This is a genomic window from Streptomyces bambusae, assembly GCF_020532645.1.
GTDB classification, from domain to species: domain Bacteria; phylum Actinomycetota; class Actinomycetes; order Streptomycetales; family Streptomycetaceae; genus Streptomyces; species Streptomyces bambusae.
This window is the reverse complement of the sequence record NZ_JAJAUZ010000040.1, coordinates 1-55,793: the sequence shown is the minus strand read 5'-3', so window position 1 is coordinate 55,793 and position 55,793 is coordinate 1. Positions and strand designations below refer to the sequence as shown.

The window sequence follows — 55,793 nt, the reverse complement described above, 5'->3', positions numbered from 1 at the left end:
GACCCACCCCGAAGAGCAGCCCCAGCACCAGCGCGATCAGGCCCGCGATGCCGCCGCCGATGGTCGCCTTCCCGCCCGGGATGCGGCTGCCCCGGACGTCCTGGACCTCCGAGGTGTCCAGGTTGGCGTCGTCGTCGAACTGCATCCCGCACCGCCCTTGTCGTCCCGTGCCGCACACCGGCCCCTTCATCGTGGTCCGCGCCGCCCCGTCCGGCGCTGGGCGAGGGCCGAACGGGGGACCCGGACCGCCCCGGGTGAGGCCACTCACAGCACCCGAAAGCAGTTGCACCGCCCCGTTAGACTGGTCCTCATGTCACCTCTCCTTGTGCCCTGACGGCGTCGAACGAGCCGCGCCCGACCGAGCGCGCGAGCACCGCTGTCCTTCCGCCGTCCACCCCGCCCTGGAGTACTTCCGTGATCACCGCCACCGGCATCGAGCTGCGCGCCGGCGCCCGCATCCTCATCGAGTCCGCCTCCTTCCGCGTCGCCAAGGGCGACCGCATCGGCCTGGTCGGCCGCAACGGAGCGGGCAAGACCACCCTCACGAAGTGCCTGGCCGGCGAGGGCCAGCCCGCCGGCGGCAGCATCGCCCGCTCCGGCGAGGTCGGCTACCTGCCCCAGGACCCGCGCACCGGCGACCTCGACACCCTGGCCCGTGACCGGATCCTGTCCGCCCGCGGTCTCGACGTCCTGATCAAGAAGATGCGCGCCAACGAGGACCGCATCGCCAACGGCGCCGGTGCCACCCGCGAGAAGGCCCTGCGCCAGTACGAGCGCCAGGAGACCGAGTTCCTCACCAAGGGCGGGTACGCCGCCGAGTCCGAGGCCGCCACCATCTCGGCCGCCCTCGGCCTGCCCGACCGCGTCCTCGGCCAGCCGCTGCACACCCTCTCCGGCGGTCAGCGCCGCCGCGTCGAGCTCGCCCGGATCCTGTTCTCGGACGCCGACACCCTCCTGCTCGACGAGCCGACCAACCACCTCGACGCCGACTCGATCGTCTGGCTGCGGGACTACCTCAAGACGTACCGCGGCGGCTTCATCGTGATCTCCCACGACGTCGACCTCGTCGAGACGGTCGTCAACAAGGTGTTCTACCTGGACGCCAACCGCGCCACCATCGACGTCTACAACATGGGCTGGAAGCTCTACCAGCAGCAGCGCGAGGCCGACGAGAAGCGCCGCAAGCGCGAGCGCCAGAACGCCGAGAAGAAGGCCGCGGCCCTCAACTCGCAGGCCGACAAGATGCGCGCCAAGGCCACCAAGACCGTCGCCGCGCAGAACATGGCCAAGCGCGCCGAGCGGCTGCTCTCCGGCCTGGAGGCGGTCCGCGTCTCCGACAAGGTCGCCAAGCTGCGCTTCCCCGAGCCCGCGCCCTGCGGCAAGACCCCGCTCACCGCGGAGGGCCTGTCCAAGTCGTACGGCTCCCTGGAGATCTTCACCGACGTCGACCTGGCCATCGACAAGGGCTCCCGGGTCGTCATCCTCGGCCTCAACGGCGCCGGCAAGACCACCCTGCTGCGGCTGCTCGCGGGCGTCGAGAAGCCCGACACCGGCGAGGTCACCCCGGGCCACGGCCTCAAGCTCGGCTACTACGCCCAGGAGCACGAGACCCTCGACCCGGAGCGCACCGTCCTGGAGAACATGCGCTCCTCCGCCCCGGACCTGGACCTCGTGGACGTCCGCAAGACGCTCGGCTCGTTCCTGTTCTCGGGCGACGACGTGGACAAGCCCGCGGGCGTCCTCTCCGGCGGCGAGAAGACCCGGCTGGCCCTCGCCACCCTCGTGGTGTCGAGCGCCAACGTGCTGCTCCTCGACGAGCCCACCAACAACCTCGACCCCGCCAGCCGCGAGGAGATCCTCGGCGCCCTGCGCACGTACAAGGGCGCCGTCATCCTCGTCACGCACGACGAGGGCGCGGTCGACGCGCTGGAGCCGGAGCGGATCATCCTGCTCCCCGACGGCGTCGAGGACCTGTGGGGACCCGACTACAAGGACCTCGTGGCCCTCGCCTGACCTCGGCCGGAGCCCCGGCGGACCGGTCCACCCGGCCGCCGGTACGTGATCCAGGTCACGCTGGATCATTCGGCTTAGGCGTGATCCATCATCTGAGTGAGGCGGTCTCGTACCGCTGCGTTCTGTACACCGGCCCCGGCCGCGCCCACCACGGGCTGCGACCGGGGCCGCGTGCCGTCCTCCCGGCCCTCCTGACCTGCCGGTTCCCGCCGTGCGCCGGTGTGCGCCGGGCGGCTGCCGGGGCCCGTGCGAAAAATGCCGCGCGACGGACCTTGTCGAATGGGTGGCCAGGAAGGCCGGGAGGGGTGATCATGAGAAGCACCAGAGCGCACTTCCCATGAGGAGGCACGGGTGGCCGAGACTCTGAAGAAGGGCAGCCGGGTGACCGGCGCCGCGCGCGACAAGCTCGCGGCAGACCTGAAGAAGAAGTACGACTCCGGTGCGAGCATCCGGGCGCTGGCCGAGGAAACGGGCCGCTCCTACGGATTCGTCCACCGGATGCTGAGCGAATCCGGAGTCACGCTGCGCGGCCGCGGTGGCGCGACGCGCGGGAAGAAGGCGGCCGCGGCCTGATCCGGGCCGAGCCGAGGACCATCGCCGTCAATCACCTTCGTGACCCCCGGTCGGCCGAGAGGCCGACTGGGTGGTTACTGTGCAGTCACTTATCACTCGGCTGCTCTCCCCGGAGGCGATGATGGCTCTGCTCGACAAGGACGGCGTACGGCTCACCGTCGAAGACACGGTCGCCACGGTGACACTGACCAATCCGGCCAAGCGAAACGCTCAATCCCCCGCGCTCTGGCGGGCGTTGACGGAGGCCGGCCAGCTGCTGCCGGGCAACGTGCGGGTCGTCGTCCTCAGCGGTGAAGGGCAGTCCTTCTCCGCGGGGCTCGACCGACAGGGGTTCACCCCCGAAGGCTTCGAAGGGGAGCCGTCCTTCCTTGATCTGGCACGCGGTTCCGACGAACAGCTCGATGCCACGATCGCCGGCTACCAGGACGCGTTCACCTGGTGGCGGCGCAACGACATCATCACCATCGCCGCCGTACAGGGGCACGCCATCGGGGCCGGCTTCCAGCTCGCACTCGCCTGCGACCTGCGGGTCGTCGCCGACGACGTGCAGTTCGCCATGCGCGAGACGAGCCTGGGCCTGGTGCCGGACCTCACCGGCACGCACCCGCTCGTCTCCCTCGTGGGCTACGCGCGCGCCCTGGAGATCTGCGCCACGGGCCGCTTCGTCCACGCCGAGGAGGCCGAGCGCATCGGCCTGGCCAACCTCGTCGTCCCCGCCGCCGAACTCACCGCCGCGGTGAAGGACCTCACCGCGGCCCTGCTCGCCGCCCCCCGGGACGCCGTCGTCGAGACCAAGGCCCTGCTGCGCGGCGCCACCGGACGCGACTACGAGGAGCAGCGCGCCGCCGAGCGCGCCGCACAGGCCCGCCGCCTGCGCGACCTCGCAGGCCTCTCCGACTGACACCGGGCCCCCGGCTGCGCCCGGGCGGTGCGACGTCCCCCGGGCGACGCATCCCCCAAGCGCCGCCGGGTATCCGCGCTTACGGTGGGGGGAGCCCGTACGCGCGAAGGGACACGGCGATGACCGAAAGCGACCACGGCAGGACCCCGCCCCCGGCCGAGCGCGGCCGCACCACCATCGCCGACGGCGTGGTCGAGAAGATCGCCGGCCTGGCCGCCCGCGAGGTGCTCGGCGTGCACGCCATGGGCAGCGGGCTGTCCCGCACCCTCGGCGCGGTCCGCGACCGGGTGCCCGGCGCCGGCGGCAAGTCGTCGCCCACCCGCGGCGTGAAGGCCGAGGTCGGCGAGGTGCAGACCGCCCTCGACCTGGAGATCGTCGTCGACTACGGCGTGTCGATCCGGGACGTCGCCGGTGCCGTACGGGAGAACGTCGTCTCGGCGGTGGAACGGATGACGGGCCTCGAAGTCGTCGAGGTCAACATCGCCGTGACCGACGTCAAGCTGCCCGACGAGGCCGACGACGAGCCGGAGACCCGGATCCAGTAGGGAGCGCGCGATGAGCATGGCCGTGACCGGACTGATCGCCGGGATGGCACTGGGGTTCGCCGGCTACTTCGGCGGGTTCGGGGCCTTCCTGCTGGTGGCGGCGCTCGGCGCCATCGGCTTCGTCGTCGGCAGGTTCTTCGACGGGGACCTCGAACCCGGAGAGTTCTTCCGCTCGCGCGACGACCGGCACCGGTGACCGCGTGACCACCCCCGCCGCCCGGCCCTCCCGGGCCGCCCGCATCGCACCCGCGGACCGCGGGGCCACCCGGATCGCCGATCGGGTGGTGGCCCGGATCGCCGCCCAGGCCGCCAAGGAGGCGCTCGGCGCCCCCGCGCCCGGCAGCGCCGCACCGCACGCCTCCGTCACCGTGCACCACGACATCGCCCGGGTCCGCATCAGCCTCGAACTCGGCTACCCCTCCGACATCGGCGCCCGGTGCGCCGCCGTCCGCCGGCACGTCGCCGAACGCATCGAGCAGCTCGCCGGCATGGCCGTGCCCGAGGTGGACATCGACGTCGAGCACCTGCACTCCGTGCACGCCCGCCCCACCGCCCGGGCCAGGCTGCGGTGACCGCGCCGCCGCCGGCGCCCGGCACCGCGCCCCCCGCCCGGGCGCACCGGTTCCGGTCCGCCCGCCGGGTGCCGGCCGCGCTGACCGCGGCCGCCGTCCTCGGCGCCGCCGCGCTGTTCCTCTACGACATCGCCGCCGTCCGCGCCCACCGGCCCGGCATGGCCTGGCGCCGTGACCTCGCCGACCGGCTGGCCGGCCACACCCTCGCCGACACCGGTGTGGTCGTCACCGCCGTCGTCCTGATTCTCGCCGGCGCGCTCCTGCTCGTCCTCGCGCTCACCCCCGGGCTGCGCGCGGTGCTGCCCATGCAGGGCCCCGAGGGGCTGCGGGCCGGGCTGACCCGCAAGGGCGCCGGGCTGATCGTGCGGGACCGGGCCATGGAGGTGGCCGGCGTGCAGTCCGTGAAGGTGCGCGTCGGCCGCACCCGCATCGGCGTCCGGGTTTCCTCCCACTTCCGCGAACTCGACGAGGTGCACGAGGACCTCGAAGCCGTCCTGGCGGTGGCCGTCGCCGAACTCGGCCTCGCCCACCCCCCGCACCTGCACGTACGGGTCGCCCGGCCGGCCCGGAAGGAATGAGGCGCGCATGCTCGCCGCGGCCAACCGGATCCTGCTCGCCCTCGTCGGCCTCGCCCTCGGCGGGGCCGGCGTCCTCCTGCTGACCGGCACCGGACCGTACGACGGCCGGCACGACGTGGTCCTCGGCGAAGCCGAACGGCAGCGCTGGCACGGGCACGGCTGGTGGTGGCCGGCCGTGCTCGCCGCCCTCGCCGTGCTGGTGCTGCTCGCCCTGTGGTGGCTGCTCGCCCAGCTGCGCCGCAACCGGCTGCCCGCCGTCCTCGTCGACACCGGCGACGGCGCCTGGGCCCTGCTGCGCGGCCACGCCCTGGAGACCGCCCTGACCGCCGAGACCGACGCGCTCGACGGCGTCGAGCACTGCCGGGCCACCCTGCACGGCCGCCGCGAAACCCCTTCGGCCCGGCTGCGGGTCCGGCTGGCGCCGCACGCCGTGCCTGCCGACGTGCTGGCCGCCCTCGCCGACGAGATCCTGCCGCACGCCCGCACCTCGGCGGGCCTGCCCGCCTTCCCGGCGGAGGCCCGCCTCGACGTGACGGGCCACCACGCCCGCCGCGTGACCTGACGCGGCGGGCACGGCGCCGGCTGTGGCCGTGGCCTGCGGGTCAGAATCCGTGCCGGGCGCCACCGTCCACCGGAAGCATCACACCCGTCAGGTACGAGGCCGCCGGCGACAGCAGGAACGCGGCGGTACGGCCGAACTCCTCGGGGGTGCCGTAGCGGCGCAGCGGGATCCGGGCCTCGTTGGCCGCACGGGCCGCCTCCGCGTCGCCGGACAGCGCGTCCAGCTCCCGCACCCGGTCGGTGTCGATCCGCGAGGGCAGCAGGCCCAGCACCCGGACGCCCTGCGGGCCCAGCTCGTCCGCGAGCGACTTCGCGAACCCGGCGAGCCCGGGCCGCAGTCCGTTGGAGATGGTCAGCCCGGGGATCGGCTCGTGCACCGAGGCGGACAGCACGAACCCGATCACCCCGCCCGGGCCCAGCTCGGCCGCCGCCGCCCGGGCCAGCCGTACCGCGCCCAGGAAGACCGTCTCGAACGCGGACTCCCACTGGGCGTCCGTGTTGTCCGCGGCGAAGCCGGGCGCCGGTCCGCCGACGCTGATGAGGATGCCGTCGAAACGGCCGAAGTGCTCCCGGGCGGAGGCGATCAGCCGGTGCGCCGACTGCGGGTCGCCGTTGTCGGCGGCCACCCCGACGGCACCCGGGCCCAGTCCGGCCGCGGCCGCCGCGGCCCGCTCCCCGTCCCGCCCGCTGACGACGACCTTCGCACCGTCCGCGGCCAGTTCGCGGGCGGCGGCGTAACCCAGCCCGCGGCTGGCTCCGGTGACGACGTAGACGCGGTCCTTCAGTCCAAGATCCATGCGTCACACGCTACGCGGTGGCGGGCTCCGGCTCGGTGTCTCCCGCCGGATCCCCGCCGCCGGCGGCCGCGGTCTGCGCGGCCTCCTCCCGGTCGCGCTTCTCGCGCCGCACCAGGACCAGCCAGCCCACCGGGACCGCGGCCGCGAACAGCCACCACTGGACGGCGTACGCCATGTGCGCGCCGATCGAGTCGTGGTCCGGCTCGGGGACCGGCTCGGGGCTGCCGCCGGCCGGCTCCGGAGCGGTCAGCTCCAGGTAGCCGCCCAGCACCGGCCGCTTCAGTGCGGCCGCCTGCTGTTCGCTGTTGATCAGCATGACCTGGCGGTCGGGCAGCCCCCGGCGGTCCTTGATGCCGCTGCCCGCGCTGGTCTCGTCCGCCTTGAGCCGGCCGGTGACCGTCACCTCGCCCTTCGGCGCCGCCGGCACCGGGGGGTGGGCGCGGGCGTCGCCGCCGCCGGCCACCCAGCCGCGGTTCACCAGCACCGCCCGGCCGTCGGCCATCACCAGCGGGGTCAGCACGTGGAAGCCGACGCTGTCGTCCGCGGAGGTCCGCATGCGCACCACGACCTCGTGCGCGGTGTCGAAGCGGCCGGTGGCCGTGACGGGCCGCCACCAGTCGGCGCGCGGCACCTCGTGGCCCGGTGAGGTGAGCGTGGTCACCGGCACCGGCTTCGCCCGCAGGTTCGCCGCGATCAGCTCGTTCTGCGCGACCCGGTGCTCGTGGCGGTGGAACTGCCAGAAGCCCAGCTTGATCATCACGGGGATGAGGACGAGGGCGAAGAGGGTGAGGGACACCCACTGCCGGGTCAGCACAAAGCGGTACACGCCTTTGACGGTACCCGGGCACGGCACGGGCCCCGGCGCGGGGGTCCCCCACCCGCCCGAAGGGTGGCGGGGGAGGGACGGCCGCGCCGGGGCCCCGACGTACCGGAAGAGGGGTCAGACGTGGTCGACGATGCCCACCTTCCCCTCAGCGCGGGCGCAGTGCCCGCCGCAGAACCACTGGCCCTCCACCTCGACGCCCTGTCCGATGATCTGGACCCGGCAGTGCTCGCAGATGGGCGCCATGCGGTGGATGGCGCACGAGAAGCAGTCGAAGACGTGCACCGCGCCCTGCGCGTGCACCTCGAAGGACATGCCGTAGTCGTTTCCGCAGACCTCACAACGTGCCATGCGCCACAGGGTGGGACCGCGGGACGCCGACGGGCGGACGGGCGGCGGCGCGTCGCCCGACGGTCACCCGTCTGCCGCAGCCACGTCCCGCAGCAGCTGGGTGAACGCGGCCTCGTCGACGACCGGCGTGCCGAACGCCTTCGCCTTCACCGTCTTCGAGGTGGCGGAGTCCGGATCGTTGGTCACCAGCAGGCTGGTGAGCCGCGACACACTCGTCGCCACGTGCAGCCCCGCCTCGACCGCACGGTCCTCCAGCAGCTCCCGGTCCACCGAGGTGTCACCCGAGAAGGCGATCCGCATGCCCTGCCGCAGCGGCTCGCCGTCCTCGTACCGGCCGGGGTTGGGGTACGGGCACGGCGGGCGCTTGCGCGACGGGCGCCAGCTGCCCCCGCCGCCGCGGTACGAGGCCTGGTACCCGATGCGCGGTACGGCCGGGGTGTCGGACCACTCGGTCAGCGGCCGGCACTCCAGCAGCGGCAGCCGCACCCCGTCGCGGGCCGCGGCGTGCAGCGACGGCCGGAAGGCCTCGGCGAGCACCCGGGCGTCGTCGAGGGCGTGGTGCGCGCGCTGCTGCACCACCCCGAAGTGCGCGGCGAGCGACTCCAGCTTGTGGTTGGGCAGCGGCAGCCGCAGCTCCTTCGACAGGGCGATGGTGCACAGCCGCTGACGGACCGGAGCGGCCGTGGCCGCCCGCGCGTACTCCCGGGCGATCATCTGCCAGTCGAACATGGCGTTGTGGGCGACGAGCACCCGGTCCGCGAGGCGCTCCGCGAACTCCTCGGCGACGTCCTTGAACAGCGGCGCCCCGTCGAGCACGTCGGAGGTCAGACCGTGGATCCAGACCGGGCCCGGGTCCCGCTGCGGGTTGACCAGGGTGTACCAGTGGTCCTCCACGTTGCCCTGCGCGTCGAGCCGGTAGACGGCCGCGGAGACTATCCGGTCGTCGCGCGCGAGCCCAGTGGTCTCCACGTCGACGACCGCGTACCCCTGCGGGTACGCGGCCGGCCATGTCGTCTCTGCGGTCGTACGGTCGTCGAGCATGGTCACAGAGGATACGGGCCCGCACCGACAGCGCCGTCCCCCGCGGGGTCGGATTCCGGCCGCGCACGCCCCCCGTGACGCCCGCGGCCGGAGCCGGTCACCCCAACTCGGCCACCAGGTCGCCCGCGGTGACCTGCCGGAAGCCGGGGCCGTGCGCGGCCGGCCCGGGGAAGAGCCGGTAGACCGTGCCCGACGCCCGCTCGGGAGCCGGGACGGCGTGCACCGAGGCGAGGAACGCCCGGCGGCCGGCGGCCAGTCGGGCGGCCGCCGCGTCCGCACCGCCCGTGCCGTGGACGGGCGTGCGTGCGTCCGGGTCCTCCAGTGCGGCGATCCGGCGGGCGAACGCGGCGGCGGACTCGGCCGGCCGCCGGCGGTGCGTCCACACCTCTTCGAGCAGGCCCGGCAGCGGGGCGCGGCGGACCACCGCCACCTCCCCGGTACGGGCGGCCGCCCGCCACACCGTCAGGTCCCACAGCGTCACCCGGGCCCCCGAGCCGAACTGCTCGTACACGTCCCGGGCCACCTCGCCCAGCCGCGGGCCCAGTGCGGCGACGCTCTGGAACCCGTCCGCCGGCGGCAGGTGGACGTCGGTCCACAGCGACTTCCGCTCCGCCAGGTCCACCACCATCGGCAGCGAGACCTTCGAATCGCCCGCCAGGTCGAAGCGCTGGCGGACGGTCCGCGGGTCGTACCGGGCGGTGCGCGGCACGTCGGCGGGCAGCGCCATGAACCCGGCGAACGCGTCCGTCAGCTCCTCGAACGACACGTTGTTGAAGCTGAAGACGAGCGGTACGGCGTACCGGACGCCCTGCCCGGCCAGCCGCTCCGGGAGCAGGTCCACGTACTCGGTGGCGCCGTCGGGCGCCGGGGCCGAGGTCAGGTCGCCGGAGTGCAGCGCCGCGCCCCCGCCGAACTCCAGGGTGGTGTAGTCGCACAGCCCGAGGTACTCCCACTCGGGGCCGAAGAAGGCCACCGACAGGTCCAGGTCGGTGCGCATGCCCGTGGGTTCGGTCCAGTGCAGGAACAGCCGGAGCACCTCGCCCGCGGGCACCGGCTGCCGGCTTCCGCGGGGGACCGCGACCAGCGCCTTGGACGTGGACCGCTCGGTGAAGGGGACGGTCAGGTCGGCCAGCCCGGAGTCCAGGACGGCGAGGTCGTACGGGGCTGCCTGCGGGGCCGGGACGTCTGCGGCGGACGGGCCGTTTGCGGCGGACGGCCCGCCCGCCGCCGTGAACCGCCGCAGCACCTCGTCCTCCAGCAGCGCCACCGCCTGCGCGACGAGTGCGGCCGGCAGCGGCGGCCGGGTCTCCGGCGCGGTCAGCGCGCGGGTGACCTCGCCGGCGGGGAAGAACACCCGCCGCCGCCCGGTGCGGTCCTCCGTCCGCACCCGCAGGGCGCCGAGCGCGGACAGCAGCGGGCCGGGCCCCACCTTGGGCAGCCCGTGGTGCAGGGCCTTCGCCAGCGGGTCCGGGAGCCCGCCGGGACCGGACCCGGCCGCCGCGACCCGCAGCAGGTGGTCGAGCCGGCGCACCAGTTCGCCGGGCCGCTGCGCGGCGATCTCCGCCGCGGTGCCCGGATCCCCTTCGGCCAGCGCCCGTTCCAGCCGGCCGGCCCAGGTGGCGGGCCGGATCCGGCCCGCGCCCGCGTCCACCCGTACCGCGTCCGGGTGGGCGGCGGCCGTCGCCAGCAGGGCCGCGCCGAGCGCCGAACCGGTGTCGACCGGGGTGCCGCGCAGCACGGCGAACGCGAGCGCGGCCCGGGGGTGGCGGGAGTGGCCCTCGAAGGGGTGCAGGGTCTCCGCGGCCCGCTTCCACCCGGTGGGGTGGCGCAGCAGGTCCTCGACGAGGAACGGCACGGGCAGGCCGTCCAGGACGCCGAGCAGCTCGCGGCGCAGCCGCCGCGGCAGCGTGCCGAAGCGGGGCAGCGGGTGCAGCCCCGGGTCCCCGCCGGACAGCACGGCGAGCACCCGCAGGACGTCGCCGGCGGTGGTCAGCCGCTCGGCGGGCAGCGCCCGGACCGCGGCCCCGGCCCCCTCGGGGACGTCGGCCAGCAGGGTGGCGACGACCAGCGCCTTGGTCTCGCGCACGGGGATCTCGGCGGGCAGCACTGCGCGGCCCGCGGGGGACAGCGGCAGCAGCGTCAGCAGGTCGTCGCGGTCCTGCGGGGACAACGGGGTGCGCCGGGCCAGCAGCGTGGCGACCAGCACGGTGGCGTCGGCGGCCCGGTCGGTGCCCAGCCGCAGCAGCCGCAGCGGGCCCTGGCCGGCCGGCGGGGCCGCGCCGACCGCGCGGACCGCGCGCAGGAACGGTTCGGCGACGTCGATCCGGCGGTGGCAGATCGGGCAGCCGTCGTACTCGTGCTCGGCCCAGCACGCCCGGCACACCAGGTGCGCGCACGGCGACACGGCCCGCACGGTCTTGGCCTCGCCGCACAGCACGCACGGCTGCTGCGGCCGCTGGAGCAGGTGCGCGAAGACGCGGTCGACGTACAGCGCGTCCGGGTCGCGCGGCGCGACGCGCGGGAACCCGCGGAACAGCGGGCGGTGCGTGCGGTGCGCGCCGAACAGCTCGTCCACCAGGCCGGCCAGCCGGGCGTGCGCGGCCGCCAGCGGCTCCGGCGGGAGGCCGGCCAGCGCGGCGTGCAGCTCCGGGGAGACCAGGCAGCCGCGGCCGAGGAGTTCCGCCTCCAGCCTGCGCAGTGCCGGTCCCGGCCCGCCGGCCGGAGCCGGCCCGTGGTCGACGTACACGGTCTGGATGCGGCGCAGCAGGACGGAGTCGGCAGCGTGCAAGAGCGGATTCTCCCCGGGAGGCGGCGATGGGACGGCGGGCGCGGGGCGCCGGTCCGCAGACGGGTGCGGAGGGGCGCGCACGGCGCGCGGAAGTCGTGCGAAACGGGGGCGGAGAGAGGGCGCGCGAAGCTTTTCGGAGAAGGTGAGAAGGATGCACGCCGGGGAGCCGCCCCCGTTGCTCCGATTCGACCACACGTCCGGGCCGCTGCCAACTCATTTGTCTTTCCCGTACGCCGGAGCGGCACGTCAGGCCGGCCGCTCGCCGCCGTCCGCCAGCAGGGCGCCCGCCAGGGCCCGTACGGAGAGCAGGAAGAGCCGGTCCGGGTCCGGCGGCCGGGACAGCGCCTCGGCCAGGTCCGGATCGCCGGGGGCGGCGGCCGGGTCCCACAGCTCGTGCTCGCCGGGGGACTGGGCGGGGGAGCGCTCCCGGTTGCGCTCGACCAGCAGGAAGCCGACGATCTGGAACTGGATCGCGCGGACCGCGTCGGCCGCCCGTGAACCGCGCAGCCCGGCCGCGTGCACCTCCCGGGCCAGGGCCTGCTGCGCGGGCAGGAACATCCGCTCGGTCAGCCCGCGTTCGTGCACCAGCGCGATCAGGTGCGGGCGCTCGCGCAGCTCCCGGCGCAGGATCCGGGCCACCGACACCACCCGGTCCGCCGGCGTCCGCCCGGCCGGCCGGACCGCACCCATCTCCTGCACGGTCCGCTCCACCAGCGCGTCGAGCAGCGACTCGCGGTTGCCGACGTGCCAGTAGATCGAGGTGACCGCGGTGCCCAGCTCGGCGGCGAGCCGGCGCATGGTCAGCGCCGCCGGACCGTCCTGCCGGACCAGTGCGGCGGCGGCCGCCAGCACCTCCTCGCGGGTCAGCGCACTGCGCCCCATGCCCCCTCCGCTCCGTGGGGAACGTATCTGCCTGTCCGTCAGTTTCCGTGTGTGCAGCCCTCTTTACCCTTCATCGGGGTCGGTGTAACTGTGTTACAGAAGCCCCCGACGAAGGGTGGTAACCCATGGCACGCGTACGGTACGGCGCCCGCACCGAGGCGGAGATCTCCGCGGCGCGGCGCACGAGCAGCAAGCTCCCCGACATCTGGTCCACCGGCGTGGTGGCCGTCTGGGAGACCGATCCCGACGTGGTGGCGGCCGTCCTCCCGCCGCCCCTCAAGCCCGCCGAGCGCCCCCTGGTCCGGGCCAACATCAGCAAGGTCGACCTGCCCGGCTACCCGCTCGGCGCCGGTTCGGTGGCCGTGGCCGCCCGGCACGGCGACGTCGAGGGCTGGTACCCGCTGGTCATGCCGATGACCCACGAGCGGGCCCTGACCGGCGGCCGCGAGGTGTTCGGCGAGCCCAAGAAGCTCGGCGAGGTCACCGTCGAGCGGGACGGGCTGGTCGTCCGTGCCGCCCTCGCCCGGCACGGCATCGCCTTCGTCGAGGTCCGCGGTGCGGTCGGCGCCGAACTGCCGCTGCCCGAGCCGGTGCAGAAGACCGACTTCTACTTCAAGTTCCTGCCCGCCGTGGACGGTTCGGGCTTCGACGGCGACCCGGTGCTCGTCCACTGCACCCGCAACGAGAAGGTCCGCAGGCTGGAGAGCGTCACCGGCGACGTGGTACTCCGCGAGTCCATGTACGACCCCGTCGCCGACCTCACCGTACGCCGCCTGGTGGAGATCACCATCGGCGAGAAGACCACCGACCAGCAGGGCAGGGTCGCCGAACGGGTCAGCGCCGAAGCCCTGCTGCCCTACCTCCACCAGCGGTACGACGACCCCCGGCAGGCCTACGACGGCCCGCCCGAGGGGAGCGTGTGATGCGCCTCGAACCGGGGCAGACCGCCGTCGTCACCGGCGCCGCGAGCGGCATCGGACTCGCCCTGGCCCGCCGCTTCGCCTCCGAGGGCCTCCGGGTCGTCCTCGGCGACGTCGAGGAAGGCGCCCTGCGCAAGGCCGCCGAAGAGCTGGCCGCAGGCGGAGCCGAGGTGCTCGCCCGGACCGTCGACGTCAGCGACCGCGCGTCCGTGACCGCCCTCGCCGACGCCGCGTACGACGCCTTCGGCGCGGTCCACGTCCTGTGCAACAACGCCGGCGTCGGCTCCGGCGCCGAAGGCCGCATGTGGGAGCACGAGCCCAACGACTGGAAGTGGGCCTTCTCCGTCAACGTCTGGGGCGTCTTCCACGGCATCCAGGCCTTCGTCCCCCGCATGATCGCCTCCGGCGAGCCCGGCCACGTCGTCAACACCTCCTCCGGCGACGGCGGCATCGCCCCGCTGCCCACCGCCTCCGTGTACGCCGTCACCAAGGCGGCCGTGGTCACCATGACCGAGTCCCTGTACGCCCACCTCAAGGCCGAGGGCGCCGCCGTCGGCGCCTCCGTGCTCTTCCCCGGCCCGCACATGCTCCGCACCGGCCTCTGGGAGTCCCACCGCAACCGCCCCGAGCGGTACGCCAAGGAACGCCCCCGCAAGACCCCGTACCGGACCCTCGGCCAGTACGAGGAGGCCATGCGCGCCGCCGGGCAGGAGGTCGTCTTCACCCCGGTCGAGGAGGTCGCCGCGCACGTGGTCGACGGCATCCGGGCCGGCCGCTTCTGGATGCTCCCCGAGAGCGAGCACAGCGACCGCCAGATCCGCGCCCGGTCGCAGTCGATGCTCGACCGCGCCAACCCCGCCTACCTGGAACGCTTCATCCTCGACTGAGGGGCCGACGTGACCGACGACGCCGCGCGGGACACCGCGTACGAAGACCCGTACCTGATCATCTCCTCCGACTGCCACGCGGGCCTGCCCACCGAGCAGTACCGCCCCTACCTCGACTCCCGGTACCACCGCGCCTTCGACGAGTTCCTCGGCCTCCAGGGCGCCCGCCGCGAGGAGGCCACCCGCCTCGGCGTCCGCAACGAGGCCTTCGCAGCCAAGTGGTTCCACGATCACGAAGAGGGCCTGCGGGGCGGCTGGGACACCGCGCAGCGCCTGAAGGAGCTCGACGGCGACGGGGTGGCCGCCGAGGTCGTCTTCCCCGACGCGGACGCCGTCGACAGCCAGACCGCCGCCCCCTTCGGCGTCGGCCTCGGCCTCTCCGGCGACCAGGACCCCGAACTCGGCATGGCCGGCGCCCGGGCCCACAACCGCTGGCTCGCCGACTTCGTCTCCGAGAACCCCGAACGCCACTGCGGGGTCGCGCTGCTGCCCGTGACCGCCGAGCCGGACGCCGTCGTCGCCGAGATCCACCGCGCCAGGGAGTCCGGCCTCGGCGCCCTGATGATCCCCTCCATGTGGGTGGACCACCCGCCGTACCACGACCGGCGCTACGACCGGGTGTGGGCGGCCGCCGCCGAGACGCGGATGCCCGTCGTCACCCACTCCGGGGCCGCCCCACGCCACGAGTACGGCGACCACCTCGGCATCTACGTCTCCGAGGTCACCTGGTGGCCGGCCCGGCCGCTGTGGTTCCTGCTGTGGTCCGGGGTCTTCGAGCGGCACCCGGGGCTGAAGTTCGGCGTCGCCGAGTCCGGCTGCTGGTGGCTGCCCAACCTGCTGTGGTTCATGGACCGGCTCTACCTCGGCGCCCACGGCGGCAAGAAGCTCTCCCCGTTCGCGGAACTCACCCGCCCCCCCAGCGAGTACCTCGACCGCCAGGTGTTCGTCTGCGCCACCAACACCAAGCGCCGCGAACTCGCCCAGCGCTACGAGATCGGCGTCGACAACATCCTGTGGGGCTCGGACTTCCCGCACCCCGAGGGCACCTGGCCCAGCACCCGGCAGTGGCTGCGGAACACCTTCCACGACATCCCCGTCGCCGAGACCCGGCGGATGCTGGGCCTGGCCGCCGCCGAGGTCTTCGGCTTCGACACCGGGAAGCTCGCCCCGCTGGCCCGCCGGATCGGGCCCACCCCGGCGGAGCTGGGCCAGCCGGCCGACCAGGCCGCCGTCGAGGCCTCCTGGGCGCGCTCCCGCGACACCGGCCGGCACTGGCTGACCGGGCACGACTTCCCCGTCCTGGGGGTGGCGGAGTGACCGGCCCGAACGAGGACCCGGCCGCGGAGCCGGGAGCAGACCCGGCCGCGGACCCGGGGGCGGACCGCTACACCGTCATCTCGGCCGACTGCCACGCCGGCGCCGACCTGCTCGACTACCGGCCGTACCTGGAACGCCGGCACCACGACGACTTCGACGCCTGGGCGGCCGGCTACGTCAACCCGTACGAGGACCTCCTCGCCGACACCGCCGACCGGAACTGGAACTCCGCCCGCCGGCTGGCCGAGCTGGAGGCGGACGGCATCGTCGCCGAGGTGGTCTTCCCCAACACCATCCCGCCGTTCTTCCCGAACGCGGCCCTGATGGCGCAGCCGCCCACCCGCGCCGAGTACGAGCAGCGCCGGGCCGGACTCCAGGCCCACAACCGGTGGCTGGCCGACTTCTGCGCGGACGCGCCGGGCCGCCGGGCGGGCGTCGTGCAGATCCTCCTCAACGACGTGGACGCGGCAGTGGCCGAAATCCGCCGCACCCGGGAGGCCGGGCTGACCGGGGGCATCCTGCTGCCGGGCGTCCCGCCGGGCTCCTCCGTACCCGAGCTGTACTCCGAGGTGTACGACCCGATCTGGGCGGTGTGCGCGGAGCTGGACGTGCCCGTCAACCACCACGGCGGGTCCGCGTCCCCGCCGCTGGGGCCGGAGCCGGCGGCCCGGGCCGTGTTCATGGTGGAGACCACCTGGTTCTCGCACCGGGCCCTGTGGCACCTGGTGTTCGGCGGGGCCTTCCGCCGCCACCCCGGTCTGAAGCTGGTCCTCACCGAGCAGGGCTCCGGCTGGATCCCGGGCGTGCTCGACATGCTGGACTACTACCACGGCCGGCTGGTGTCCGCGGCGACGCGGGCGGCCACCGCGGAGGCCAAGTTCGGCGCCGGGCTCGCGGACTCCATGGGCAAGGGCCCGAGCGAGGTGTGGCGGGACAACTGCTTCGTCGGCGCCAGCTTCATGCGCCCGCACGAGGTGCCGCTCCGGGACCGGATCGGCCTCGACAAGATCATGTGGGGCAGCGACTACCCGCACGACGAGGGCACCGCCCCGTACTCCCGCGAGGGCCTGCGGATCGCCTACGCGGGGCTGCCGCGGGACGAGGTCGCGGCCATGGCCGGCGGCAACGCCGCCCGCGTCTACGGCTTCGACCTCGCCCTGCTCGACCCGATCGCGGCGAAGCACGGCCCGACGGTGGCGGAGATCGCCGAACCGCTCACCGCGATCCCGGCGGACGCCACCAGCCCGGCCTTCGCACGCGGGGGGTCCGTGCGGGTCTGGTAGCCCGGCCCCCGGGCCGGCTCAGTCCAGGAGGGTGAGCCGGTCCGGGGGGAAGGCGGTGGCGCCGATGACCTGGGCGGTGCCGGAGACGGTGACCGTCAGGTCCTCCATGTCGGCGAGGGGGCGCAGGTCGACGGGGCTGCCGCAGTCGTACAGCGCCAGGTGCCGCAGGCGGGGGAGGGACCGCAGAGGTTCCAGGCTGCCGGCCAGCCGGGAGGAGCTGAAGACCAGCCTGGTCAACTCCCGGTGCCGTACCAGGGCGGCCGGAGCGAGTGCGTCCTGCTCGATCAGCTGGAGCTGCGTCAGGGCCGGCAGCGGTCCGGTCCGTTCCAGCTCCACGGCCTGGGAGTCCCCGCTGACCGCCAGCGAGGCCAGCCCCGGCCAGCGCTCCAGCCCGTCCAGCGAGAGTCCTCGCGCCCCCGGGTAGAGCCAGAGGCCGGTCAGCGCCGGCCCGGCAGGCAGTTCCCCCGCCGCCCGGTACGCCGTGGTGAAGTCCAGGCCGAGGAGGCCCAGCGCGGGCAGCCCCTCCAGCACGTCCAGCGGGCGCCCGTCGGGGAGCCGGTACAGGTGCAGGGCCTCCAGGGGCATCCCGCGCAGGCCGTTCAGGTCGGCGGCCGGGCAGGCGTTGACCGCGAGCTGCCGCAGCCGGGGCAGGGCGTGCAGGGGCGACAGGTCGCTCACCGCGTCGTCCTGGAACAGGTGCAGCGACTCCAGGACGGAGTGCTCCAGCACCTCAGCCGGCAGGCCGTGCCTGCCGACCAGTTCGATCCGGGTCGTCGTGGGCAGCCGGGGGAGCAGCGCGAGTTGCTCCGCCGTCCGGACCTGGAGGTAGACGTTCTGCAGCCGGATGCCCTCCAGGACCTCCGACACGTACGCCTCGGGATCGAACTGCGCCCAGTTCTGGGAGAGTTCGTTCTGAACCCGGAACCGCCCGTCCCCCCGGAACCTCCCGATCACCTCCAGCCCCCGCTCCCCGCCCACCAGCGCCGCCGTCCGTACCGTCGCCGCCGCCTCCCGCTCGGACAGCTCCTCCGGCCCCTGGAGCATCTCCAGCACCAGTTCGCCCGCACGCGCCAGCTCGACCGCGGCCGCCTCCGAGCGCGGCGGCAGCAGGGAGGCGGTGCGTTCCTGGATCTCCGCGCGGACCGCCGGGTCGAGTTCCGGGGCGTGCTCCAGGCAGGCCGCCGCCAGCAGGACCAGCCGGCTGCGGTAGCGCGGGGAGCGGTCGGAGTGGCGCAGCAGGTCCCGCAGCAGCCGGGCCCGTTCGCCGCTGCGGGCGTGCCCGACCGCCATCCGCACCACGTCGTCCCACTGGTCGTCGTACGCGTTGCGGGCCAGCACGCCGAAGTCCCGCGACTCCACGGCCTCCTTGGCGCCCAGGTAGTCGAGGAAGGTGGCGTGCACGAAGTCCACCTCGCCCGGCACCGGCTCCCGCAGCACCCCGCTGCGGATCAGCAGGTGCGAGAACACCTGCTCGGCCGTGCCCTGTTCGCGGACCTGCGGCATCGCGGTGAGCCAGCCGTCGATCAGGCCCACGGCCAGCTCCCGGGAGCCCTGCCGCTGGTCGTTGCGGATCAGCCAGTACGCGAACCGCTGGAGCAGCAGCATCTGCTCGTCCCGGGTCAGCTCCACGCCCTCGACCCCGGAGATCTCCCGCTCGGTGTCGCGGCGGACCAGCAGCAGGTCCAGCGCGGCGTCGTACAGCTCCTTGCGGGCCCGCGGCAGCTGCATCCGCCGGTCCCGGTTGAGGGCGCACAGCAGCGCGCACATCAGCGGGTTGGTCGCCAGCCGTCCGAGGTCCCGGCGGGTGGTGACGGCGGTCAGCAGGGCGCTCTCGTACCGGTCGAGGCCGGTCAGGGCGGCCCGGTCGGCCGGGTCCTCCTCGGCGCGGGCCGCGCGGTGCCACTGCCCGACGAACGCCCGGATGTCGGCCCGGTTCATCGGCAGCAGCGAGTGCGTCGTGAACCCCTGCCCGGCGAGCCAGCTCTCCGGCACCGCCGACGGCCGGGTGGTCACCACGTACCGGGCCTGCGGGAAGGCGGCGATCAGCTTCCGCAGCCAGCCCTCGGCCCGGTGCCGCAGCCGCTGCGGCACCTCGTCCACGCCGTCGACCAGCACCAGCGCCCGGCCCTCGGCGAGCAGCCGCTCCACCCAGCCGGCGGGGGCGGCCCCGGCCAGCGGCACCCCGGCCGCCCGCAGGAAGTCCTCCGGGCCGGGCAGCGCGTCGGGTGAGTTGAAGGAGCGCAGCCGCAGCACGAACGGCACGCACCGGTTCCAGTCCCGCAGCTGCCGGGGGAAGCTCCGCCGGGCCGCGTTCAGCGCCAGCCACTGCACCAGGGTGCTCTTGCCCGAGCCGGCCGGGCCGCGCAGCACCAGCCGCCCGGACCCGGCCAGCGCCTGCTCGGCCGTGACCGGCGTGTCCAGACCGGGCCCGGGCGCCCCCGGCCCCACCGGTGCCCGCCCCTCGCCGCTGACCGCGAGACTGATGTACGCGGCGTCCAGCGGCCAGTCCTGCCGGCCCCGGCCCAGCGTCAGCCCGAACAGCTCCAGCCGCGACTGGGTGGCCACGAGGTAGTCGGCGTACCGCTGCTCGAAGGCGAGCGCCGCGCCGTCGGGTCCCGGACCCAGCCGCTCCCGTACGCCGTCCAGCGCGCGGGCCAGTTCACCGGTGCGGCGTACGAGTTCCACGTCGGTGCGGGCGGCGAAGCCGGGGGTCGTGGTCAGGTACTCCAGCACGTGCCGGCAGCACAGCCCGGCCAGCTCCCGGCAGGCGGCCGTGCCGGCCTCGCCGAGCCCGGCCGGCGGGGTGCGCGCCAGGACCTCGGCGGCCAGCCGGTCCGGGTCCAGGTCCAGGGCGAACAGCTCGTCCGGCCCCAGGTCGCCCAGCGCGCCGAAGGCGTCCCGGACCGCCTGGACGACCGCGGTCCGCTCGGCCTCCGGAAGCCGCTCCGCCGGGCCGCGCAACCGCCGGGCCAGCTGCCCGGTCAGCCGCTCCAGCTCCGGGGCGCCGAGGGTCGCGGGGCGGCGCGGGCGGGGGGCCGGGGCGGCCGGGTCCCGGGCCAGCCCGGCGCCCGGCGCGCGGTGCAGGGCCGCCCTGACCAGCGCCCCGGCCGCCGCCCCCGCCGCTTTGAGCAGCACCGTCTCGAAACCCGTCATGCGCGCCGTCCTCCCCCTGGGCCCGGCGCGGATCGGTGCCGGGCGGGCCAGTATCGGCAGCGGCGGGCGATCCGTACAGATCCGTACCGGCCCTTCTGCAGAGGCTCGCGGACCCGGGTGGTACCGCGGGTAACCTGATTGCATACCGATTGGTAACAACCTCTGGCGGAGCCCGGATGCCGCCTCTATGGTCCTGGCATGCCGAACCTGCCCGATGTCGTGCTGTGGTCCATACCTGCATTCGTCCTGCTCACCGTGGTCGAGATGGTCAGCTACCGGATCCGCCCCGACAAGGACGCCGCCGGGTACGAGGCGAAGGACGCCGCCACCAGCCTCGGCATGGGCCTCGGCAGCCTGTTCTTCGACTTCCTCTGGAAGATCCCGGTCCTCGCCGTCTACACGGCGGTCTGGGAACTGACCCCGCTGCGGGTGCCGTTCCTGTGGTGGACCGTCCCGCTGATGCTGCTCGCCCAGGACTTCTGCTACTACTGGCAGCACCGCGGCCACCACGTGGTCCGCATCCTGTGGGCCTCGCACGTGGTGCACCACAGCAGCCGCAGGTTCAACCTCACCACCGCGCTGCGGCAGCCCTGGACCGGCGCCACCGCCTGGCCGTTCTACCTGCCGCTGATCGCCCTCGGCGTGCACCCCGCGGCGCTCGCGTTCTGCTACTCCGTCAACCTCGTGTACCAGTTCTGGATCCACACCGAGCGGATCCACCGGCTGCCCCGGCCCGTGGAGTACGTGTTCAACACGCCCTCCCACCACCGCGTCCACCACGCCTCCCAGGGCGGCTACCTGGACCGGAACTACGGCGGCATCCTGATCCTCTGGGACCGGGCCTTCGGCTCCTTCACCGCGGAGACCGAGCGGCCGGTGTTCGGCCTGACGAAGAACATCACCACCTACAACCCGCTGCGCGTGGCCACCCACGAGTACGCCGCCATCGCCCGCGACGTACGGGCCGCCGCCGGCTGGCGCGAGCGCGCCGGCCGGGTCTTCCGCGGCCCCGGCTGGACCCCGTCCGCCACCCCTGCCACCCCCGCCGTCACCAAGGAGCGTGCCGCGTGACGGACTCCGCCACCGCAGCCACCCCCGCCCCCGCAGCCGCAGCCGCAGCCGCAGCGCCCGCCGTCCCGCGCCGGGAGCTCCTCGGCAGGGTGCTGCTCGGCGCGTTCGCCCTGGCCGCCGCCGCCGACCTGCTCTCGCTGCTCGCCGGCTGGCACCCGGGGCACGTCCTCGCCAAGCCGCTGCTCATGCCGCTGCTCGCCGGCTGGGCGCTGACCCGCCGGGCCCCCGCGCTGCTGGCCACGGCGCTCCTGTTCGGCTGGGGCGGCGACGTCGCCCTGCTCTTCGACGCCGACCTCGCCTTCCTGCTCGGAATGGGCTCCTTCGCCGCCGGACACGTCTGCTACCTCGCCCTCTTCGGCCGCGGCCGAACCTCCCTGCCCGTCGGCGCCGGCTTCGCCGCGGTCCTCACCGGCACGGTCGCCCTGCTCTGGGCCGACCTGCCCGGCGAGCTGCGCGTCCCGGTGGCCGGATACAGCCTGCTGCTCACCGCCATGGCCTACCGGGCCGGGGCGCTGGGCCCGGTCGCGGCCGCCGGCGGCGCGCTCTTCCTGCTCTCCGACACCCTCATCGCCACCGGCGTCGCCGCGTGGCCGCAGCTGCCCCGCCCGGACTTCTGGATCATGGCGACCTACCTGGCCGCCCAGTACCTCCTGACCCGCGGCGTGCTCCGCCCGGCCCCGGCGTACCGTAGGAAGGTCACACCCGACGCCACCGGCTGATCCGCACCACCCCCGCAGATCGGCAGCACCCCCCGAGGACACGAGCATGCGCGCCACCGTCATCCACGCCCCGCACGACATCCGCGTGGAGGAGGTGAGCGACGCCGCCGTCCGGGAGCCCGGGGACGCGGTGGTCCGCGTGCTGCGCTCCTGCATCTGCGGCAGCGATCTGTGGGCCTACCGCGGCGAGGCCAAGCGGCAGCCGGGCCAGCGCATCGGCCACGAGTTCCTCGGCATCGTCGAGGAGACCGGCTCCGCCGTCGGCGGGCTGCGCACCGGCGACCTCGTCGTCGCCCCCTTCATGTGGTCCGACGGCACCTGCGCGTACTGCTCCGAAGGCCTGTACACCTCCTGCGTGCACGGCGGCTTCTGGGGCTCGGTCGGCTTCGACGGCGGCCAGGGCGAGGCCGTCCGGGTCCCGCACGCCGACGGCACCCTGGTCAGGCTGCCCGCCGACGCCGCCGGCGACGACCGGCTGCTGACCGCCCTGCTGGCGCTGTCCGACGTCATGGGCACCGGCCACCACGCCGCCCTCGGCGCGGGCGCCCGCCCCGGCGCCACGGTCGCGGTCGTCGGCGACGGCGCGGTCGGCCTGTGCGGCGTGCTCGCCGCCAAGCGGCTGGGCGCCGAGCGGATCATCGCCCTCGGCCGGCACACCGCCCGTACCGACATCGCCCGCCTGTTCGGCGCCACCGACGTGGTCGCCGAGCGCGGCGAGGCCGCCGAGGCGGCCGTCCGCGAACTCACCCGCGGCGAGGGCGCCCACGCCGTCATCGAGGCCGTCGGCACCGAGCAGTCCATGCGCACCGCGGTCAACATCACCCGCGACGGCGGCGCCATCGGCTACGTCGGCGTCCCGCACGGCAGCGGCACCGGCCTCGACCTCGGTGTGATGTTCGACCGCAACATCACCCTGCGCGGCGGCGTCGCCCCGGTCCGCGCGTACATCCCGGAACTCCTGAGGGACGTCCTCGACGGCACCATCGACCCGTCGCCCGTCTTCGACCGGACGGTGTCCCTCGACGAGGTGCCGGACGGCTACCGCGCGATGGACGACCGCAGCGCCCTCAAGGTGCTCATCCGGCCGTGACCGCACCCCCCGCGGGGGAACGGCAGAAGGGGCCGGCCGGGGAAACCCCCGTCCGGCCCCTTCGCCGCGCCCGGTGACGGATCACCGGGCGGCAGCCGTCATCACTTCACGGCGTTCAGCGCGTTGACCTGGCCGTGGCCGTAGTAGCCCGTCTGGCCCCACTTGCTCTGGCAGGTGGTGGCGTCGATCAGGGCGCCGGTGGCGTCGTAGATCTTCGACGGGCAGACCTGCTTGTCGGACTGCGCCTTCAGCATCCGCTGGAGCTGCGCCGGGGTGGCACCCGGGTGCTTGCTCTTCAGCAGCGCCGCGACACCGGCGACGTGCGGGGCGGCCATCGAGGTGCCCTGCTTGTAGCCGTAGCCGCCGCCCAGGATCGTCGACAGCACGCGGCCGTTGGCGTCCGGGGTCGCGGGTATCTGCCACTTGTCGCCGCCGGGGGCGGAGACGTCGACGACACCGAGGCCGTAGCTCGAGTAGTACGAGCGCAGGCCCTTGTCACCGGTCGCGCTGACCGTGACCACGCCCGGGAGCTGCGTGGGCAGGTCCAGGCAGACGCTCGGGTCGATGGTGCGGGTCACCGGGGTGGTGTCGTTCGGGCTGGTCGCGTCCTCGAGGGAGGGCGCGGCCAGGTCCTGGTTCGAGTTGCCGGCCGAGGCCACGTTCAGCACGCCCTTGCGCTCGGCGTACTTCGTCGCCCGGGCGAGGGCCTCCACCAGCGCCTTCTGGTCGTCGTCGGTCTTGCAGTTGAAGAGCCACGGGTCGACGTAGTAGCTGTTGTTGGTCACCTCGATCCCCTTCTCGGCGGCGAACATGAAGCCGCACACGACCGCCTCGGTGTAGAAGAGGCTGGTCGCGGGCTCGCTCACCTTGATGCCGGCGACCTTGACGCCCGGGGCGACACCGCTGATGCCCACGTTGTTGCGGGCGGCCGCGATGGTGCCCGCGACGTGCGTGCCGTGGTCGCTGCCGTCCGTGTACGGACGCCAGGCGCCCTCGGAGGTGTCCGCGACACCGCCGACACAGTTGGCCGACTGCGACTTCGAGAAGTTCGCGGCGAGATCGGGGTGCGTGTCATCGACACCCGTGTCGATGACGCCGACGGTGACCTTCTTGCTGCCATCGTTGATCTTGTGAGCCTGGTCGGCCTTGATCGCCCGCAGGTCCCACTGGTTGGGCTCCAGCGGCTCCTCGCCCGGCGCGGCAGCGGCCGCCGCCTTGGCGGCCTCGGACGCGCTCAGCTTCTGGGTGTCGCCCTCTTCGTGCGTCTGCACGGACTGCAGCGGGGCCGTACGGGTGGCGCCCGCGGAGGCCACGTGCTTGACCGTCCGCATGGTCTTCGCGAAGTCGGGGTTCGACGAGGTGGCGACGATGACGCCGATCTTGTCATAGGCGATCACCACCGTGCCGCCAGCTCGCTCGATGGCCTTCTTGACGTGCTTGACCTGGCCGTACGGGCCGAGGTTGACCACGTACGAGAGCTTCGGGCCGGTGGTGTCAGCGGCCTGGGCCACCGTGTCCAGCGGGGCGGCCGAGGCCGTCACCGCCGGGAGGAGGCCGAGCGAAGCCGTGAGCGCCAGGCCGACCGGCACGGCGAGTGCGCGGCGGCGTCGGGACCCGAGATGAGCCATGGGTTCTCCACATCATCCGTCTAAGAGCCGTCCGGACGCGGGTCGCGTATGGACGGGTACATGACGAGTGAAGCTAGCGCCGATCTTCCTGCCGAAGCAATGAATTCCGAAAGAAAAAACGAGCGTTGAACCACGCGGTCGCCCGGTCCGTGCCGTTGACACAGGGGATCAGCACCACCACGTCCCCATGGAGGTTGTTTTGTCCGTCGTCCCCACCGCTTCAGCCCCCCGAGGAGAGCCCGTGACCACCGACGCAGCGCCGCCACCCGGCACCGGCACCCCCGCCGGCACCGAACCCGGCCTCCCCACCGCCGAGCAGTTCGCCGAGGTCCAGCAGAGCGCCGAGTTCGCCGAGCTGCGCCGCGCCCACCGCTCCTTCACCTTCCCCCTCACCGTCGCGTTCATCGCCTGGTACCTGCTCTACGTCCTGCTGTCGAACTACGCGGGCGAGTTCATGGGCATCCGGCTCTTCGGCAACATCAACGTCGCCCTCGTCCTCGGCCTCGCCCAGTTCGCCACCACCTTCTTCATCGCCTGGTGGTACTCCCGGCACGCCGCCACCCGCCTCGACCCGCAGTCCGAGGCCATCAAGTCCCGCATGGAGAGTGGCGCATGACCCACGGCCTCACCGCCCCGGCCGTCCCCCTCGCCGCCGGGGCGGCGACCGAGCACCGCCCGCTGATCATGACGCTCTTCGGGCTCTTCGTCGTCGCCACCCTCGTCATCACCGTCCGCGCCGGCCGCCAGACCAAGGGCGCGGCCGACTTCTACGCCGGCGGCCGCCAGTTCACCGGCTTCCAGAACGGCCTCGCCATCTCCGGCGACTACATGTCCGCCGCGTCCTTCCTCGGCATCGCCGGCGCCATCGCCCTCTTCGGCTACGACGGCTTCCTCTACTCCATCGGCTTCCTCGTCGCCTGGCTGGTCGCGCTGCTGCTCGTCGCCGAACCGCTGCGCAACTCCGGCCGCTACACCATGGGCGACGTCCTCGCCTACCGGATGCGCCAGCGCCCGGTCCGCACCGCCGCCGGCACCTCCACGATCGTCGTCTCGATCTTCTACCTGCTCGCCCAGATGGCCGGCGCCGGCGTCCTGGTCTCGCTGCTCCTCGGCATCACCAGTGACGGCGGCAAGGTCGCCATCGTCGCCCTGGTCGGCGTCCTGATGATCGTCTACGTGACCATCGGCGGCATGAAGGGCACCACCTGGGTGCAGATGGTCAAGGCCGTCCTGCTGATCGCCGGCGCCCTGCTCATCACCTTCCTGGTGCTGCTCAAGTTCGACTTCAGCGTCTCCGAGCTGCTCGGCCGGGCCGCCGAGAACAGCGGCCAGGGCGCCGCCTTCCTGGAGCCCGGCCTCAAGTACGGGGCCACCGCCACCTCGAAGATCGACTTCATCTCGCTCGGCATCGCCCTCGTGCTCGGCACCGCCGGCCTGCCGCACATCCTGATCCGCTTCTACACGGTCCCCACCGCGAAGGCCGCCCGCACCTCCGTCAACTGGGCCATCGGCATCATCGGCGCCTTCTACCTGATGACCATCGCCCTCGGCTTCGGCGCCGCCGCCCTCCTCAAGCGCGAGGACATCATCGCCTCCAACAAGGCGGGCAACACGGCCGCACCCATGCTCGCCGAAGCCGTCGGCGGGGGCACCGGATCCACCGGCGGGGCGGTGCTGCTCGCCGTGATCTCCGCGGTCGCCTTCGCCACCATCCTCGCCGTGGTCGCCGGCCTCACCCTCGCCTCGTCCTCCTCCTTCGCCCACGACCTGTACGTCAACGTCATCCGGCGCGGCCGGGCCACCGAGCAGGAGGAGGTACGGGCCGCACGCTGGGCCACGGTCGGCATCGGAGCCGTCGCCATCGGCCTGGGCGCCCTCGCCCGCGACCTGAACGTGGCCGGACTGGTGGCCCTCGCCTTCGCCGTGGCCGCCTCCGCGAACCTGCCGACCATCCTCTACAGCCTGTTCTGGAAGCGGTTCACCACCCGCGGCGCCCTGTGGTCCATCTACGGCGGCCTGATCTCCTCGGTGGTCCTCGTCCTCTTCTCACCCGTCGTGTCGGGCAAGCCCACCTCCATGTTCAAGAACGCCGACTTCTACTGGTTCCCCCTGGAGAACCCCGGCATCGTCTCCATCCCGCTCGGCTTCCTGCTCGGCTGGCTCGGCACCGTCCTGTCGAAGGAGCCCGCCGACCCGCAGAAATACGCCGAACTGGAGGTGCGCTCCCTCACCGGAGCAGGCGCCCACTGAAATCCTCCGGACACCCTCCGTGGCCGCGTCGTAGGTCCGTACGACGCGGCCACGCCACGTCTCGTCGTTTCGGGCGTCCTTGGTTGTAACAACCGTCGCGTAGGCTCGAAACAAGGATCAGACTTCGGTTCGCGGACCGGGGAGGGGGCCCTCGTGCTCATCGACACCTACGGCAGAGTCGCCACCGACCTGCGGGTTTCGCTCACTGACCGGTGCAACCTGCGGTGCACCTACTGCATGCCCGAAGAAGGCCTGCAATGGCTGGCGAAGCCGGATCTCCTGACCGACGACGAGATCGTCCGGCTGATCCGCATAGCGGTCACCGACCTCGGCGTCACCGAGGTCCGCTTCACCGGCGGCGAGCCGCTGCTGCGGCCCGGACTGGTCGGCATCGTCGAGCGCGTCGCCGCCCTCGACCCCCGCCCCCAGATGTCGCTGACCACCAACGGCATCGGGCTCAAGCGCACCGCACAGGCCCTCAAGGCGGCCGGCCTCGACCGGGTCAACGTCTCCCTGGACACCCTGCGCCCCGACGTCTTCAAGACCCTCACCCGCCGCGACCGGCACAAGGACGTCATCGAGGGCATGGCCGCGGCCCGGGACGCCGGCCTCACCCCGGTCAAGGTCAACGCCGTCCTGATGCCCGGCCTCAACGACGACGAGGCCCCCGACCTGCTCGCCTGGGCCGTCGAGCAGGGCTACGAGCTGCGCTTCATCGAGCAGATGCCGCTGGACGCCCAGCACGGCTGGAAGCGCGACGGCATGATCACCGCCGGCGACATCCTCGCCTCCCTGCGCACCCGCTTCACCCTCACCGAGGAAGGCGCCGCCGAGCGCGGCTCCGCCCCCGCCGAGCGCTGGACCGTCGACGGCGGGCCCGCCACCGTCGGCGTCATCGCCTCCGTCACCCGGCCGTTCTGCCGGGCCTGCGACCGCACCCGCCTCACCGCCGACGGCCAGGTCCGCACCTGCCTGTTCGCCACCGAGGAATCGGACCTGCGCGGCGCACTGCGCTCGGGCGCCCCCGACGCGGACGTCGCCGAACTGTGGAAGAAGGCGATGTGGGGCAAGAAGGCCGGCTCCGGCCTCGACGACCCGTCGTTCCTCCAGCCCGACCGCCCGATGTCCGCGATCGGCGGCTGACGGCCGGCTGACGGCCCGTACGGACGGACCGGCCGCATGGGCGGACCGGCCCGCACGGACTGACGGAGCGGCCCCGGGACGGCCCGTACGTTACGCACGGACGGTCCCGGGGCATGCGGCTCAGGTCGTCCGCTCGCGCTGCTCCCACTCGGCGAGGTCCACCACGTCCTTCAGGAAACCGCGTACGCCCAGGAACTGGGAGAGGTGCTCGCGGTGCTCCTCGCAGGCGAGCCAGGTCTTGCGCCGGTCCGGCGTGTGCAGCTTCGGGTTGTTCCACGCCAGCACCCAGACGGCGGGCACGCGGCAGCCCTTGGCGGAGCAGACGGGGACGTTCGTGTCAGGAGAGTCAGGGGAGTTCACGGCTCAACCCTAAAAGACGGAATGACGACGCCGAGCAGCCACGGGGGGAGCTGCCCGGCGTCGGTCCGTCGCTCCGACGGGGGATGCGGAGCGCGTCTGCAGTATGTCACGCAGGACCCGGTGCGGTGCACCGGAACCTCACGATTGATCTGAGCTTTTCCTGAGGTTTCCCGCGTCCAGCGCCGGACGGACCGGCGCCGGGATGAAGTGCGAGGGCAGCGAAGGAGCCGACTCCCGGCCCGCGTTGGCGATGACCACGGCCACGTACGGCAGCAGCGCACCGGCGATGAGCGTCACCACCGCGACATGCCGCTCCACGTTCCACAACACCACCGTGAGGATCACCGACAGGGTCCGGATCCCCATCGAGATCACGTAACGCCGCTGGCGGCCACGGACGTCCTCCTGGAGACCCTGCCGGGCTCCGGTGATCCGGAAGACCTCCGACTGATTCCGCTTCCGTACCACGACCCACCACCCGTTTCCCTCGCCGGACACTCCCCGGTCCGGACTGCTTCCACCGTAGCCCGCCACCCCCGCGCGGTGGAGAGCGGGTGTCCCGCGAACGGGTGCTCCCGGCGTGCGCCGTTCGCCGCAGCGGCCGACACTGGGCCCACATGCGCACGACGCGCCACGAGGAGGCGACATGAGTTGGTTGTGGGCGATCATCGTCGGATTCGTCCTGGGGCTCATCGCCCGGGCCGTCCTGCCCGGCAAACAGCACCAGCCGCTGTGGCTGACCACCGTCTTCGGCATCCTCGGCGGCGTCCTCGGCAACGCGGTCGCCGGCTGGATCGGCGTGGACGACACCCGGGGCATCGACTGGATCCGCCACCTGCTGCAGATCGCGGGCGCCGTGGTCGTCGTGGGACTCGGCGACATGCTCTACGTGATGATGCGGGGCAGCCGGCGGGCGGCGTGACGCGGCACCCGCAAGCGCCGGCACACAGCCCGGCACGACGGAGGGGCCGGTACGGACATCAAGGTCCGCACCGGCCCCTCCGCGCTGCCGGACCGGGAGACGGGCGTCAGGCGCCCGTGACCTCGACCGCGGCCAGGTTCTTCTTTCCGCGGCGCAGCACCAGCCAGCGCCCGTGCAGCAGGTCCGACGCCGCCGGCACCGCGTCCTCGGCGGTCACCTTCACGTTGTTCACGTACGCGCCGCCCTCCTTCACCGTCCGGCGGCCCGCCGACTTGCTCGCGACCAGACCGGTCTCCGCGAACAGGTCCACGACCGGCGCCGGCTCCGCCACCTTCGCGTGCGGCAGCTCGGACAGGGCCGCGGCCAGCGTGGCCTCGTCCAGGTCCGCCAGCTCACCCTGGCCGAACAGCGCCTTCGACGCGGCGATCACGGCCGCCGCCTGGTCCGGCCCGTGCACCAGGGCGGTCAGCTCCTCGGCCAGCGCCCGCTGCGCGGCCCGCGCCTGCGGCCGCTCGGCGGTCTGCTGCTCCAGCTCCTCCAGCTCCGCACGGCTCTTGAAGGACAGGATCCGCATGTACGTCGAGATGTCCCGGTCGTCCACGTTCAGCCAGAACTGGTAGAACGCGTACGGCGTGGTCATCTCCGGGTCCAGCCAGACGGCCCCGCCCTCGGTCTTGCCGAACTTGGTGCCGTCCGCCTTCACCATCAGCGGAGTCGCCAGCGCGTGCACGACCGCACCCGGCTCCAGCCGGTGGATCAGGTCGAGACCCGCCGTCAGGTTGCCCCACTGGTCGGAGCCGCCCTGCTGGAGCACGCAGCCGTGGCGGCGGTACAGCTCCAGGAAGTCCATGCCCTGGAGCAGCTGGTAGCTGAACTCCGTGTAGCTGATGCCCTGGTCCGACTCCAGCCGCTTGGCGACCGAGTCCTTCGTCAGCATCTTGTTGACCCGGAAGTGCTTGCCGATGTCCCGCAGGAACTCGATGGCGGACATGCCCGCCGTCCAGTCCAGGTTGTTCACCATCACGGCCGCGTTCTCGCCCTCGAAGGACAGGTACGGCTCGATCTGGGAACGCAGCCGGTTCACCCAGTTCGCGACCGTCTCCGGGTCGTTCAGGGTGCGCTCGGCCGTCGGCCGCGGGTCGCCGATCTGGCCGGTGGCACCGCCCACCAGCGCCAGCGGGCGGTGACCCGCCTGCTGGATCCGGCGGACGGTGAGCACCTGCACCAGGTGCCCGACGTGCAGCGAGGCGGCCGTCGGGTCGAAGCCGCAATAGAACGTGACGGGACCGTCCGCGAAGGCCTTGCGCAGGGCTTCTTCATCGGTGGACTGGGCGAACAGCCCGCGCCACTTCAGTTCGTCGACGATGTCCGTCACGGTCTCTCGACTCCTTTGGATGATGGAATTGCCGTCCCAGTCTAGAAGAGCTAGACGCCCTTGCTGACCGAGCTCATGTTGAAGTCCGGGATGCGCAGCGCGGGCATCGCGGCCCTGGTGAACCAGTCGCTCCATTCGCGCGGCAGCGTCTTCTCGGTCCGCCCCGCCTCCGAGGCCCGCGAGAGCAGGTCCACCGGCGACTCGTTGAACCGGAAGTTGTTCACCTCGCCCACGACCTCGCCGTTCTCCACCAGGTACACGCCGTCCCGGGTCAGGCCCGTGAGCAGCAGCGTCGCCGGGTCCACCTCGCGGATGTACCACAGGCAGGTCAGCAGCAGACCCCGCTCGGTGGCCGCCACCATCTCGTCCAGCGACTTCTCGCCGCCGCCGTCCAGGATCAGGTTCCCGATCGACGGCGCCACCGGCAGCCCGGTCAGCCCGGCACTGTGCCGAGTTGTTGTCAGGTGCGCCAGCTCGCCCTCCCGCACCCACGCGGTCGGCGTCAGCGGCAGCCCGTTGTCGAACACCGACGCGTCGTCGCCCGAGCTGTGCGCGATCACGAACGGCGCGGACTCCAGGCCCGGCTCGTTCGGGTCGCTGCGCAGCGTCAGCGGCAGCTCCGACAGCCGCTCGCCGAGCCGGGTCCCGCCGCCCGGCTTGGAGAAGACCGTCCGGCCCTCCGCCGCGTCCCGGGCCGCCGCCGACCACATCTGGTAGATCAGCAGGTCGGCGACCGCGGTGGGCGGCAGCAGCGTCTCGTACCGCCCGGCGGGCAGCTCGATCCGGCGCTCCGCCCAGCCCAGCCGCTTGGCCAGCTCGGCGTCCAGCGCACCCGGGTCCACGTCCTTGAAGTCGCGGGTGGAGCGGCCCGCCCACGCCGAACGCTGCCTGTCCGGGGACTTCGCGTTCAGCTCCAGCGTGCCGTTCGGCTGGTCGTGCCGCAGCCGCAGTCCCGTGGAGGTGCCCACGTACGTGGAGACCAGCTCGTGGTTGGCGAAGCCGTACAGCTCGCGGCCGCCCGCCCGGGCCCGGGCGAAGGCCTCGCCGAGGGCCGGCGCGAAGTCGGCGAACACCGCGGAGGAGGTCTCCGCGGGCGCGTCCGTGAAGTCCGGCGACGACGGCGTCCCCGTCACCAGCGGCTGGGCGTCCTCGGCCGGGCCCGCAGTACGGGCGGCCGCCTCGGCGGCGCGCACCAGCGGCTCCAGGTCGGCCTCGGTGACCGCGGACCGCGACACGACCCCCGAGGCCGTGCCCTCCTTGCCGTCGACCGTGGCGATCACCGTCAGGGTGCGGCCGCGGGTCACGCCGTTCGTGGTCAGCGTGTTGCCGGCCCAGCGCAGGTTCGCGGTGGATTCCTCGTCGGCGATGACCACGCAGCCGTCCGCGGTGGACAGCGCGAGCGCCCGCTCGACGATCTCGTGGGGCTTGGTACGGCTCATCGGCCGGCCTCCTGCGTGGTGTTCAGGATGTTGACGTCGCGGAACAGCGCCGACGGGCAGCCGTGCGAGACCGCGGCCACCTGGCCCGGCTGCGCCTTGCCGCAGTTGAAGGCCCCGCCCAGCACGTACGTCTGCGGGCCGCCCACCTTCTCCATCGAGCCCCAGAAGTCGGTCGTCGTCGCCTGGTAGGCGACGTCCCGCAGCTGGCCCGCGAGCCGGCCGTTCTCGATGCGGAAGAACCGCTGGCCGGTGAACTGGAAGTTGTACCGCTGCATGTCGATCGACCAGGACCGGTCGCCGACCACGTAGACGCCGCGCTCCACCCCGCCGATCAGGTCCTCGGTGGACAGCCCGCCCGGGTCCGGCATGAGCGACACGTTCGCCATCCGCTGCACCGGCACGTGCGCGGGGGAGTCGGCGAACGCGCAGCCGTTGGAGCGGCCCAGGCCGGTCAGCTGCGCGATCCGGCGGTCCAGCTGGTAGCCGACCAGGGTGCCTTCCCTGACCAGGTCCCAGCTCTGCGCCTCGACGCCCTCGTCGTCGTAGCCGACGGTGGCCAGGCCGTGCTCGGCCGTCCGGTCACCCGTCACGTTCATGATCGACGAGCCGTACGCCAGCTTGCCCAGCTGGTCGAACGTGGCGAAGGAGGTGCCGGCGTACGCGGCCTCGTAGCCGAGGGCGCGGTCCAGCTCGGTGGCGTGGCCGATGGACTCGTGGATGGTCAGCCACAGGTTCGACGGGTCGACGACCAGGTCGTAGCGCCCGGCCTCGACGCTCGGGGCGCGCATCTTCTCGGCGAGCAGCCCCGGGATCTGCTCCAGCTCGGCGTTCCAGTCCCAGCCGGTGCCCGTCAGGTACTCCCAGCCGCGGCCGGCCGGCGGAGCGATGGTGCGCATCGAGTCGAACTCGCCGGTCTTGTCGTCGACGGCCACCGCGGTGAGCTGCGGATGCACCCGCACCCGCTGCTGGGTGGTGACGGTGCCCGCGGTGTCCGCGTAGAACTTGTTCTCGTGCACCGCGAGCAGCGAGGCGTCGACGTGCGCGACGCCGTCCGCGGCGAGCAGCCGGGCGCTCCAGTCGGCCAGCAGCGCCGCCTTCTCCTCGTCCGGCACGTCGAACGGGTTCACCTCGTACGAGGAGATCCACGTCTTGTCGGCGTGCACCGGCTCGGGCGCCAGCTCCACCCGCTCGTCGGACCCGGCCGCGGCGATCACCTGCGCCGACAGCTTGGCCATGGCGACGGCCTGCGAGGCCACCCGGGCCGCGCCGTCCATCGTCAGGTCCACCCCCGACGCGAAGCCCCAGCTGCCGCCGTGCACCACGCGCACGGCGAAGCCCAGGTCGGTGGTGTCCGAGGAGCCGGACGGTTTGGCGTCCCGCAGCCGCAAGGAGGCGCTGCGGATCCGCTCCAGCCGGAAATCGGCATGGTCGCAGCCCAGCGCGCGGGCACGGGCGAGCGCCGCGTCGGCGAGCGCCCGCAAGGGCAGCGCCGTGAACGCGGCGTCGATGGAATGAGGCACGGATGTCTCCCAGTTGGTCGGGACCGGTGACTCCGATCATGGCGTGACCGGGGGTCTCGTGCCTACATCTTTCTGTAGGGACCCCACAGAGCGGCCCATCATGACCTGTCGGTGCTCGATTCTCCGGAACGAGGGACCGACCGATAGGTTTCGGGTGACCAGACAGCTAGGGAAAGGGTGATCCGTTGAGCCGCTCGGTTCTCGTCACCGGAGGAAACCGGGGCATCGGCCTCGCCATCGCCCGTGCCTTCGCAGAGGCCGGCGACAAGGTCGCCATCACGTGCCGCTCGGGCGAGCCGCCCGCGGCCCTCGCCGAACTCGGTGTGCTCGCCGTCCGCTGCGACATCACCGACGCCGAGCAGGTGGAGCAGGCCTACAAGGAGATCGAGGACAAGCACGGCCCGGTCGAGGTGCTGGTGGCGAACGCCGGCATCACCAAGGACCAGCTGCTGATGCGCATGTCCGAGGACGACTTCACCTCCGTCGTGGACACCAACCTCACGGGCACCTTCCGCGTGGTCAAGCGGGCCAACCGCGGCATGCTGCGCGCCAAGAAGGGCCGCGTCGTCCTGATCTCCTCCGTCGTGGGCCTGCTCGGCTCGGCGGGTCAGGCGAACTACGCCGCCTCCAAGGCCGGCCTGGTCGGCTTCGCCCGCTCCCTCGCCCGCGAGCTGGGCTCCCGCAACATCACCTTCAACGTCGTCGCGCCCGGCTTCGTCGACACCGACATGACGGCCGTCCTCACCGACGAGCAGCGCGCCGGCATCGTCGGGCAGGTCCCCCTCGGCCGCTACGCGAAGCCGGAGGAGATCGCCGCGGCCGTGCGCTTCCTCGCGTCGGACGACGCCTCGTACATCACCGGAGCCGTCATTCCCGTTGACGGCGGATTGGGCATGGGTCACTGATCACATGAGCGGAATTCTCGACGGCAAGCGGATCCTGATCACCGGCGTGCTGATGGAGTCCTCCATCGCCTTCCACGCCGCCAGGCTTGCCCAGGAGCAGGGCGCCGAGGTCATCCTCACCGCCTGGCCGCGGCCGACCCTGACCGAGCGCATCGCCAAGAAGCTGCCGAAGCCCGTCAAGGTGATCGAGCTCGACGTCACCAACGACGAGCACCTGGCCCGCCTGGAGGGCCTGGTCCGCGACGAGCTGGGCGGCCTCGACGGCGTCCTCCACTCCATCGGCTTCGCCCCGCAGGACGCCCTCGGCGGCAACTTCCTGAACACCCCGTTCGAGTCCGTCTCGACCGCCATGCACGTCTCGGCCTTCTCCCTGAAGTCCCTGACCATGGCCTGCAAGCCGCTGTTCCCGGCGGAGGGCGCGGCCGTCGTCGGCCTCACCTTCGACGCGCAGTTCGCGTGGCCGCAGTACGACTGGATGGGCCCGGCCAAGGCCGCCCTGGAGGCCACCAGCCGCTACCTCGCCCGCGACCTGGGCAAGGAGAACATCCGCTGCAACCTGGTCTCCGCCGGCCCGCTCGGCTCGATGGCCGCGAAGTCCATCCCGGGCTTCTCGGATCTCGCGGAGGTCTGGAACACCCGCTCGATGCTGGAGTGGGACATGTCGGACCCGGAGCCCACCGGCAAGGCGATCGTCGCCCTGCTGTCGGACTGGTTCCCGAAGACCACGGGCGAGATCGTCCACGTGGACGGCGGCCTGCACGCCATGGGCGCCTGACCGGCTCCCACCCGCAGACGGCGACGGCCGCGGCACCCCGAGGGGGCCGCGGCCGTCGCCGTTCGCGCCGGCCCGCCGCCGCTCCCGTTCGGGCCGCCCGAGTCGTCGTTCCGGACGGATGCCTGCACACTGGCCGGACCGGGGTCTTCCCGGCCCGGCGGGGAGGAGGTACCGGTGTGCGCCCGAGGCGGAGTCGAGCGTTCTCCCTGCTGGTGACCCCGGTCGTGCTGTCAGGTTTCCTGGCCCCCGGCCTCCTGGCACCGACCCCGGCCGGTGCGGCCCCCGGACCGGAACCCGCCGCCGCGCCCGGCCCCGCCGCCGCCCCCGACCTGCACGAGCTCCCCGTGGAGCCGCCGGCCCAGCCGGCCCTGCCGACGGGGGTGCCGCTGTTCGGCTCCGACTGCGACATCGGCATCGACGGCTCCCGGGTCACGGCGTACTGCCACAACCCGTACCCCCGGACCGACCTGGTCACCCTGCACGTGGAGTGCGCGCAGTGGTGGGACGTGGACGGGGACACCGCCCCGGTGGCCGTCGGCCCCGCCGGGCGCGTCGAACTGACCGGCCGCTGCTGGAAGGGCGTCCGCTCGGCCTGGGTGGGCCACCGCCCCGGCTGACCCGGCTCCCCGTGCCTACGCGTCCCGCCCGGGGCCCCGCCGGCCGCTCGGCGCGTCCTTGAGCCAGCCGAACGGGTAGCCCGCCGCCTCCGAGGCGGCCGCGTCCCCGTCCCCCCGCCGGATCGCCTCCACCAGCCGGGCGTGGTCCATGTGGGTGTCGGGCGTCAGCTCCGTGCCCACGTCCTCGCGCAGCCAGTCGCGCAGCAGGTCGCCCAGGTCGGCGTAGAGCGCGATCAGCACGTCGTTGTGCGAGGCCGCCACCACCGCCATGTGCAGGCTGACGTCCGCGGCCACGAACACCTCCGCGTCGCCGCCCGCCCAGGCCTGCTCCCGGCGCGCCAGCAGCGCGTCCAGCTGCACCAGGTCCCGCTCGGTACGGCGCTCCGCGGCCAGCCGGGCCGCCGAGGACTCCAGCGTCGCCCGCAGCTCCGCGATGTGCCGCGGATCGGCGTCCGCGAACCGCCGGTGCATCACCCCCGCCAGCTCGCTGGTCGCGATCACGTACGTGCCCGAGCCCTGCCGGATGTCCAGCAGGCCGTTGTGCGCGAGCGCCCGGACGGCCTCGCGGACCGTGTTACGGGCCACCCCCAGCATCTCGACGAGCTCCGGCTCGGTCGGGATGCGGGATCCCAGGGGCCACTCGCCCGAGGTGATCTGGTTCCGGAGCTGGGCGATCACCTGGTCGGCGAGCGCGGAGCGCCGGGGGGAGGTCAGCGGCATGGGGTCCTCTCAGGCAGGGGCGGACGGGACGGCACGGCGGCACCGGACCGCAGTAGCGGGACTCAACCACACAGCGGGACTGGACAACCAATCATCCCATGATTCTATGATGGTGCTATGTCCGACGATGAGATACAGGTCCTGAACCGCACGGCCCCCGCCCGCGCCGCCGCGGTGCCGCCGCCCGCCGAGCCCGCCCGCTGGCTGGCCCCGCTGCTCATCGCCGCCATCGTGCTCGCCGCGCTCAACCTGCGACCCGCGATCACCAGCCTCGGCGCCCTCCTCGAAGAGGCCCGTACCGGCCTCGGCATGAGCGGCACCGTCGCCGGACTGCTCACCTCGGTCCCCACCCTCTGCTTCGCCGTCTTCGGTCTCACCGCACCCCGCCTCGCCCGCCGCTTCGGCCCGGCCGCCGTGGTCTGCGCCGGCATGGCCGCCGTCGCCGCAGGCCTCGTCATCCGCCCGTTCGCGAGCGGCACCGCCGGCTTCCTCGCCGCCAGCGCCCTGTCCCTGGCGGGCATCGCGCTCACCAACGTGCTCCTGCCGGTGATCGTCAAGCGCTGGTTCCCCGACCGCATCGGCACCATGACCGGCCTCTACTCGATGGCCCTCGCCATCGGCACCTCCGTGGCCGCCGCCGCGACCGTGCCCATGACCGACGCCCTCGGCGGCAACTGGCGGACCGGCCTGCTGGTGTGGGCCGTACTCGCCGTCGTCGCCGTCGTCCCGTGGATCGCGGTCGCCCGCGAGGTCCGCCGGGAAAGCGCCGCCGCCCCCGCCGGACCGCAGCCGGCCGCCGCCCCCGCCGGACCCCGCGTCACCCGCAGCCGCACCGCCTGGGCCCTCGCCGGCTACTTCGGCCTCCAGGCCACCGGCGCCTACGTCACCATGGGCTGGATGCCGCAGATCTTCCGCGACGCCGGAGTCTCCGCCGGCACCGCCGGCGTCCTGCTCGCCGTCACCATGGTCATGGGCGTCCCCCTGGCCTTCGTCATCCCGCGCCTCGCCGGAGCCGTCCGCAACCAGGGCGTCATCGTCGCCGGCCTCGGCGCCTTCGGCCTCGCCGGATACGCCGGCCTGTACCTCGCCCCGGCCGGCGGCGCCTGGGTCTGGGCCGTCCTGCTCGGCGTCTCGAACTGCGCCTTCCCGCTCGCCATCACCATGATCGGCCTGCGCGCCCGGTCCGCGGCCGGCGTGGTGCGGCTCTCCGCCTTCGCCCAGAGCACCGGCTACCTGATCTCCATGCCCGGCCCGCTGCTCATCGGCGTCCTCTACCAGCACAGCGGCGGCTGGGACCTCCCGCTGGCCCTCATGGCCGGGCTGATGGTCCCGCAGATCGCCGTCGGCGTGCTGGCCGGCCGGGACCGCACGATCGAGGACGAATGCGGCATGGGAGACTGAAGCCATGTCTGTCCTGGAGCCCAACCCGCAGAACGGCCGCAAGAAGCTCGCCATCGTGCTCGGCGCGATGCTCGGGGTCACGGTCGTCATCGCCATCATCGCGACCATCGCCGCACCCTGACCCGCCCCGGAGGGCACCCGACGGCGTACCGGCGGGGACCCGGCGGCGCCTTGGGGACGTCCCGGCGGCGTCCCGGTGGGGATAGCCCCACCGTCCCCTAGGGGGCCGGCCTCAGGGTGTAGTGGGTGGGATGCCGGATGGGGACCGCCGCCCCGGATCCCTAGATTCGAGGGCAGAGCGGCCCACCACGGGACGCACCCAGCAGCCCCGCGGAGGCGGTCATGTCCACACCCGTCGAGACCCGGCCCCTCCTCCGGCCCCGCACCTCCGGCACCCGCGCGGCCGACACCCGGCTGTCCTGGTGGACCCTGCTCCTCCCGGTCGCCGCCTTCGTCGCCCTGCTGCTCCTGCACGCCGGTTCCGGCGACGCCGCGGCCGCCGCACCGTTCCCGTTCGGCGGGCTCCTGGAGCAGGTGGACCGGCTGCGCGGGTGATCCGTACGGGCGTCCGCGGGCGGATGCACCGGTGCTCCGCACCGTGCGCCGGTGCGCGCCCGCCCCGGTCGGGTGAGCCCGTCAACACCCTGCGCTCCGTGGCTCGTTTCATGCGAAGCTGGGCAGCATGAGCGCCGACACACCCCGCAGGATCGTCCTACTCCGGCACGCCAAGGCAGACTGGTCGCAGGTGTCCGACCACGAACGGCCGCTCGCGGACCGCGGCCGCAAGGAGGCCCCGGCCGTCGGGCTGAAGCTGGCGGAAACCGGCATCGCCTTCGACCTGGCCCTCTGCTCCACCGCCGTCCGGACCCGCGAGACCTGGAAGCTCGCCGTCCAGGAACTCCCGCACCGCCCCAAGACGGTGTACGAGGAGCGGCTCTACGAGGCGTCCCCCGGCGAGCTCATCGCCCTGCTCAACGAAACCCCGGACGACGTCGCCGACCTCCTGGTCATCGGCCACAACCCCGGCATGCACGCGCTCGCCGACATCCTGTCCGGCAGCGCCAAGGACGACACGATGGCCCGGATGACCCGCACCGGGTTCCCCACCGCGGCCCTCGCCGTCGTCGGCTTCACCGGTTCCTGGAAGTCCGTCGAGCACGGTGTCGGCACCCTGCTCGACTTCTGGACCCCGCCCCACTGAGCGGCCTGTACGGGTCGGCCCCCGGAAGCGTCCGCCGCCGGGGGCCGCCCGGTACACCCGCCGGGCCCGGTCAGTCCAGGCCGGCGGCCTCCACCTCTTCGCGGGTGATGCCGAGCAGGTACAGCACGGCGTCCAGGAACGGCACGTTGACCGCGGTGTGCGCGGCCTCGCGGACCACCGGCTTGGCGTTGAACGCCACACCGAGTCCGGCCGCGTTCAGCATGTCCAGGTCGTTGGCGCCGTCGCCGATGGCCACGGTCTGCGCCAGCGGCACCCCGGCCTCCGCCGCGAACCGGCGCAGCAGCCGGGCCTTGCCCGCCCGGTCCACGATCTCGCCGGTGACCCGGCCGGTGAGCTTGCCGTCGACGATCTCCAGGGTGTTGGCCGAGGCGAAGTCCAGACCGAGGCGCTCCTGCAGGTCGTCGGTGACCTGCGTGAACCCGCCGGAGACCACGCCGACCTGGTAGCCGAGCCGCTTCAGGGTCCGGATCAGGGTGCGGGCGCCGGGCGTCAGCCGGACCTCGGCCCGGACCTTGTCCACGACCGAGGCGTCGAGCCCGGCCAGCAGCGCGACCCGGGCGTGCAGGGACTGCTCGAAGTCCAGCTCGCCGCGCATCGCCTGCGCGGTGACCTCCGCGACCTTGTCCTCGCAGCCGGCGTGGGCCGCGAACAGCTCGATGACCTCGTCCTGGATCAGGGTCGAGTCCACGTCCATGACCACGAGCCGCTGGGCCCGCCGGTGCAGGCCGGCCGAGACCACGGCGACGTCCACGCCGATCTTCGCGGCCGTGGTGGCGAGGGCGGTCCGCAGCGGCTCGGTCTCGGTGCCGGAGACGGCGAACTCCACCGCGGTCACGGGGTACTTGGCGAGACGGAAGATACGGTCGATGTTGCCGCCGGTGTCGGTGATACGAGCCGCTATCACCGCCGTGGACTCGGCGGTCAGGGGGTGGCCCAGCACGGTCACGTGCGAGCGGCCGCTGCCGCGGGGGCGGTTGTCTCCCGTACCGGAGATGATCTCCGCCTGGAGTTTGAACGATTCGGCCCAGCTGTGCACGGTGGCCCGCAGCCCGCCCTCGCTGCCGGCGCCGACGGGCTCGGTGATCAGGGCGCACAGCACGATGCGGCCGCGGGTGACGACCTGCTCGATGTCGACGACGTCGACGGAGTAGGCGGCGAGGGTGTCGAACAGCCCGGCGGTGATGCCGGGGCGGTCCTTGCCGAAGATCTTGACGAGGAGGGTGGGGACATCGGAGATCTGCGAATCGCTCATGGTCCCCTCACCGTATCCCGGCCCCGCCCCGCCGCCCCTCCCGAGTCCGCCCACCGGACACCCGGAGCCCCGACCCGGACCCCGCGCCTCAATCGCCGGCGGGGCTTCATTTCCGTCCCGCAGCATCCAGCCCATGGACAGGGGGCACGATCCGGCCCGTCCGGCGTTTGAGGACCGGGGTCCGGGGCGGAGCCCCGATCTTCAGCCTCGCCGGCGTTTGAGGCGCGGGGTGCGGGGCGGAGCCTCCGGTTTCGGGAAGGGGTGAGGTGGGGGACAGCCCCGCAGGGTCAGCGGCGCGGCGCCGGCGGCGGCGGAGGCGGAGGCGGCGGCGTGAACGGAGGCCGCCGCCCCACCGCCCCCTCCCGCGGCCGAGCCCCCAACCCCGCCCACCCACCGGCGACGGTGGCATCAGGGTCGCCGGTCCCACCGGCCACGGTGGCGCCAGGCCCGCCACCCCCGCCGGCGCCAGGCCCGCCACCCCCACCCGCCCCAGCCCCGCCCACCCCACCGCCGACCCGATACGGATTCACCTCCCCCGGCAAAAGCCCCCGCACGGGCGACGGCCGATACGGCCCCGCCGCCACGACACCGACCCCCGCGGACCCCGGCACCGCAGCCCCCGGCACCGCAGCCCCCCGTACCGCCGCCACCCCCCACCCCACCAGCCCGGCCCCCACTCCCCACACGCCTCCCAGCGCGGCCCCCCAGCCCACATCCCCGCGCACCACCAGCCCCGCCCCCACCGCATCCATCCCCAGCACGGACAGCGACGCATCGACAGACACCCCCGTCAGCCACACCAGCCCCGCCACTGCGCCCCCGAGCACCAGCCCCAGCACCAGCGCCGCCCCCAAGGGGCCCCCGCCGTGCCCCCGCGCCCGCACCCCCGTCAGCACCCCCGCCGCCAGTACCAGTACCGCCACCGCCACGACCAGCAGCCACACCCGCCCGTCCAGCTCCGCCAGCCGCGCCACCGTCACCGGCTCGCGGGCCGACACCGACAGCACCTCGTCCAGCGGATCCGGCAGCACCCCCGCCAGCGCCCCCGAGGCCCGCCCCTCGACCGGCACGAACATGCCCAGCGGCACCGCGAGCCAGGTCCCGTTCGGCGCCCCCAGCAGCGCCGCCCCGGCGATCCGGTCCGGCCGGGCGTCGCCGGCCATCGCCCAGCCGGCCGCCGCCAGCCCCGCCGCGACCGCCAGCAGCAGCACCGCCACCACCGCCGACACCGCCGGCCGCACCCAGCGGTCCAGCCGGGCCCACGCCCCCGGCAGCGCCACCCGCCGCGAGGCGAGCACGGCCACCAGCAGTACGCCCAGCACCCACACCGCGGCCCCCCGCAGCGTCGCCGCCGTGTCCACCGCGTAGCCGACCTGCGCCCGGGCCTCCACCAGGTCCCCGATCCGGTCCGGCAGCAGTCCGCCGATGTCCCCGAGCCCCGGCACCTCCAGCCCGCCGCCGGAGGACGGCGGCGCCCACCCCCCGACGCCCAGCTCCTCCCCGTCCAGCGTCACCACGTCCCGCCCGGCCCACGCCAGCCCCCCGCACAGCGCCGTGAACACGACGGCCACCGCTCCGGCCCGCACCACCAGTTCGCCCCGCGACACCGCAACCCCGGCCGCCCGCAGCGACCTCAGGAACACGGCCGACAGCACCAGCGCCCCCGCCAGACCCACCCCCAGCGGCCGCACCGACAGCACCGTCGCCGCCTCCGCGCCGTCCAGACCGAACACCGACACGTCCCCGGACGGGGTCACGGAACCGCCCACCGCGAGCACCACCACGGCCGCCGTCATCGGCCCCAGCCGCCCGGCGCCGTCCGCCTCCAGCAGGTGCAGCCCGAGCGCCGCCACCCCCGCCATCGCCACCAGCGCCCAGCCCGCCGCGGCCACCGCCGACGCCAGCACGTCGCCCCACCGCACCCGCCGCCCGGCACCGGCGACCGGCACCGCCCCGAACCCCGGTCCCGCCGTGCCCACTTCCCGCCCACCCGGTTCCCTGCTGCGCCGCGGACTCATGCGAGGCCCCCGATTCGTACCGAGTCGTCCCGGATCGCCCACTCCGCGCATGATCCGTACGCAGTCGTGGTCCCTTACCACTTTCTTGGCGCCTTCATCCGCCGTCAACAAGCGTTTCCGGAGCCCGCCGCCGGGGCCGGATTCCACATCCGGCCCCGGGCCTGAAATAGTTCCCCCCGAAGTTCGCCATCCCTAGACTCCCTGCTGTCAGGGGGCACCGGGGGACAACAAGTGGGGCATGGAGTGCCGGAACTCGTACTGGAATTGAACGGAAGGACCTGGGCCCTCGATCCGTCCAGGTCGTACACCCTGGGACGCGATCCGCAGGGTGACGTGGTGATCGACGACGCACGGGTCTCGTGGCGGCACGCCACCATCGGCTGGACCGGCAGCGGCTGGGCCATCGAGGACCACGGCAGCACCAACGGCACCTACACCCAGGGAAGTCGGGTCCAGCGCCTCGACCTCACCGCCGGCACCGTGGTCCACCTCGGCAACGCGACCGACGGCCCGCGCCTGAACCTCACGGCCGCACCGGCCGGTTCGGCCGCCGTCGCGAACGCGCCCACCGCGTACGCACAGCAGGGCGGCCACCCGCTCGCCCCGCAGCCGGGCCACCAGCCCCAGGGGCAGTACCAGCAGCAGTACCAGCAGCCGCAGCCGCAACACCAGCCGCAGCAGCCGCACCACCAGCCGCACGGCCAGATCCCGCAGCAGCAGGGCGGCGCCCCGCGCGCCGCCGCGCCCGCCGGTCCCGGCCACAGCGACCGCAGCCCGACGACGTTCCACCAGCTCTCGCTCGGCCACGTCATGCGCATCGGCCGTGCCCTGGACAACGAGCTGGTCGTCTCCGACCTCCAGGTCTCGCGCCACCACGCGGAGTTCCGCTCCACCGGCGGCCGCCTCGAGATCCACGACCTGGGCAGCCACAACGGCACCTACGTCAACGGCCAGCCGCTGCCCAAGTCCGGCACCGCGCTGCTCGGCCCGAACGACATCGTCGGCGTCGGCCACTCGACCTTCCGGATCGTCGGCGACCGGCTGGAGGAGTTCGTCGACACCGGCGAGGTCTCCTTCTCGGCCCGCCACCTCACGGTCACCGTCGACGGCGGCAAGCAGATCCTCAGGGACGTCACCTTCGGCGTGCCGGAGAAGTCGCTGATCGGCGTCATCGGCCCGTCCGGTTCCGGCAAGTCCACCCTGCTCAAGGCGCTCACCGGCTACCGGCCCGCCGACCAGGGCGAGGTCCTCTACGACAACCGCAACCTGTACAAGCAGTTCGCGGAGCTCCGCCAGCGCATCGGCCTGGTCCCGCAGGACGACATCCTGCACAAGGAGCTGACCGTACGGACGGCCCTGAAGTACGCGGCCAAGCTCCGCTTCCCCGGCGACACCGCCGAGGAGGAGCGCACCGCCCGCATCGACGAGGTCCTGCGCGAGCTCAAGCTCGACATCCACAAGGACAAGAAGATCACCTCGCTCTCCGGCGGCCAGCGCAAGCGCGTGTCCGTGGCCCTGGAGCTGCTCACCAAGCCCTCGCTGATCTTCCTCGACGAGCCCACCTCGGGCCTCGACCCGGGCATGGACCGCGACGTCATGCAGCTGCTGCGCGGCCTCGCCGACGACGGCCGCACCGTCCTCGTCGTGACCCACTCCGTCGCCGAGCTGGCGCTCTGCGACAAGCTGCTCGTCATGGCGCCGGGCGGCGCCGTCGCGTACTTCGGCCCGCCGGACGAGGCGCTGAACTTCTTCGGCTACCAGACCTGGGCGGACGTGTTCTCGGCCTTCGAGAACTACCGCGACTACGACTGGGCCGGCCGCTGGAAGGGCTCCCAGCACTACCAGCTGTACGCCGCCGACCTGGACGCCGTGGCCCCGCAGGCGGTCACCATGCCGACCGCACAGATGCAGCCGCCGAAGCCGCAGGCCTGGGGCGCCCAGCTGTTCACCCTGATCCGCCGCTACGTCTCGGTGATCGCCTCCGACAAGGGTTTCATGACCCTGATGCTGATCCTGCCCGCGGTGCTCGGCGTGGTCTCCACGGTGATCCCCGCGACCTTCGGCCTCGCGCCGCCGAAGCCGCCGTCGCGGTTCAACGGCGACGCCGGCACGATCATGCTGATCCTCGCGGTCGGCATGTGCTTCTCCGGCGCCGCCAACTCGGTCCGCGAACTGATCAAGGAACGGGTCATCTACGAGCGGGAGCGCGCCACCGGCCTGTCCCGCTCCGCCTACCTGATGTCCAAGGTCATCGTGCTGGGCATGATCACGGTCGTGCAGGGCGCGATCATCTGCATCATCGGCTTCGCCCCGCGCGACATGCCCGCCGAGGGCCTGATCATGCCGCCCGGCCTCGAACTGTGCGTGTCGGTCACCGCGCTCGGCTTCACGTCGATGATGTTCGGTCTCGTGATCTCCTCGCTGGTGAAGACCGCCGAGAAGACCATGCCGCTGCTCGTCATGTTCGCGATCGTCCAGGTCGTGTTCACCGGCATCCTCTTCCAGGTGTACGACTCGCCCGGCCTGGAGCAGTTCGCCTGGCTGATGCCGTCCCGCTGGGCCGTCGCCGCCTCCGGCACCACGCTGAACCTGGCCGCGCTCATGCCGCCGTGGGACCACGAGGACCCGTTCAACACGGACCCGCTGTGGGAGGCCACCGCCGGCCAGTGGACCTTCAACATCACGGTCCTGCTGCTCATCGGCATCGCCTGCGGCTTCCTGGTGGCCCGCCTGCTGCGCCGCCACGAGCCCGAGGTCATGCGCAAGTAGCCGGCCGGCCGTACGCAGCCGCGTACGCACGAAACGCCGCAGGGCGGCACCCGGATTCCGGGTGCCGCCCTGCGGCGCATGGGGGTGCGGGGGGAGCAGGCCTCAGTAGGCGCTGTTCACGTTGTCCATGGAGCCGTAGCGGTCGGCCGCGTAGTTGCAGGCGGCGACGATGTTCGCGACCGGGTCGTACTGGTCGAACTTCGTGCCCTTGACGTGGTAGGCGGCGAAGGTCGGGTAGATGACCTGGAGCAGGCCCTTGGACGGGATGCCGTTCTGGGCGTTGATGTCCCAGTTGTTGATCGCGCGGGGGTTGCCGCTCGACTCGCGCATGATGTTGCGGTGGATGCCGGAGTACGTGCCGGGAATGCCCTCCTTCTTCATGATGAAGAGGGCTTCCTTGATCCAGCCGTCGAGGTTGTTGGCGAAGACCGGCTTGCGGGCGGCGGCACGGCTCGCGGCGGCCTTGGCCTCGCGCTCCTTCTTCACCTTGGCGGCGGCCTTGGCGGCCTTCGCGGCCTTCTCCTTGGCGGCGGCCTTCGCGGCGGCCTCGGCCTTGGCCTTCGCCGCGTCCTTGGCGGCCTTCTCCACCGCGAGGTGCTGCTGCGACAGGCTGTCCTGGACGGTCTTCGTGTGCACCGACTCGACGACCTGCGTCCAGCTGACCGGGTCCGCAGCCACGGTCACGGCCTTCTCGGTGTCGGCCGGGACCAGGGAGAAGACGAGGGCGGTGGCACCGAGGGTGGCGACACCGGCGATCGACATCTTGTGGACCTTGGTCAGACGACTGTGACCGGGAGCGCTGGACGCAGACATGGGCAGCAACCTTTACGAGCAGGGGTCCCGCCGGGTGGAAGCCGGGGGAGTGGCCGCAAGCAGGCGCCGTCGGATCCGTGATCCGCGGCGCCCTGAGCGACGGCAGCCATTCTTAGCGGCGGCAAAATCCTGTGGCAAAGGTGTGACGTACGATCCCGCTTAGTGGATCAGGGGCCCCCGGCAACCCCGAAATTCCGCGCCCGACCCCCGCTCGTCCAGCACTGACGGCGCCTCGCCCCGGCTACTAGACGGCTTCGTAAGTGATGTGCGTCCTATGCGCGGGCTCACATCGGACACGTAACGGTCTCACCGAGAGTTGCGGCCGCAATGCAGAGGGTCAGCCGACCTCCTCCTTGAGGACCACACACCCCGGCCCGTCGTCATGCCAGAGGCAGAGCCCCCCTCCCGGTCCTCCTCCCTCCGCCCTAGGCCCCGCGGCTCCCCGGGCCCCGTCCCCGGCCCGATCCCGGCCCGCCCACCCGCCGGTACGGTGATCTCCATGAGCCACCGACCCCGCAGCGGGCTGGCCGCGGTGAGCACCGCCCTGCTGGCCATGAGCCGGCACCTCGAAGTGCGGGACGTGCTCAAGACGATCGTCGCCTCGGCCCGCGAACTCCTCGACGCCGAATACGCCGCCCTCGGCGTCCCCGACGACCACGGCGGCTTCGCCCAGTTCGTCGTGGACGGCATCACCGACGAGCAGTGGCACCGCATCGGCCCGCTGCCCCGCCAGCACGGCATCCTCGCCGCGATGCTCCACCAGCCCGGCCCCGAGCGCCTCGCCGACGTCCGCACCGACCCCCGCTTCGGGGGCTGGCCCGCCGCCCACCCCGAGATGTCCGACTTCCTCGGCCTGCCGATCCGCGACGGCGACGAGACCCTCGGCGCCCTCTTCCTCGCCAACAAGCGCTGCCCGCGCCCCGGCGGCGGCTGCGGGTTCACAGAAGAGGACGAGGACCTGCTCGGCATCCTCGCCCAGCACGCCGCCATCGCCCTCACCAACGCCCGCCTCTACGAGCGCAGCCGCGAGCTGACCATCGCCGAGGAGCGCAGCCGCCTCGCCCACGAGCTGCACGACGCGGTCAGCCAGAAGCTGTTCTCCCTCCGGCTCACCGCCCAGGCCGCCGCCGCCCTCGTCGACCGCGACCCGGCCCGCGCCAAGGACGAACTCCACCAGGTCGCCGCCCTCGCCGCCGAAGCCGCCGACGAGCTGCGCGCCGCCGTGGTCGAGCTCCGCCCCGCCGCACTCGACGAGGACGGCCTCGTCGCCACCCTCCGCACCCAGGCCCGCGTCCTCGACCGCGCCCACTCCGCCCACGTCACCTTCACCTGCGACGGCGTACGCGCCCTCCCCGCCGCCCAGGAGGAAGCGCTGCTCAGGGTCTCCCAGGAGGCCCTGCACAACGCCCTGCGCCACTCCGGCGCCACCACCGTCGGCGTGCTCCTGGCCCGCCGCGGCCCCGGCGCCCTGCTCCGCATCACCGACGACGGCCGCGGCTTCGACCCGCTGGCCGTCCGCCGGGCCGGCCGCCACCTCGGCCTCGTCTCCATGCGGGACCGGGCGAGCGGCGTCGGCGGCGTGCTCACCGTGCACTCGGCACCCGGCGAGGGCACCACGATCGACATGGAGGTCCCCGGTGGCTGAGACCCGCACCCCGAAGATCCGCGTACTCCTCGTCGACGACCACCAGGTGGTCCGCCGCGGCCTGCGCACCTTCCTGGAAGTACAGGACGACATAGAAGTGGTCGGGGAGGCCGCCGACGGCGAGGCCGGCATCGCCGCCACCGAGGAGCTGCGCCCCGACGTGGTCCTCATGGACATCAAGATGCCCGGCACCGACGGCATCGAGGCCCTGCGCCGGCTCCGCGAGCTGGCCAACCCGGCCCGCGTCCTCATCGTCACCAGCTTCACCGAGCAGCGCACCGTCGTCCCCGCCCTGCGCGCGGGCGCCGCCGGCTACGTCTACAAGGACATCGACCCCGACGCCCTCGCCGGCGCCATCCGCTCCGTCCACGCCGGACACGTCCTGCTCCAGCCCGAAGTCGCCGAGGCCCTGCTCTCCCAGGAGGAACAGGCCCCCGCGCCCGGCCGCAGCAGCACCCTCACCGAACGCGAGCGCGAAGTGCTCGGGCTGATCGCCGACGGCCGCTCCAACCGGGAGATCGCCCGCGCACTCGTCCTGTCCGAGAAGACGGTCAAGACCCACGTCTCGAACATCCTGATGAAGCTCGACCTCGCCGACCGCACCCAGGCCGCCCTGTGGGCCGTGCGCAACGGCCTGACCGGCTGATACGCCGCTCCGGACCCCGTCCCGGAGCGGCCCTGCGGACGGCAACGGTCCGGAATGAGGTTCATACCGTCGGGTGTATGTAGCCCACATGGCGCAACCCGACCGGCCGGCCGCCCGTTCTCCAGGGCGTGCTGCGGCGTCCCGCCGCAGCGACCCACTGGAGGACCCGAACGTGAAGAACTTCAAGAAGGCCGCCGCCGTCACCATGATCGCCGGAGGCCTGGTCGCCGCCGGCGCCGGTGTCTCGTCCGCGCACGGGGGCGCGCAGGCGAACGGCGAGGCCCTGCACTCGCCCGGCGTGGCCTCCGGGAACCTCGTCCAGGCCCCGGTCCACGTCCCGGTCAACGTCGTCGGCAACGCCGTCACCGTCATCGGCCTGCTGAACCCGGCCTTCGGCAACACGGGTCTCAACCACTGACCCACCCCGGACCGCCCCGGCCCCGCTTCCTCCCTCTCCCCGGAAGCGGGGCCGCGGCGCACCCGGCCCCCCTACCGCCCCCGCTCGCGCTCCCGCTCCTCCACGTACGCGTTGTACGCGGCGACCTGCGCCCGCCGCGCCACCCGCTCCACCGGCCGCAGTGCCTCCGCCCGCGCCGCCATCTCCGACGCCGCCACCGCACCCCCGTGCCCGGTGCCCGCCGCCAGCTCCACCATCAGCCCGACCCGCTGCGCCAGCTCCAGCACCCGCACCGCCCGCGGCGGATACCCCGGCGCCAGCACCTCCGGCCCTCCCGATTCCGCCCGCGCCCGGTACGCGTCGATCGCCGCCTCCGCCACCGGACCGGAACCGGCCACGTCCAGCCGCGTCAGCACCCGCGTCGCCTCCCGCAGCCCCTCCGCCAGCTCCCGCTCCGCCTCACCCAGCGACGGCACGTCCGCCGGCGGTGCCTCCCGCACCGGCAGGCAGTGCCAGACCACCTCCACGTGCACGTCCCCCGCCGGCCCGGCCTCCGTCACCTCCGGTACGAGCCCCAGCGCGGCCCCCGTGCACACCACGGCCTCCTCGGCCTCCAGCGCCCGCGCATTGAACTCCGGCGGCCCGCTCAGCCCCAGCGGATGCCCCGGCGCCGGCAGCGCCACCCGCAGCCCCGACACCCCCAGCGCCCGCAGCCGCCCCAGCGCGAGCGTCAGCCCCACCGGACCCGACTCTCCGGGCAGCCCCGTGACCCGGTGCACGGCGTCCCCGCCCACCACCGCCACGACCGCCTCGTCCGGCGACACCAGACCCGCCAACAACGCATTACCCCAGGCGGCCAGCCGCCCTGAACGTGGTTCCGAAAGCATGGCCCCAGCCTACGGACCGCCCCACCCGCCGACCTCGTCCGCGACCGCCGCCCCGAGTGGCGTAGGTTTTCCTCTGGGGCTGCGCCCACAGGCGCACTGTGACATCCAAGACTGCAATGGGAGACAACGCGCTCATGAGCGATGTGCTGGAGCTTGAGGACGTATCCGTGGTCCGCGAGGGCCGGGCTCTGGTGGACCAGGTCGACTGGTCGGTCAAGGAGGGGGAGCGCTGGGTGATCCTCGGCCCGAACGGTGCCGGCAAGACCACCCTGCTCAACATCGCCTCCAGCTACCTCTTCCCCACCAAGGGCACCGCCACCATCCTCGGAAGCACCCTCGGCAAGGTCGACGTGTTCGAGCTGCGCCCCCGCATCGGCATCGCCGGCATCGCGATGGCCGACAAGCTGCCCAAGCGCCAGACCGTCCTCCAGACCGTCCTCACCGCCGCCTACGGCATGACCGCCGGCTGGCACGAGGAGTACGAGGACGTCGACGAGCAGCGGGCCCGCGCCTTCCTCGACCGCCTCGGCATGACCGAGTACCTCGACCGGAAGTTCGGCACCCTCTCCGAGGGCGAGCGCAAGCGCACCCTGATCGCCCGCGCCCTGATGACCGACCCCGAGCTGCTGCTCCTCGACGAGCCCGCCGCCGGCCTCGACCTCGGCGGCCGCGAGGACCTCGTCCGCCGCCTCGGCCGGCTCGCCCGCGACCCGCTCGCCCCCTCCATGGTCATGGTCACGCACCACGTCGAGGAGATCGCCCCCGGCTTCACCCACGTCCTCATGATCCGCCAGGGCAAGGTCGTCACCGCCGGCCCGATCGACCTCGAACTCACCTCCCGGAACCTCTCGGTCTGCTTCGGCCTGCCGCTCGTCGTCGAGCGCACGGACCACGACCGCTGGACCGCCCAGGGCCTGCCCCTGCGCTGATCCGCGGGCACGCACCCTGTCCGGACCGCGCCCGGCCGACCTACCATGACCACGTGGACATCGACGCGTGGGTGTGGTGGCTCATCGGCGCGGTCGGACTGGGCATCCCGCTCGTCCTGACCGCCATGCCGGAGTTCGGCATGTTCTCGGCGGGCGCCGTCACCGCGGCGATCACCGCCGCACTCGGCGGCGGCGTGGTCACCCAAGTCCTCGTCTTCGTCGTGGTGTCGGTGGCGCTCATCGCCGTCGTACGCCCCATCGCCAACCGGCACCGCAACCAGCGGCCCCAATTCGCCAGCGGAGTCGACGCGTTGCGCGGCCGCAGCGCCGTCGTCCTGGAACGCGTCGACGGCAGCGGCGGCCGGATCAAGCTCGCCGGCGAGATCTGGTCCGCCCGCACCCTCGATGCGGACACCAGTTTCGAACCCGGCCAGCAGGTCGACGTCGTGGAGATCGACGGCGCGACCGCCGTCGTCATGTGACGTCATGTGACCAAATCCCGCGCCCCTCCGGCGCAGGTCTGCGAGACTCCGCACAAGGGGTGCTGCGCTCCCGACAGCGCAGGACAGGAAGCTAGAAGGGCACGGGGAACCGCATGCAACCGATCATCATCGTCCTGATCATTCTGGTGGTGCTGGTCTTCATCGCGCTGGTCAAAACCATCCAGGTGATCCCGCAGGCGAGCGCCGCGATCGTCGAACGCTTCGGCCGCTACACCCGCACCCTCAACGCGGGCCTCAACATCGTGGTCCCGTTCATCGACTCCATCCGCAACCGGATCGACCTCCGCGAACAGGTCGTCCCGTTCCCGCCCCAGCCGGTGATCACCCAGGACAACCTGGTCGTCAACATCGACACCGTCATCTACTACCAGGTGACCGACGCCCGCGCCGCGACCTACGAGGTGGCCAGCTACATCCAGGCCATCGAGCAGCTCACCGTCACCACCCTCCGCAACATCATCGGTGGCATGGACCTGGAGCGGACCCTGACCTCCCGCGAGGAGATCAACGCGGCCCTCCGGGGCGTCCTCGACGAGGCCACCGGCAAGTGGGGCATCCGCGTCAACCGCGTCGAGCTCAAGGCCATCGAGCCGCCGACCTCCATCCAGGACTCGATGGAGAAGCAGATGCGCGCCGACCGCGACAAGCGCGCCGCGATCCTCCAGGCCGAAGGTGTCCGGCAGTCCGAGATCCTGCGCGCCGAAGGCGAGAAGCAGTCCTCGATCCTCCGTGCCGAAGGTGACGCCAAGGCCGCCGCGCTCCGCGCCGAGGGCGAGGCCCAGGCCGTCCGCACCGTCTTCGAGGCCATCCACGCCGGCGACCCCGACCAGAAGCTTCTCTCGTACCAGTACCTCCAGATGCTCCCGAAGATCGCCGAAGGCGACGCCAACAAGCTCTGGATCGTCCCCAGCGAGATCGGCGACGCCCTCAAGGGCCTGAGCGGGGCCATCGGCAACTTCGGCCCCGGATCCGGCAGTTCCGGCTTCAACCAGACGAAGGACGGCGGCGCCTCCGAGCGCCGCGAGCAGCCCCCGATCGACTGAGCTGCGAGCCCCCTCCTGCATGATCGGTGAGGCCCCTCGACCTTGATGGCGGGGAGGCGACTCACCCATGTGAAAGGGATGGCCTTGTCCATCTGGGAATCGCTCGCGATCTTCACCGCCGGTGTCGGAGCCGGCACCATCAACACCATCGTCGGCTCCGGCACCCTCATCACCTTCCCGGTGCTCCTCGCCACCGGACTGCCCCCGGTCACCGCCAACGTGTCCAACACGCTCGGCCTGGTGCCGGGTTCGATCAGCGGAGCCATCGGCTACCGCAAGGAACTCGCCGGCCAGCGCGGCCGCATCCTGCGCCTCGGCCTCGTCTCACTCGTCGGCGGACTCGCCGGCGCCGTCCTGCTGGTCACCCTGCCCTCGGACTCGTTCGACACCATCGTCCCCGTCCTCATCGGACTCGCGCTGGTGCTCGTCGTCCTCCAGCCCCGGCTCGCCCGCGCCCTGCGCGCCCGCGAACGGCAGACCGGTGCCTCGGCCCGGCACCCCGACGGCGGCCCCGGCCTGCTCGGCGGCATGCTGCTCGCCAGTGCGTACGGCGGCTACTTCGGCGCCGCCCAGGGCGTCCTCTACCTCGGCTTCATGGGCCTCGCGCTCCAGGAGGACCTCCAGCGCATCAACGCCGTCAAGAACGTCGTCGCCGCCCTCGTGAACGGCATCGCCGCGGTCTTCTTCCTCTTCGTCGCCGAGTTCGACTGGACCGCGGTCCTCCTGATCGCGGCCGGCTCCACCCTCGGCGGCCAGCTCGGCGCGAAAATCGGACGACGCCTCCCGCCCACTGCACTGCGCGCGGTCATCGTGACGGTGGGCGTCATCGCGATCGTCCAGCTGATCGTCCGCTGACGGGCGTACGGGAATTACGCCGTGCCGGTCCGGACAGCCGAGCCGGCCGGACCGGCCGTACCCGACGCGGGCGCCCCACCGGGGCGCCCGCGGTCTCACGCCGACTGCGCCAGCCAGTCCGGCAGCGTCCCCCGCCGGCCGGAGCCCAGCGCCAGCAGCATCGCATCCTGCGGTGACGGCACGAACGGCTCGCGCAGCAGCGGCATCCCGGCCTCCTCCGGAGTCCGCGCCGCTTTGCGGTGGTTGTCCTCCGCGCACGAGGCCACCGTGTTCAGCCACGTGTCCCCGCCGCCCTGCGACTTCGGCAGCACGTGGTCCACCGTCGTCGCCCGGCGCCCGCAGTAGGCGCACCTGTGCTGGTCCCGCGCCAGCACCCCCCGCCGCGACCACGGGGCGTGTCTTCGGAAGGGCACCCGTACGTACCTGCAGAGCCGGATCACTCGGGGCACGGGCAGATCGACCGCGGCCGCACGCACCCGCAGTTCGGGGTGGGACTGTTCCACCACGGCCTTGTCCTGGAGCACCAGGACCACGGCCCGGTTCATCGACACCGTCGACAGCGGCTCGAAGCTCGCATTCAGCACCAGCGTGTCCCGCATCTCGCCCACCTCCCGTGCGCAGGCCCCGCGACCACCCTGGCGGCAGGGCCCGCAACCACTCTGGCCGCGCGCGCCACGCGGGACAACGCATTAAAAATGCCCGGTCCCGGTCACCTTTAGACCAGGACCGGGCAAACGGCCGGCGAACGATCAACTCCGCGCTCAATCCCCCGAAGGGGCCTCGTACTCACCGATCAGGTGCGCACGCCCGAGCGTGTGGAAGCGCAGGTTGAATCCGACGACTGCGGGAGAGGCGTCTGCATCGGGGCCCAGCTTCTCCTGGTCCACCGCATAGACGGTGAACACGTAGCGGTGCCGTTCCCCGGCCGGGGGAGCCGCGCCGCCGAAGTCCTTCGAGCCGTAGTCGTTGCGCACCTGCACGGCACCCGCCGGCAGGCCCTCGAACGCACCGCTGCCCGCACCCGCCGGCAGCTCGGTCACCGAGACCGGCAGGTCGAACAGCACCCAGTGCCAGAACCCGCTGCCCGTCGGGGCGTCCGGGTCGAAGCAGGTCACGGCGAAGCTCTTGGTCCCCTCGGGGAACCCCTCCCAGCGCAGCTGCGGGGAGACGTTCCCGCCGGCCAGCACCTGGGCGGCACCCAGGTCCGCCCCGGGCTCCAGGTCCGCGCTGGTCACGCCGAAGGACGGGACCTCCGGGTGGAAGTCGTGCGGCAGCGGCGGACGGTTGGTCTGCGACACGTGCCCTCCCTAGAACCAGTTGCGCTTCGAGCCGACGGACGCGATCCACTCGTTGAGGTAGGCCGACCAGTTCGTGCTCTGGTACGCGTGCAGCCCCACCTTGAAGCAGCGGTACGTGTCGCTGCCCTCGCTGAACAGACCCGGCTTCTTGTCCATCTCCAGCACGACGTCCATCTCGTTGCCGTCGGCGATGAAGGTCAGCTCGACCTGGTTGAGGCCGTGGTACTGCTGCGGCGGCAGGAACTCGATCTCCTGGTAGAAGGGCAGGGTCTGCCGGGTGCCGCGGATGTGCCCGCGCTCCATGTCCGCGCTCCGGAACCGGAAGCCGAGCTGGCCGAACGCGTCGAGGATCGCCTGCTGCGCCGGCAGCGGGTGCACGTTGATCGGGTCCAGGTCGCCCGCGTCCACCGCACGCGCGATCTCCAGCTCGGTGCTCACGCCGATGTTCATGCCGTGCAGGTGGTGGCCCTGGAAGTGGGTCACCGGGGTCTCCCACGGGATCTCCAGACCGAAGGGCACGACGTGCACCGCACCGGGCTGCACCTTGAAGGCGCCGCCGAGCCGCTGCTTCGAGAAGACGACGTCCTGCTTGACCTCCTGGTCACCGCTCTCCACCTCGACCCGCGCCTGCAGCCCGACCGACAGTCCCTCGATCTGCTGCTCGACGCTGCCGCCCTGGATGCGGACCTCGCCCTGGACGATGCCGCCCGGCACCACGTTCGGCTCGGTGATGATCGTGTCCACCGAGGCGCCGCCGGCACCCAGGCTCGCGAACAGCTTCTTGAACCCCATGCGTCAGTCTTCCCTTCACGTAAGAACCTGACCTCTACAAACGCGGAACCTTAGGGCCCGGTTCCCCGGGCACCGATTCCACTACGCTCGGACGGATGAGCGCGCGCCCCGACCGTACGCCCCTGCCCCGCAGCTTCTTCGACCGGCCGGTCCTCACTGTGGCGCCGGACCTCCTGGGCCGCACCCTGGTCCGCCGCACCGAGGACGGCCCGATCGCACTGCGCATCACCGAGGTCGAGGCGTACGAGGGCGAGGCCGACCCCGGCTCCCACGCCTACCGCGGCCGCACGGCCCGCAACGCCTCGATGTTCGGCCCGCCCGGGCACGCGTACGTCTACTTCATCTACGGCATGTGGTTCAGCGTGAACCTGGTGTGCGGCCCCGAGGACAGCGCGAGCGGTGTGCTGCTCCGTGCGGGCGAGATCACCGAGGGTGCCGAGCTGGCGCGCAAACGTCGGCTTTCAGCCAGAAGCGACCGGGAACTCGCCAAAGGCCCGGCCCGGCTGGCCACCGCCCTCGGCATCGACAGGACCCTCGACGGCACCGACGTGTGCGCCGGCGCCGATTCCCCTCTTTCCGTACTGAGGGGCGAGGCCGTCCCCGCCGACCTGGTGCGCTCCGGCCCGCGCACCGGAGTGGGCGGCGCCGGAGCCCACCATCCCTGGCGTTTCTGGCAGGCCGACGACCCCACCGTCAGCCCGTACCGGGCCCATGCACCGCGCCGCCGCTCAACTTGACTCGCCCCTTCCGGACGCCTAACGTAGCCCGAGCCGCTTGAGCCGGACACCTGTCACCGACAGACCC

The 55,793-nt window shown here is 73.0% G+C and carries 57 protein-coding genes (1 of these 57 running past the window's edge); 35 read left to right on the top strand and 22 right to left on the bottom strand.

What is annotated here, in order from left to right:
- Positions 1–145: the beginning of a KPN_02809 family neutral zinc metallopeptidase gene (ypfJ, locus tag LG634_RS25280; RefSeq protein WP_226736613.1), read on the bottom strand. Its footprint begins 746 nt before the window's first position; only the first 145 of its 891 coding nucleotides appear in the window; the start codon lies at positions 143–145; its stop codon lies beyond the left edge, outside the window.
- A 269-nt stretch (positions 146–414) separates the two neighbouring features.
- On the opposite strand from ypfJ, the gene LG634_RS25275 reads away from it, so the two are divergent.
- The 8 genes from LG634_RS25275 to amaP all read left to right on the top strand — a co-directional run bounded on the left by LG634_RS25275 (position 415) and on the right by amaP (position 5,744).
- Positions 415–2,013 (top strand): ABC-F family ATP-binding cassette domain-containing protein, encoded by a 1,599-nt coding sequence (locus LG634_RS25275; RefSeq protein WP_226736611.1) that lies wholly within the window; start codon positions 415–417, stop codon positions 2,011–2,013.
- 351 nt (positions 2,014–2,364) lie between these two features.
- Positions 2,365–2,586: a helix-turn-helix domain-containing protein gene (locus tag LG634_RS25270; protein WP_007263382.1), complete on the top strand. Its 222-nt coding sequence runs from the start codon at positions 2,365–2,367 to the stop codon at positions 2,584–2,586.
- A 121-nt stretch (positions 2,587–2,707) separates the two neighbouring features.
- Complete coding sequence (locus LG634_RS25265) at positions 2,708–3,487, top strand: enoyl-CoA hydratase/isomerase family protein (protein ID WP_226736644.1); 780 nt, start codon at positions 2,708–2,710, stop codon at positions 3,485–3,487.
- Between the two features lie 119 nt (positions 3,488–3,606).
- A complete protein-coding gene (locus tag LG634_RS25260) occupies positions 3,607–4,032 on the top strand; it encodes an Asp23/Gls24 family envelope stress response protein (protein WP_226736610.1) in 426 nt (141 codons plus the stop codon).
- A gap of 10 nt (positions 4,033–4,042) precedes the next feature.
- The gene (locus LG634_RS25255; protein ID WP_226736608.1) at positions 4,043–4,228 is read left to right on the top strand and encodes a hypothetical protein; all 186 of its coding nucleotides are present in this window, start codon (positions 4,043–4,045) and stop codon (positions 4,226–4,228) included.
- A 4-nt stretch (positions 4,229–4,232) separates the two neighbouring features.
- Positions 4,233–4,604 carry an Asp23/Gls24 family envelope stress response protein gene (locus LG634_RS25250; protein WP_226736606.1) on the top strand — a complete coding sequence of 124 codons (372 nt, stop codon included), beginning with the start codon at positions 4,233–4,235 and terminating at the stop codon, positions 4,602–4,604.
- Positions 4,601–5,182: a DUF6286 domain-containing protein gene (locus tag LG634_RS25245; RefSeq protein WP_226736604.1), complete on the top strand. Its 582-nt coding sequence runs from the start codon at positions 4,601–4,603 to the stop codon at positions 5,180–5,182. Before LG634_RS25250 ends, LG634_RS25245 begins: the two co-directional genes overlap by 4 nt.
- Before the next feature lie 7 nt (positions 5,183–5,189).
- Complete coding sequence (amaP, locus tag LG634_RS25240) at positions 5,190–5,744, top strand: alkaline shock response membrane anchor protein AmaP (protein ID WP_226736602.1); 555 nt, start codon at positions 5,190–5,192, stop codon at positions 5,742–5,744.
- Positions 5,745–5,784: 40 nt separating this feature from the next.
- On the opposite strand, the gene LG634_RS25235 is transcribed toward amaP, so the two are convergent.
- The 6 genes from LG634_RS25235 to LG634_RS25210 all read right to left on the bottom strand — a co-directional run bounded on the left by LG634_RS25235 (position 5,785) and on the right by LG634_RS25210 (position 12,425).
- On the bottom strand, positions 5,785–6,540 hold the full coding sequence (locus tag LG634_RS25235) for an SDR family oxidoreductase (RefSeq protein WP_226736600.1): 756 nt from the start codon (positions 6,538–6,540) through the stop codon (positions 5,785–5,787).
- Between the two features lie 10 nt (positions 6,541–6,550).
- Positions 6,551–7,366 (bottom strand): SURF1 family cytochrome oxidase biogenesis protein, encoded by an 816-nt coding sequence (locus tag LG634_RS25230; protein ID WP_226736599.1) that lies wholly within the window; start codon positions 7,364–7,366, stop codon positions 6,551–6,553.
- 114 nt (positions 7,367–7,480) lie between these two features.
- Complete coding sequence (locus LG634_RS25225) at positions 7,481–7,714, bottom strand: metallothionein (RefSeq protein ID WP_075972011.1); 234 nt, start codon at positions 7,712–7,714, stop codon at positions 7,481–7,483.
- Between the two features lie 63 nt (positions 7,715–7,777).
- Positions 7,778–8,761, bottom strand: a complete 984-nt coding sequence (locus tag LG634_RS25220; RefSeq protein ID WP_226736596.1) for a DEDDh family exonuclease — start codon at positions 8,759–8,761, stop codon at positions 7,778–7,780.
- 91 nt (positions 8,762–8,852) lie between these two features.
- Positions 8,853–11,543, bottom strand: coding sequence for an MXAN_6230/SCO0854 family RING domain-containing protein (locus tag LG634_RS25215; RefSeq protein WP_226736595.1), 2,691 nt, complete (start codon positions 11,541–11,543; stop codon positions 8,853–8,855).
- 246 nt (positions 11,544–11,789) lie between these two features.
- A complete protein-coding gene (locus LG634_RS25210; RefSeq protein WP_226736592.1) occupies positions 11,790–12,425 on the bottom strand; it encodes a TetR/AcrR family transcriptional regulator in 636 nt (211 codons plus the stop codon).
- A 125-nt stretch (positions 12,426–12,550) separates the two neighbouring features.
- Between LG634_RS25210 and LG634_RS25205 the strand changes: the two genes are divergently transcribed.
- From LG634_RS25205 to LG634_RS25190, 4 genes are all read left to right on the top strand, one after another.
- Positions 12,551–13,348: an acetoacetate decarboxylase family protein gene (locus tag LG634_RS25205; RefSeq protein ID WP_226736591.1), complete on the top strand. Its 798-nt coding sequence runs from the start codon at positions 12,551–12,553 to the stop codon at positions 13,346–13,348.
- Positions 13,348–14,232: an SDR family NAD(P)-dependent oxidoreductase gene (locus LG634_RS25200; protein ID WP_226736589.1), complete on the top strand. Its 885-nt coding sequence runs from the start codon at positions 13,348–13,350 to the stop codon at positions 14,230–14,232. The genes LG634_RS25205 and LG634_RS25200 overlap by 1 nt, the downstream gene beginning before the upstream one ends.
- Before the next feature lie 9 nt (positions 14,233–14,241).
- On the top strand, positions 14,242–15,549 hold the full coding sequence (locus LG634_RS25195; protein WP_226736587.1) for an amidohydrolase family protein: 1,308 nt from the start codon (positions 14,242–14,244) through the stop codon (positions 15,547–15,549).
- Positions 15,550–15,626: 77 nt separating this feature from the next.
- The gene (locus tag LG634_RS25190; RefSeq protein WP_226736642.1) at positions 15,627–16,832 is read left to right on the top strand and encodes an amidohydrolase family protein; all 1,206 of its coding nucleotides are present in this window, start codon (positions 15,627–15,629) and stop codon (positions 16,830–16,832) included.
- A gap of 18 nt (positions 16,833–16,850) precedes the next feature.
- On the opposite strand, the gene LG634_RS25185 is transcribed toward LG634_RS25190, so the two are convergent.
- Complete coding sequence (locus tag LG634_RS25185; protein ID WP_226736585.1) at positions 16,851–19,985, bottom strand: NACHT domain-containing protein; 3,135 nt, start codon at positions 19,983–19,985, stop codon at positions 16,851–16,853.
- Positions 19,986–20,183: 198 nt separating this feature from the next.
- Here LG634_RS25185 and LG634_RS25180 point away from each other — a divergent pair, with 198 nt between their 5' ends.
- Genes LG634_RS25180 through LG634_RS25170 form a run of 3 tightly spaced genes read left to right on the top strand, consistent with a single transcriptional unit; the run spans position 20,184 to position 22,865 of the window.
- Positions 20,184–21,056 (top strand): sterol desaturase family protein, encoded by an 873-nt coding sequence (locus LG634_RS25180; RefSeq protein ID WP_226736583.1) that lies wholly within the window; start codon positions 20,184–20,186, stop codon positions 21,054–21,056.
- Positions 21,053–21,775 carry a lysoplasmalogenase gene (locus LG634_RS25175; RefSeq protein WP_372482488.1) on the top strand — a complete coding sequence of 241 codons (723 nt, stop codon included), beginning with the start codon at positions 21,053–21,055 and terminating at the stop codon, positions 21,773–21,775. Before LG634_RS25180 ends, LG634_RS25175 begins: the two co-directional genes overlap by 4 nt.
- Positions 21,776–21,821: 46 nt before the next feature.
- Entirely contained in the window at positions 21,822–22,865 is a 1,044-nt protein-coding gene (locus LG634_RS25170; RefSeq protein WP_226736581.1) for a zinc-dependent alcohol dehydrogenase family protein, read from the top strand.
- A 101-nt stretch (positions 22,866–22,966) separates the two neighbouring features.
- On the opposite strand, the gene LG634_RS25165 is transcribed toward LG634_RS25170, so the two are convergent.
- Complete coding sequence (locus LG634_RS25165; protein WP_226736579.1) at positions 22,967–24,493, bottom strand: S8 family peptidase; 1,527 nt, start codon at positions 24,491–24,493, stop codon at positions 22,967–22,969.
- A gap of 241 nt (positions 24,494–24,734) precedes the next feature.
- On the opposite strand from LG634_RS25165, the gene LG634_RS25160 reads away from it, so the two are divergent.
- The 3 genes from LG634_RS25160 to moaA all read left to right on the top strand — a co-directional run bounded on the left by LG634_RS25160 (position 24,735) and on the right by moaA (position 27,886).
- Positions 24,735–25,109, top strand: a complete 375-nt coding sequence (locus LG634_RS25160) for a DUF485 domain-containing protein (RefSeq protein ID WP_226736578.1) — start codon at positions 24,735–24,737, stop codon at positions 25,107–25,109.
- Positions 25,106–26,743, top strand: a complete 1,638-nt coding sequence (locus LG634_RS25155) for a monocarboxylic acid transporter (RefSeq protein ID WP_226736576.1) — start codon at positions 25,106–25,108, stop codon at positions 26,741–26,743. Before LG634_RS25160 ends, LG634_RS25155 begins: the two co-directional genes overlap by 4 nt.
- Positions 26,744–26,896: 153 nt before the next feature.
- Positions 26,897–27,886, top strand: coding sequence for a GTP 3',8-cyclase MoaA (moaA, locus tag LG634_RS25150; protein WP_226736574.1), 990 nt, complete (start codon positions 26,897–26,899; stop codon positions 27,884–27,886).
- A 120-nt stretch (positions 27,887–28,006) separates the two neighbouring features.
- Here moaA and LG634_RS25145 read toward each other — a convergent pair whose 3' ends face one another.
- Together LG634_RS25145 and LG634_RS25140 are read right to left on the bottom strand one after the other, a co-directional pair.
- A complete protein-coding gene (locus LG634_RS25145) occupies positions 28,007–28,246 on the bottom strand; it encodes a hypothetical protein (protein WP_226736572.1) in 240 nt (79 codons plus the stop codon).
- Positions 28,247–28,384: 138 nt separating this feature from the next.
- Positions 28,385–28,894, bottom strand: a complete 510-nt coding sequence (locus LG634_RS25140; protein WP_308072660.1) for a DUF3099 domain-containing protein — start codon at positions 28,892–28,894, stop codon at positions 28,385–28,387.
- Here LG634_RS25140 and LG634_RS25135 point away from each other — a divergent pair.
- Positions 28,893–29,168: a GlsB/YeaQ/YmgE family stress response membrane protein gene (locus LG634_RS25135; protein ID WP_226736568.1), complete on the top strand. Its 276-nt coding sequence runs from the start codon at positions 28,893–28,895 to the stop codon at positions 29,166–29,168. The two genes, LG634_RS25140 and LG634_RS25135, sit on opposite strands and share 2 nt — an antisense overlap.
- 106 nt (positions 29,169–29,274) lie before the next feature.
- Here the strand turns inward: LG634_RS25135 and tyrS are convergent, their stop codons facing one another.
- The 3 genes from tyrS to LG634_RS25120 are packed head-to-tail and all read right to left on the bottom strand — an operon-like array spanning position 29,275 to position 33,502.
- A complete protein-coding gene (gene tyrS / locus LG634_RS25130; RefSeq protein ID WP_226736565.1) occupies positions 29,275–30,543 on the bottom strand; it encodes a tyrosine--tRNA ligase in 1,269 nt (422 codons plus the stop codon).
- Positions 30,544–30,593: 50 nt separating this feature from the next.
- Entirely contained in the window at positions 30,594–31,982 is a 1,389-nt protein-coding gene (locus LG634_RS25125) for a metallopeptidase TldD-related protein (RefSeq protein ID WP_226736563.1), read from the bottom strand.
- Positions 31,979–33,502, bottom strand: coding sequence for a TldD/PmbA family protein (locus LG634_RS25120; protein ID WP_226736561.1), 1,524 nt, complete (start codon positions 33,500–33,502; stop codon positions 31,979–31,981). Before LG634_RS25120 ends, LG634_RS25125 begins: the two co-directional genes overlap by 4 nt.
- 185 nt (positions 33,503–33,687) lie before the next feature.
- On the opposite strand from LG634_RS25120, the gene fabG reads away from it, so the two are divergent.
- The 3 genes from fabG to LG634_RS25105 all read left to right on the top strand — a co-directional run bounded on the left by fabG (position 33,688) and on the right by LG634_RS25105 (position 35,799).
- Positions 33,688–34,407 (top strand): 3-oxoacyl-[acyl-carrier-protein] reductase, encoded by a 720-nt coding sequence (gene fabG, locus LG634_RS25115; RefSeq protein ID WP_226736559.1) that lies wholly within the window; start codon positions 33,688–33,690, stop codon positions 34,405–34,407.
- A 4-nt stretch (positions 34,408–34,411) separates the two neighbouring features.
- Complete coding sequence (fabI, locus tag LG634_RS25110) at positions 34,412–35,182, top strand: enoyl-ACP reductase FabI (RefSeq protein WP_226736557.1); 771 nt, start codon at positions 34,412–34,414, stop codon at positions 35,180–35,182.
- A 176-nt stretch (positions 35,183–35,358) separates the two neighbouring features.
- Positions 35,359–35,799, top strand: a complete 441-nt coding sequence (locus tag LG634_RS25105) for a hypothetical protein (RefSeq protein WP_226736555.1) — start codon at positions 35,359–35,361, stop codon at positions 35,797–35,799.
- 15 nt (positions 35,800–35,814) lie between these two features.
- Here LG634_RS25105 and LG634_RS25100 read toward each other — a convergent pair whose 3' ends face one another.
- On the bottom strand, positions 35,815–36,519 hold the full coding sequence (locus LG634_RS25100) for a FadR/GntR family transcriptional regulator (RefSeq protein WP_226736553.1): 705 nt from the start codon (positions 36,517–36,519) through the stop codon (positions 35,815–35,817).
- 117 nt (positions 36,520–36,636) lie between these two features.
- Here LG634_RS25100 and LG634_RS25095 point away from each other — a divergent pair, with 117 nt between their 5' ends.
- The 4 genes from LG634_RS25095 to LG634_RS25085 all read left to right on the top strand — a co-directional run bounded on the left by LG634_RS25095 (position 36,637) and on the right by LG634_RS25085 (position 39,121).
- Entirely contained in the window at positions 36,637–37,920 is a 1,284-nt protein-coding gene (locus LG634_RS25095) for a CynX/NimT family MFS transporter (RefSeq protein ID WP_226736551.1), read from the top strand.
- Positions 37,921–37,924: 4 nt separating this feature from the next.
- Entirely contained in the window at positions 37,925–38,041 is a 117-nt protein-coding gene (locus LG634_RS37975; RefSeq protein ID WP_264203547.1) for an SGM_5486 family transporter-associated protein, read from the top strand.
- 221 nt (positions 38,042–38,262) lie between these two features.
- Positions 38,263–38,475, top strand: coding sequence for a hypothetical protein (locus tag LG634_RS25090; protein WP_226736549.1), 213 nt, complete (start codon positions 38,263–38,265; stop codon positions 38,473–38,475).
- 127 nt (positions 38,476–38,602) lie between these two features.
- Positions 38,603–39,121 (top strand): SixA phosphatase family protein, encoded by a 519-nt coding sequence (locus LG634_RS25085; protein ID WP_226736547.1) that lies wholly within the window; start codon positions 38,603–38,605, stop codon positions 39,119–39,121.
- A 70-nt stretch (positions 39,122–39,191) separates the two neighbouring features.
- On the opposite strand, the gene serB is transcribed toward LG634_RS25085, so the two are convergent.
- Together serB and LG634_RS25075 are read right to left on the bottom strand one after the other, a co-directional pair.
- On the bottom strand, positions 39,192–40,394 hold the full coding sequence (gene serB / locus LG634_RS25080) for a phosphoserine phosphatase SerB (protein WP_226736545.1): 1,203 nt from the start codon (positions 40,392–40,394) through the stop codon (positions 39,192–39,194).
- A gap of 287 nt (positions 40,395–40,681) precedes the next feature.
- Positions 40,682–42,373, bottom strand: a complete 1,692-nt coding sequence (locus tag LG634_RS25075) for a streptophobe family protein (protein WP_226736543.1) — start codon at positions 42,371–42,373, stop codon at positions 40,682–40,684.
- A gap of 270 nt (positions 42,374–42,643) precedes the next feature.
- Between LG634_RS25075 and LG634_RS25070 the strand changes: the two genes are divergently transcribed.
- The gene (locus tag LG634_RS25070; RefSeq protein ID WP_226736541.1) at positions 42,644–45,181 is read left to right on the top strand and encodes an ABC transporter ATP-binding protein/permease; all 2,538 of its coding nucleotides are present in this window, start codon (positions 42,644–42,646) and stop codon (positions 45,179–45,181) included.
- A 102-nt stretch (positions 45,182–45,283) separates the two neighbouring features.
- On the opposite strand, the gene LG634_RS25065 is transcribed toward LG634_RS25070, so the two are convergent.
- Positions 45,284–45,994, bottom strand: a complete 711-nt coding sequence (locus tag LG634_RS25065; protein ID WP_226736539.1) for a transglycosylase SLT domain-containing protein — start codon at positions 45,992–45,994, stop codon at positions 45,284–45,286.
- A gap of 499 nt (positions 45,995–46,493) precedes the next feature.
- On the opposite strand from LG634_RS25065, the gene LG634_RS25060 reads away from it, so the two are divergent.
- The 3 genes from LG634_RS25060 to LG634_RS25050 all read left to right on the top strand — a co-directional run bounded on the left by LG634_RS25060 (position 46,494) and on the right by LG634_RS25050 (position 48,703).
- Positions 46,494–47,639: a GAF domain-containing sensor histidine kinase gene (locus LG634_RS25060; RefSeq protein ID WP_226736537.1), complete on the top strand. Its 1,146-nt coding sequence runs from the start codon at positions 46,494–46,496 to the stop codon at positions 47,637–47,639.
- On the top strand, positions 47,632–48,285 hold the full coding sequence (locus LG634_RS25055; protein ID WP_226736536.1) for a response regulator: 654 nt from the start codon (positions 47,632–47,634) through the stop codon (positions 48,283–48,285). The genes LG634_RS25060 and LG634_RS25055 overlap by 8 nt, the downstream gene beginning before the upstream one ends.
- A gap of 172 nt (positions 48,286–48,457) precedes the next feature.
- On the top strand, positions 48,458–48,703 hold the full coding sequence (locus LG634_RS25050; protein ID WP_226736534.1) for a chaplin: 246 nt from the start codon (positions 48,458–48,460) through the stop codon (positions 48,701–48,703).
- Positions 48,704–48,774: 71 nt separating this feature from the next.
- Here LG634_RS25050 and LG634_RS25045 read toward each other — a convergent pair whose 3' ends face one another.
- Positions 48,775–49,569 (bottom strand): Rv1486c family protein, encoded by a 795-nt coding sequence (locus LG634_RS25045; protein WP_226736531.1) that lies wholly within the window; start codon positions 49,567–49,569, stop codon positions 48,775–48,777.
- A 134-nt stretch (positions 49,570–49,703) separates the two neighbouring features.
- On the opposite strand from LG634_RS25045, the gene LG634_RS25040 reads away from it, so the two are divergent.
- The 4 genes from LG634_RS25040 (at position 49,704) to LG634_RS25025 (ending at position 52,899) form a co-directional block, all read left to right on the top strand.
- Entirely contained in the window at positions 49,704–50,498 is a 795-nt protein-coding gene (locus LG634_RS25040; RefSeq protein WP_226736529.1) for an ABC transporter ATP-binding protein, read from the top strand.
- 53 nt (positions 50,499–50,551) lie between these two features.
- On the top strand, positions 50,552–50,980 hold the full coding sequence (locus LG634_RS25035; protein ID WP_226736527.1) for an NfeD family protein: 429 nt from the start codon (positions 50,552–50,554) through the stop codon (positions 50,978–50,980).
- A 113-nt stretch (positions 50,981–51,093) separates the two neighbouring features.
- The gene (locus LG634_RS25030) at positions 51,094–52,044 is read left to right on the top strand and encodes an SPFH domain-containing protein (protein ID WP_226736524.1); all 951 of its coding nucleotides are present in this window, start codon (positions 51,094–51,096) and stop codon (positions 52,042–52,044) included.
- A 78-nt stretch (positions 52,045–52,122) separates the two neighbouring features.
- Positions 52,123–52,899: a sulfite exporter TauE/SafE family protein gene (locus tag LG634_RS25025; protein ID WP_226736522.1), complete on the top strand. Its 777-nt coding sequence runs from the start codon at positions 52,123–52,125 to the stop codon at positions 52,897–52,899.
- Between the two features lie 95 nt (positions 52,900–52,994).
- On the opposite strand, the gene LG634_RS25020 is transcribed toward LG634_RS25025, so the two are convergent.
- The 3 genes from LG634_RS25020 to LG634_RS25010 all read right to left on the bottom strand — a co-directional run bounded on the left by LG634_RS25020 (position 52,995) and on the right by LG634_RS25010 (position 54,989).
- A complete protein-coding gene (locus LG634_RS25020) occupies positions 52,995–53,498 on the bottom strand; it encodes an HNH endonuclease (protein ID WP_226736520.1) in 504 nt (167 codons plus the stop codon).
- Positions 53,499–53,660: 162 nt separating this feature from the next.
- Positions 53,661–54,197 (bottom strand): YbhB/YbcL family Raf kinase inhibitor-like protein, encoded by a 537-nt coding sequence (locus LG634_RS25015; protein WP_226736518.1) that lies wholly within the window; start codon positions 54,195–54,197, stop codon positions 53,661–53,663.
- Between the two features lie 9 nt (positions 54,198–54,206).
- Positions 54,207–54,989, bottom strand: a complete 783-nt coding sequence (locus tag LG634_RS25010; protein WP_226736516.1) for a sporulation protein — start codon at positions 54,987–54,989, stop codon at positions 54,207–54,209.
- Positions 54,990–55,084: 95 nt separating this feature from the next.
- Here LG634_RS25010 and LG634_RS25005 point away from each other — a divergent pair, with 95 nt between their 5' ends.
- Positions 55,085–55,726 carry a DNA-3-methyladenine glycosylase gene (locus LG634_RS25005; RefSeq protein WP_226736514.1) on the top strand — a complete coding sequence of 214 codons (642 nt, stop codon included), beginning with the start codon at positions 55,085–55,087 and terminating at the stop codon, positions 55,724–55,726.
- The last annotated feature ends 67 nt before the right edge of the window (positions 55,727–55,793 follow it).

Bases quoted from the DNA above. Each gene is read 5' to 3' on its own strand.
- LG634_RS25265 (WP_226736644.1), top strand. From the start codon at position 2,708: ATGGCTCTGCTCGACAAGGACGGCGTACGGCTCACCGTCGAAGACACG.
- LG634_RS25260 (WP_226736610.1), top strand. From the start codon at position 3,607: ATGACCGAAAGCGACCACGGCAGGACCCCGCCCCCGGCCGAGCGCGGC.
- LG634_RS25255 (WP_226736608.1), top strand. From the start codon at position 4,043: ATGAGCATGGCCGTGACCGGACTGATCGCCGGGATGGCACTGGGGTTC.
- amaP (WP_226736602.1), top strand. From the start codon at position 5,190: ATGCTCGCCGCGGCCAACCGGATCCTGCTCGCCCTCGTCGGCCTCGCC.
- LG634_RS25235 (WP_226736600.1), bottom strand. From the start codon at position 6,540: ATGGATCTTGGACTGAAGGACCGCGTCTACGTCGTCACCGGAGCCAGC.
- LG634_RS25225 (WP_075972011.1), bottom strand. From the start codon at position 7,714: ATGGCACGTTGTGAGGTCTGCGGAAACGACTACGGCATGTCCTTCGAG.
- LG634_RS25210 (WP_226736592.1), bottom strand. From the start codon at position 12,425: ATGGGGCGCAGTGCGCTGACCCGCGAGGAGGTGCTGGCGGCCGCCGCC.
- LG634_RS25205 (WP_226736591.1), top strand. From the start codon at position 12,551: ATGGCACGCGTACGGTACGGCGCCCGCACCGAGGCGGAGATCTCCGCG.
- LG634_RS25200 (WP_226736589.1), top strand. From the start codon at position 13,348: ATGCGCCTCGAACCGGGGCAGACCGCCGTCGTCACCGGCGCCGCGAGC.
- LG634_RS25185 (WP_226736585.1), bottom strand. From the start codon at position 19,985: ATGACGGGTTTCGAGACGGTGCTGCTCAAAGCGGCGGGGGCGGCGGCC.
- LG634_RS25180 (WP_226736583.1), top strand. From the start codon at position 20,184: ATGCCGAACCTGCCCGATGTCGTGCTGTGGTCCATACCTGCATTCGTC.
- LG634_RS25170 (WP_226736581.1), top strand. From the start codon at position 21,822: ATGCGCGCCACCGTCATCCACGCCCCGCACGACATCCGCGTGGAGGAG.
- LG634_RS25165 (WP_226736579.1), bottom strand. From the start codon at position 24,493: ATGGCTCATCTCGGGTCCCGACGCCGCCGCGCACTCGCCGTGCCGGTC.
- LG634_RS25155 (WP_226736576.1), top strand. From the start codon at position 25,106: ATGACCCACGGCCTCACCGCCCCGGCCGTCCCCCTCGCCGCCGGGGCG.
- LG634_RS25135 (WP_226736568.1), top strand. From the start codon at position 28,893: ATGAGTTGGTTGTGGGCGATCATCGTCGGATTCGTCCTGGGGCTCATC.
- LG634_RS25140 (WP_308072660.1), bottom strand. From the start codon at position 28,894: ATGTCGCCTCCTCGTGGCGCGTCGTGCGCATGTGGGCCCAGTGTCGGC.
- LG634_RS25125 (WP_226736563.1), bottom strand. From the start codon at position 31,982: ATGAGCCGTACCAAGCCCCACGAGATCGTCGAGCGGGCGCTCGCGCTG.
- fabI (WP_226736557.1), top strand. From the start codon at position 34,412: ATGAGCGGAATTCTCGACGGCAAGCGGATCCTGATCACCGGCGTGCTG.
- LG634_RS25100 (WP_226736553.1), bottom strand. From the start codon at position 36,519: ATGCCGCTGACCTCCCCCCGGCGCTCCGCGCTCGCCGACCAGGTGATC.
- LG634_RS25095 (WP_226736551.1), top strand. From the start codon at position 36,637: ATGTCCGACGATGAGATACAGGTCCTGAACCGCACGGCCCCCGCCCGC.
- LG634_RS37975 (WP_264203547.1), top strand. From the start codon at position 37,925: ATGTCTGTCCTGGAGCCCAACCCGCAGAACGGCCGCAAGAAGCTCGCC.
- LG634_RS25090 (WP_226736549.1), top strand. From the start codon at position 38,263: ATGTCCACACCCGTCGAGACCCGGCCCCTCCTCCGGCCCCGCACCTCC.
- LG634_RS25085 (WP_226736547.1), top strand. From the start codon at position 38,603: ATGAGCGCCGACACACCCCGCAGGATCGTCCTACTCCGGCACGCCAAG.
- serB (WP_226736545.1), bottom strand. From the start codon at position 40,394: ATGAGCGATTCGCAGATCTCCGATGTCCCCACCCTCCTCGTCAAGATC.
- LG634_RS25065 (WP_226736539.1), bottom strand. From the start codon at position 45,994: ATGTCTGCGTCCAGCGCTCCCGGTCACAGTCGTCTGACCAAGGTCCAC.
- LG634_RS25060 (WP_226736537.1), top strand. From the start codon at position 46,494: ATGAGCCACCGACCCCGCAGCGGGCTGGCCGCGGTGAGCACCGCCCTG.
- LG634_RS25045 (WP_226736531.1), bottom strand. From the start codon at position 49,569: ATGCTTTCGGAACCACGTTCAGGGCGGCTGGCCGCCTGGGGTAATGCG.
- LG634_RS25040 (WP_226736529.1), top strand. From the start codon at position 49,704: ATGAGCGATGTGCTGGAGCTTGAGGACGTATCCGTGGTCCGCGAGGGC.
- LG634_RS25030 (WP_226736524.1), top strand. From the start codon at position 51,094: ATGCAACCGATCATCATCGTCCTGATCATTCTGGTGGTGCTGGTCTTC.
- LG634_RS25025 (WP_226736522.1), top strand. From the start codon at position 52,123: ATGGCCTTGTCCATCTGGGAATCGCTCGCGATCTTCACCGCCGGTGTC.
- LG634_RS25020 (WP_226736520.1), bottom strand. From the start codon at position 53,498: ATGCGGGACACGCTGGTGCTGAATGCGAGCTTCGAGCCGCTGTCGACG.
- LG634_RS25010 (WP_226736516.1), bottom strand. From the start codon at position 54,989: ATGGGGTTCAAGAAGCTGTTCGCGAGCCTGGGTGCCGGCGGCGCCTCG.
- LG634_RS25005 (WP_226736514.1), top strand. From the start codon at position 55,085: ATGAGCGCGCGCCCCGACCGTACGCCCCTGCCCCGCAGCTTCTTCGAC.